The 57,055-nt window shown below is 58.6% G+C and carries 55 protein-coding genes, 1 other RNA gene and 1 riboswitch (1 of these 57 cut by a window edge); of the genes, 19 read left to right on the top strand and 37 right to left on the bottom strand.

All coding sequences use genetic code 11. The features are described 5' to 3' along the window. The 4 genes from ACR0ER_RS21135 to rpsL form a co-directional block, all read right to left on the bottom strand. The coding region (locus tag ACR0ER_RS21135; RefSeq protein ID WP_215675807.1) for a GTP-binding protein at nt 1-91 on the bottom strand (91 nt) is incomplete at its 3' end. 60 nt (nt 92-151) lie between these two features. After that, nucleotides 152-2,269 carry an elongation factor G gene (gene fusA / locus ACR0ER_RS21140; protein WP_480770635.1) on the bottom strand — a complete coding sequence of 706 codons (2,118 nt, stop codon included), beginning with the start codon at nt 2,267-2,269 and terminating at the stop codon, nt 152-154. A gap of 18 nt (nt 2,270-2,287) precedes the next feature. After that, nucleotides 2,288-2,758, bottom strand: coding sequence for a 30S ribosomal protein S7 (gene rpsG / locus ACR0ER_RS21145; protein WP_039529242.1), 471 nt, complete (start codon nt 2,756-2,758; stop codon nt 2,288-2,290). 15 nt (nt 2,759-2,773) lie between these two features. Then, complete coding sequence (gene rpsL / locus ACR0ER_RS21150) at nt 2,774-3,145, bottom strand: 30S ribosomal protein S12 (protein WP_005621086.1); 372 nt, start codon at nt 3,143-3,145, stop codon at nt 2,774-2,776. 397 nt (nt 3,146-3,542) lie between these two features. On the opposite strand from rpsL, the gene ACR0ER_RS21155 reads away from it, so the two are divergent. Then, nucleotides 3,543-4,349: a putative rhamnosyl transferase gene (locus tag ACR0ER_RS21155; protein WP_480770636.1), complete on the top strand. Its 807-nt coding sequence runs from the start codon at nt 3,543-3,545 to the stop codon at nt 4,347-4,349. Here the strand turns inward: ACR0ER_RS21155 and ACR0ER_RS21160 are convergent. The 6 genes from ACR0ER_RS21160 to rplJ form a co-directional block, all read right to left on the bottom strand. Next, complete coding sequence (locus ACR0ER_RS21160; protein WP_480770673.1) at nt 4,334-5,203, bottom strand: DMT family transporter; 870 nt, start codon at nt 5,201-5,203, stop codon at nt 4,334-4,336. The genes ACR0ER_RS21155 and ACR0ER_RS21160 overlap by 16 nt on opposite strands. Before the next feature lie 201 nt (nt 5,204-5,404). Next, a complete protein-coding gene (locus tag ACR0ER_RS21165; protein ID WP_480770637.1) occupies nt 5,405-6,271 on the bottom strand; it encodes an alpha/beta fold hydrolase in 867 nt (288 codons plus the stop codon). A 262-nt stretch (nt 6,272-6,533) separates the two neighbouring features. After that, nucleotides 6,534-10,775: a DNA-directed RNA polymerase subunit beta' gene (rpoC, locus tag ACR0ER_RS21170; RefSeq protein WP_170335587.1), complete on the bottom strand. Its 4,242-nt coding sequence runs from the start codon at nt 10,773-10,775 to the stop codon at nt 6,534-6,536. Between the two features lie 50 nt (nt 10,776-10,825). After that, a complete protein-coding gene (gene rpoB / locus ACR0ER_RS21175; protein ID WP_170335588.1) occupies nt 10,826-14,962 on the bottom strand; it encodes a DNA-directed RNA polymerase subunit beta in 4,137 nt (1,378 codons plus the stop codon). 250 nt (nt 14,963-15,212) lie between these two features. Beyond that, nucleotides 15,213-15,587, bottom strand: a complete 375-nt coding sequence (gene rplL, locus ACR0ER_RS21180; protein ID WP_008204003.1) for a 50S ribosomal protein L7/L12 — start codon at nt 15,585-15,587, stop codon at nt 15,213-15,215. Nucleotides 15,588-15,666: 79 nt separating this feature from the next. Continuing rightward, nucleotides 15,667-16,185 (bottom strand): 50S ribosomal protein L10, encoded by a 519-nt coding sequence (rplJ, locus tag ACR0ER_RS21185; RefSeq protein WP_170335589.1) that lies wholly within the window; start codon nt 16,183-16,185, stop codon nt 15,667-15,669. 402 nt (nt 16,186-16,587) lie between these two features. Here rplJ and ACR0ER_RS21190 point away from each other — a divergent pair, with 402 nt between their 5' ends. Further along, the gene (locus ACR0ER_RS21190; protein WP_480770638.1) at nt 16,588-17,553 is read left to right on the top strand and encodes a phosphotransferase; all 966 of its coding nucleotides are present in this window, start codon (nt 16,588-16,590) and stop codon (nt 17,551-17,553) included. Nucleotides 17,554-17,638: 85 nt separating this feature from the next. Here ACR0ER_RS21190 and rplA read toward each other — a convergent pair whose 3' ends face one another. Both rplA and rplK read right to left on the bottom strand, forming a co-directional pair. Next, entirely contained in the window at nt 17,639-18,337 is a 699-nt protein-coding gene (gene rplA / locus ACR0ER_RS21195) for a 50S ribosomal protein L1 (protein ID WP_170335593.1), read from the bottom strand. A gap of 1 nt (nt 18,338) precedes the next feature. Next, complete coding sequence (gene rplK, locus ACR0ER_RS21200) at nt 18,339-18,788, bottom strand: 50S ribosomal protein L11 (protein WP_113791694.1); 450 nt, start codon at nt 18,786-18,788, stop codon at nt 18,339-18,341. 312 nt (nt 18,789-19,100) lie between these two features. Here rplK and ACR0ER_RS21205 point away from each other — a divergent pair, with 312 nt between their 5' ends. From ACR0ER_RS21205 to ACR0ER_RS21215, 3 genes are all read left to right on the top strand, one after another. Next, nucleotides 19,101-19,961 (top strand): hypothetical protein, encoded by an 861-nt coding sequence (locus ACR0ER_RS21205; RefSeq protein WP_480770639.1) that lies wholly within the window; start codon nt 19,101-19,103, stop codon nt 19,959-19,961. Continuing rightward, the gene (locus ACR0ER_RS21210; protein WP_480770640.1) at nt 19,958-20,722 is read left to right on the top strand and encodes a hypothetical protein; all 765 of its coding nucleotides are present in this window, start codon (nt 19,958-19,960) and stop codon (nt 20,720-20,722) included. Before ACR0ER_RS21205 ends, ACR0ER_RS21210 begins: the two co-directional genes overlap by 4 nt. 246 nt (nt 20,723-20,968) lie before the next feature. Continuing rightward, nucleotides 20,969-22,213, top strand: coding sequence for a peptidoglycan-binding domain-containing protein (locus tag ACR0ER_RS21215; RefSeq protein WP_480770641.1), 1,245 nt, complete (start codon nt 20,969-20,971; stop codon nt 22,211-22,213). A gap of 99 nt (nt 22,214-22,312) precedes the next feature. Here the strand turns inward: ACR0ER_RS21215 and nusG are convergent, their stop codons facing one another. The 7 genes from nusG to ACR0ER_RS21250 form a co-directional block, all read right to left on the bottom strand. Further along, a complete protein-coding gene (gene nusG, locus ACR0ER_RS21220; RefSeq protein WP_170328796.1) occupies nt 22,313-22,846 on the bottom strand; it encodes a transcription termination/antitermination protein NusG in 534 nt (177 codons plus the stop codon). Between the two features lie 200 nt (nt 22,847-23,046). Beyond that, on the bottom strand, nt 23,047-23,244 hold the full coding sequence (gene secE, locus ACR0ER_RS21225) for a preprotein translocase subunit SecE (RefSeq protein WP_170335602.1): 198 nt from the start codon (nt 23,242-23,244) through the stop codon (nt 23,047-23,049). Nucleotides 23,245-23,312: 68 nt separating this feature from the next. Further along, on the bottom strand, nt 23,313-23,471 hold the full coding sequence (gene ccoS, locus ACR0ER_RS21230) for a cbb3-type cytochrome oxidase assembly protein CcoS (RefSeq protein ID WP_170335604.1): 159 nt from the start codon (nt 23,469-23,471) through the stop codon (nt 23,313-23,315). A 4-nt stretch (nt 23,472-23,475) separates the two neighbouring features. Further along, nucleotides 23,476-25,653 (bottom strand): heavy metal translocating P-type ATPase, encoded by a 2,178-nt coding sequence (locus ACR0ER_RS21235; RefSeq protein WP_480770642.1) that lies wholly within the window; start codon nt 25,651-25,653, stop codon nt 23,476-23,478. A gap of 4 nt (nt 25,654-25,657) precedes the next feature. Further along, on the bottom strand, nt 25,658-26,116 hold the full coding sequence (locus ACR0ER_RS21240; RefSeq protein WP_480770674.1) for a FixH family protein: 459 nt from the start codon (nt 26,114-26,116) through the stop codon (nt 25,658-25,660). 1 nt (nt 26,117) lies between these two features. Further along, nucleotides 26,118-27,545 carry a cytochrome c oxidase accessory protein CcoG gene (gene ccoG, locus ACR0ER_RS21245; protein WP_480770643.1) on the bottom strand — a complete coding sequence of 476 codons (1,428 nt, stop codon included), beginning with the start codon at nt 27,543-27,545 and terminating at the stop codon, nt 26,118-26,120. A 101-nt stretch (nt 27,546-27,646) separates the two neighbouring features. Further along, on the bottom strand, nt 27,647-28,522 hold the full coding sequence (locus tag ACR0ER_RS21250) for a LysR family transcriptional regulator (RefSeq protein WP_480770644.1): 876 nt from the start codon (nt 28,520-28,522) through the stop codon (nt 27,647-27,649). A 100-nt stretch (nt 28,523-28,622) separates the two neighbouring features. Here ACR0ER_RS21250 and ACR0ER_RS21255 point away from each other — a divergent pair, with 100 nt between their 5' ends. Next, nucleotides 28,623-28,754 carry a hypothetical protein gene (locus ACR0ER_RS21255; RefSeq protein WP_480770645.1) on the top strand — a complete coding sequence of 44 codons (132 nt, stop codon included), beginning with the start codon at nt 28,623-28,625 and terminating at the stop codon, nt 28,752-28,754. A gap of 137 nt (nt 28,755-28,891) precedes the next feature. Here the strand turns inward: ACR0ER_RS21255 and ccoP are convergent, their stop codons facing one another. From ccoP to ccoN, 4 genes are read right to left on the bottom strand one after another with little or no spacing between them, the layout of a single operon-like run. Next, nucleotides 28,892-29,755 carry a cytochrome-c oxidase, cbb3-type subunit III gene (gene ccoP, locus ACR0ER_RS21260; RefSeq protein ID WP_480770646.1) on the bottom strand — a complete coding sequence of 288 codons (864 nt, stop codon included), beginning with the start codon at nt 29,753-29,755 and terminating at the stop codon, nt 28,892-28,894. Further along, nucleotides 29,752-29,943 carry a cbb3-type cytochrome c oxidase subunit 3 gene (locus ACR0ER_RS21265; protein ID WP_480770647.1) on the bottom strand — a complete coding sequence of 64 codons (192 nt, stop codon included), beginning with the start codon at nt 29,941-29,943 and terminating at the stop codon, nt 29,752-29,754. The genes ccoP and ACR0ER_RS21265 overlap by 4 nt, the downstream gene beginning before the upstream one ends. A 10-nt stretch (nt 29,944-29,953) precedes the next feature. Then, nucleotides 29,954-30,682, bottom strand: a complete 729-nt coding sequence (gene ccoO, locus ACR0ER_RS21270) for a cytochrome-c oxidase, cbb3-type subunit II (protein WP_170335617.1) — start codon at nt 30,680-30,682, stop codon at nt 29,954-29,956. Nucleotides 30,683-30,696: 14 nt separating this feature from the next. After that, nucleotides 30,697-32,304: a cytochrome-c oxidase, cbb3-type subunit I gene (gene ccoN / locus ACR0ER_RS21275; RefSeq protein ID WP_170335619.1), complete on the bottom strand. Its 1,608-nt coding sequence runs from the start codon at nt 32,302-32,304 to the stop codon at nt 30,697-30,699. A 194-nt stretch (nt 32,305-32,498) separates the two neighbouring features. On the opposite strand from ccoN, the gene ACR0ER_RS21280 reads away from it, so the two are divergent. After that, nucleotides 32,499-33,338 carry a universal stress protein gene (locus tag ACR0ER_RS21280; protein WP_480770648.1) on the top strand — a complete coding sequence of 280 codons (840 nt, stop codon included), beginning with the start codon at nt 32,499-32,501 and terminating at the stop codon, nt 33,336-33,338. Nucleotides 33,339-33,379: 41 nt separating this feature from the next. On the opposite strand, the gene ACR0ER_RS21285 is transcribed toward ACR0ER_RS21280, so the two are convergent. Together ACR0ER_RS21285 and fnrL are read right to left on the bottom strand one after the other, a co-directional pair. Next, nucleotides 33,380-33,631: a GlsB/YeaQ/YmgE family stress response membrane protein gene (locus ACR0ER_RS21285; RefSeq protein WP_480770649.1), complete on the bottom strand. Its 252-nt coding sequence runs from the start codon at nt 33,629-33,631 to the stop codon at nt 33,380-33,382. A 74-nt stretch (nt 33,632-33,705) separates the two neighbouring features. After that, entirely contained in the window at nt 33,706-34,449 is a 744-nt protein-coding gene (fnrL, locus tag ACR0ER_RS21290) for a transcriptional regulator FnrL (protein WP_480770650.1), read from the bottom strand. Between the two features lie 61 nt (nt 34,450-34,510). Between fnrL and hemN the strand changes: the two genes are divergently transcribed. Then, entirely contained in the window at nt 34,511-35,866 is a 1,356-nt protein-coding gene (hemN, locus tag ACR0ER_RS21295) for an oxygen-independent coproporphyrinogen III oxidase (protein WP_480770651.1), read from the top strand. A 175-nt stretch (nt 35,867-36,041) separates the two neighbouring features. Next, nucleotides 36,042-37,970, top strand: a complete 1,929-nt coding sequence (locus tag ACR0ER_RS21300; protein ID WP_480770652.1) for an elongation factor G — start codon at nt 36,042-36,044, stop codon at nt 37,968-37,970. Between the two features lie 20 nt (nt 37,971-37,990). On the opposite strand, the gene ACR0ER_RS21305 is transcribed toward ACR0ER_RS21300, so the two are convergent. From ACR0ER_RS21305 to ACR0ER_RS21325, 5 genes are all read right to left on the bottom strand, one after another. Then, on the bottom strand, nt 37,991-39,568 hold the full coding sequence (locus tag ACR0ER_RS21305; protein WP_480770653.1) for an ABC transporter ATP-binding protein: 1,578 nt from the start codon (nt 39,566-39,568) through the stop codon (nt 37,991-37,993). After that, nucleotides 39,565-40,671 carry an ABC transporter permease gene (locus ACR0ER_RS21310; RefSeq protein WP_480770654.1) on the bottom strand — a complete coding sequence of 369 codons (1,107 nt, stop codon included), beginning with the start codon at nt 40,669-40,671 and terminating at the stop codon, nt 39,565-39,567. The genes ACR0ER_RS21305 and ACR0ER_RS21310 overlap by 4 nt, the downstream gene beginning before the upstream one ends. Beyond that, the gene (locus ACR0ER_RS21315) at nt 40,672-41,757 is read right to left on the bottom strand and encodes a microcin C ABC transporter permease YejB (RefSeq protein WP_170335636.1); all 1,086 of its coding nucleotides are present in this window, start codon (nt 41,755-41,757) and stop codon (nt 40,672-40,674) included. A 9-nt stretch (nt 41,758-41,766) separates the two neighbouring features. Continuing rightward, nucleotides 41,767-43,671 (bottom strand): extracellular solute-binding protein, encoded by a 1,905-nt coding sequence (locus ACR0ER_RS21320; protein ID WP_480770655.1) that lies wholly within the window; start codon nt 43,669-43,671, stop codon nt 41,767-41,769. 174 nt (nt 43,672-43,845) lie between these two features. Then, nucleotides 43,846-44,355 carry a c-type cytochrome gene (locus ACR0ER_RS21325; protein ID WP_170335677.1) on the bottom strand — a complete coding sequence of 170 codons (510 nt, stop codon included), beginning with the start codon at nt 44,353-44,355 and terminating at the stop codon, nt 43,846-43,848. A gap of 119 nt (nt 44,356-44,474) precedes the next feature. Between ACR0ER_RS21325 and ACR0ER_RS21330 the strand changes: the two genes are divergently transcribed. Then, nucleotides 44,475-45,308, top strand: coding sequence for a prephenate dehydratase (locus ACR0ER_RS21330; RefSeq protein WP_480770656.1), 834 nt, complete (start codon nt 44,475-44,477; stop codon nt 45,306-45,308). Nucleotides 45,309-45,320: 12 nt separating this feature from the next. Here the strand turns inward: ACR0ER_RS21330 and ACR0ER_RS21335 are convergent, their stop codons facing one another. The 3 genes from ACR0ER_RS21335 to nudC are packed head-to-tail and all read right to left on the bottom strand — an operon-like array spanning nt 45,321 to nt 47,305. Continuing rightward, the gene (locus tag ACR0ER_RS21335; RefSeq protein ID WP_480770657.1) at nt 45,321-45,785 is read right to left on the bottom strand and encodes an N-acetyltransferase family protein; all 465 of its coding nucleotides are present in this window, start codon (nt 45,783-45,785) and stop codon (nt 45,321-45,323) included. A gap of 32 nt (nt 45,786-45,817) precedes the next feature. Beyond that, a complete protein-coding gene (locus ACR0ER_RS21340) occupies nt 45,818-46,285 on the bottom strand; it encodes an SRPBCC family protein (protein ID WP_480770658.1) in 468 nt (155 codons plus the stop codon). A 39-nt stretch (nt 46,286-46,324) separates the two neighbouring features. Next, nucleotides 46,325-47,305 (bottom strand): NAD(+) diphosphatase, encoded by a 981-nt coding sequence (gene nudC / locus ACR0ER_RS21345; protein ID WP_480770659.1) that lies wholly within the window; start codon nt 47,303-47,305, stop codon nt 46,325-46,327. Between the two features lie 126 nt (nt 47,306-47,431). Here nudC and ACR0ER_RS21350 point away from each other — a divergent pair, with 126 nt between their 5' ends. Both ACR0ER_RS21350 and ffs read left to right on the top strand, forming a co-directional pair. Next, entirely contained in the window at nt 47,432-49,360 is a 1,929-nt protein-coding gene (locus tag ACR0ER_RS21350) for a 5'-nucleotidase C-terminal domain-containing protein (RefSeq protein WP_480770660.1), read from the top strand. A 39-nt stretch (nt 49,361-49,399) separates the two neighbouring features. Then, nucleotides 49,400-49,498: signal recognition particle sRNA small type (gene ffs, locus ACR0ER_RS21355), an RNA gene on the top strand. 30 nt (nt 49,499-49,528) lie between these two features. Here the strand turns inward: ffs and ACR0ER_RS21360 are convergent. Continuing rightward, complete coding sequence (locus tag ACR0ER_RS21360) at nt 49,529-50,386, bottom strand: alpha/beta hydrolase family protein (protein ID WP_480770661.1); 858 nt, start codon at nt 50,384-50,386, stop codon at nt 49,529-49,531. Between the two features lie 141 nt (nt 50,387-50,527). Then, a riboswitch (cobalamin riboswitch) is annotated at nt 50,528-50,748 on the top strand. Here ACR0ER_RS21360 and ACR0ER_RS21365 point away from each other — a divergent pair. Together ACR0ER_RS21365 and ACR0ER_RS21370 are read left to right on the top strand one after the other, a co-directional pair. Then, a complete protein-coding gene (locus ACR0ER_RS21365; RefSeq protein WP_480770662.1) occupies nt 50,706-50,834 on the top strand; it encodes a hypothetical protein in 129 nt (42 codons plus the stop codon). Its footprint overlaps the riboswitch before it by 43 nt. After that, a complete protein-coding gene (locus tag ACR0ER_RS21370) occupies nt 50,831-51,238 on the top strand; it encodes a hypothetical protein (RefSeq protein ID WP_480770663.1) in 408 nt (135 codons plus the stop codon). The genes ACR0ER_RS21365 and ACR0ER_RS21370 overlap by 4 nt, the downstream gene beginning before the upstream one ends. 1 nt (nt 51,239) lies before the next feature. On the opposite strand, the gene ACR0ER_RS21375 is transcribed toward ACR0ER_RS21370, so the two are convergent. Beyond that, nucleotides 51,240-51,743 (bottom strand): protein-tyrosine phosphatase family protein, encoded by a 504-nt coding sequence (locus tag ACR0ER_RS21375; protein ID WP_480770664.1) that lies wholly within the window; start codon nt 51,741-51,743, stop codon nt 51,240-51,242. 131 nt (nt 51,744-51,874) lie between these two features. Between ACR0ER_RS21375 and ACR0ER_RS21380 the strand changes: the two genes are divergently transcribed. The 3 genes from ACR0ER_RS21380 (at nt 51,875) to recR (ending at nt 54,767) form a co-directional block, all read left to right on the top strand. Next, nucleotides 51,875-53,626, top strand: coding sequence for a DNA polymerase III subunit gamma/tau (locus ACR0ER_RS21380; RefSeq protein WP_480770665.1), 1,752 nt, complete (start codon nt 51,875-51,877; stop codon nt 53,624-53,626). Nucleotides 53,627-53,764: 138 nt separating this feature from the next. Beyond that, nucleotides 53,765-54,109, top strand: a complete 345-nt coding sequence (locus ACR0ER_RS21385) for a YbaB/EbfC family nucleoid-associated protein (protein ID WP_170328851.1) — start codon at nt 53,765-53,767, stop codon at nt 54,107-54,109. A 64-nt stretch (nt 54,110-54,173) separates the two neighbouring features. Further along, nucleotides 54,174-54,767 (top strand): recombination mediator RecR, encoded by a 594-nt coding sequence (recR, locus tag ACR0ER_RS21390; protein WP_480770666.1) that lies wholly within the window; start codon nt 54,174-54,176, stop codon nt 54,765-54,767. A gap of 72 nt (nt 54,768-54,839) precedes the next feature. On the opposite strand, the gene ACR0ER_RS21395 is transcribed toward recR, so the two are convergent. Further along, nucleotides 54,840-55,337 (bottom strand): lactoylglutathione lyase family protein, encoded by a 498-nt coding sequence (locus ACR0ER_RS21395; RefSeq protein ID WP_170335661.1) that lies wholly within the window; start codon nt 55,335-55,337, stop codon nt 54,840-54,842. Between the two features lie 198 nt (nt 55,338-55,535). Between ACR0ER_RS21395 and ACR0ER_RS21400 the strand changes: the two genes are divergently transcribed. Next, on the top strand, nt 55,536-56,024 hold the full coding sequence (locus ACR0ER_RS21400; RefSeq protein ID WP_480770667.1) for a hypothetical protein: 489 nt from the start codon (nt 55,536-55,538) through the stop codon (nt 56,022-56,024). Here ACR0ER_RS21400 and ACR0ER_RS21405 read toward each other — a convergent pair. Beyond that, nucleotides 56,021-56,662: a ribonuclease T2 family protein gene (locus ACR0ER_RS21405; RefSeq protein WP_480770668.1), complete on the bottom strand. Its 642-nt coding sequence runs from the start codon at nt 56,660-56,662 to the stop codon at nt 56,021-56,023. The two genes, ACR0ER_RS21400 and ACR0ER_RS21405, sit on opposite strands and share 4 nt — an antisense overlap. 130 nt (nt 56,663-56,792) lie before the next feature. Between ACR0ER_RS21405 and ACR0ER_RS21410 the strand changes: the two genes are divergently transcribed. Beyond that, nucleotides 56,793-57,055, top strand: partial view of a DUF1013 domain-containing protein gene (locus ACR0ER_RS21410; protein ID WP_480770669.1) — the beginning only. Its footprint extends 499 nt past the window's final position; the window shows 263 of its 762 coding nt (coding positions 1-263); it begins with the start codon at nt 56,793-56,795; its stop codon lies off the right edge, out of view.

Below are 57,055 nucleotides of genomic sequence, written 5' to 3' on the forward strand. Positions count from 1 at the left end.
CTGCGGTCAGCGTCGTTTTACCATGGTCAACGTGGCCAATCGTGCCGATGTTGACGTGCGGTTTTGTACGCTCAAACTTTTCCTTTGCCATGATGGCCTCCTTTGTCGGTAATGAAGGGAGCCCCGGACCGGAGCTCCCTCAAATCTTCGCTTATGCGTATTTCGCCTGAATCTCGTCCGAGATGTTCTGCGGAACCGGATCGTAGTGGTCGAACTGCATGGTGAACTGGGCACGGCCCGACGACATCGAACGCAGAGTGTTGATGTAGCCGAACATGTTGGCCAGCGGAACGAACGCGTCGATCGCGATGGCGTTACCGCGCGGCTCTTGTCCAGATACCTGGCCACGACGCGAGGTCAGGTCGCCGATAATACCGCCGGTGTATTCTTCCGGGGTGATCACTTCGACCTTCATGATCGGTTCCAGCAGTTTCGCGCCAGCTTTACGCATGCCTTCACGCATACACATCCGCGATGCGATTTCGAACGCCAGAACGCTCGAGTCAACGTCGTGGAACTTACCGTCCAGCAGGGCAACCTTGAAGTCGATCACAGGGAAGCCAGCCAGAGGGCCGCTGTCCATAACCGAGTTGATGCCTTTTTCAACACCGGGGATGTATTCCTTCGGAACGGCACCACCAACGATGCGGCTTTCGAACGAATAGCCTTCGCCTGCTTCGGTCGGCTGGATCTCCAGCTTGACTTCCGCGAATTGACCCGAACCACCCGACTGTTTCTTGTGGGTGTAGGTGTGCTCGACCGGCATCGAGATGGTTTCACGATAGGCCACCTGAGGTGCACCGATGTTCGCTTCAACCTTGAACTCGCGCTTCAGGCGGTCAACCAGGATGTCCAGGTGAAGTTCGCCCATGCCCTTCATGATAGTCTGACCCGATTCCAGGTCAGTTTCCACACGGAAGGACGGGTCTTCGGCGGCCAGACGGGCCAGACCCTGAGACATCTTCTCTTGGTCGCCTTTGGTTTTGGGCTCAACCGCGATCTCGATCACCGGATCGGGGAAGGTCATGGTTTCCAGAACCACCGGATCCTTTGCGTCACACAGGGTGTCACCGGTGGTGGTGTCTTTCAGACCCGCCAGCGCGATGATGTCGCCTGCAAACGCTTCTTCGATCTCTTCACGGTTGTTCGAGTGCATCATCATCATACGACCGATGCGCTCTCTCTTACCTTTGGTCGAGTTCAGGATCGAGTCACCCTTGTTCATGGTGCCCGAGTAGATCCGGGTGAAGGTCAGCGAGCCAACGAAGGGGTCGTTCATGATTTTGAACGCCAGACCCGAGAAGGCCATGTCGTCATCGGCACGACGTGCGATGTCACGAACTTCTTCCTCGTCGCCGGGCTTGAAGCCCATGTAATCAACAACGTCCAGCGGGCTGGGCAGATAGTCGATCACAGCGTTGAGCAGCGGCTGAACGCCTTTGTTCTTGAACGCCGAACCACCCAGAACCGGAACGAACGCGATTTCCAGAGTACCTTTACGCAGCAGGGCGCGCAGGGTCGGAACGTCGGGCTCATTGCCTTCCAGGTATTCCATCATCGCGTCGTCGTCCATTTCGACGGCCGCTTCGATCATCTTGCCGCGCCATTCGTCAGCCATGTCTTTCAGGCTGTCGCGGATCGGAGCTTTGATCCAGCTTGCGCCCAGATCTTCGCCCTGCCACAGCCACTCTTCCATGGTGACCAGGTCGATCAGGCCTTCCAGCTCGGACTCGGCGCCGATCGGAATACCAACCGGAACAGCGCGTGCGCCGGTGCGGTCTTCGATCATGTTGACGCAGTTGAAGAAGTCTGCGCCGATCTTGTCCATCTTGTTGACGAAAACCATACGCGGAACCTTGTAGCGGTCAGCCTGACGCCACACGGTTTCGGTTTGGGGTTCAACACCGGCGTTTGCGTCCAGAACGCAGACGGCACCGTCGAGAACCGCCAGCGAACGCTCAACTTCGATGGTGAAGTCAACGTGGCCGGGGGTGTCGATGATGTTCAGGCGGTGCTTCGGGGTTTCGGCAGTCTGACCGTCCTCGGTGCGCTCCCAGAAAGTGGTGGTCGCAGCCGAAGTGATGGTGATGCCGCGTTCCTGCTCCTGCTCCATCCAGTCCATGGTGGCTGCACCATCGTGCACCTCACCGATGTTGTGGGATTTACCAGTGTAATACAGGATACGCTCCGAGCAGGTGGTCTTACCTGCGTCGATGTGCGCCATGATACCGAAGTTACGGTACAGTTCGAGCGGATATTCGCGTGCCATTTGGATAAGCCTCTAGAATTACCAGCGGTAATGGCTGAAGGCTTTGTTTGCCTCGGCCATCTTGTGGGTGTCTTCGCGCTTCTTCACGGCGGTACCGCGGGACTGTACGGCGTCCAGCAGTTCACCGGCGAGGCGTTCTTCCATGGTGTTTTCGTTGCGGCCGCGCGCGGCGGTGATCAGCCAGCGGATGGCCAGTGCTTCGCGGCGCTCAGGGCGCACTTCGACCGGAACCTGATAGGTTGCACCACCAACCCGGCGCGAGCGAACCTCGACCGACGGTTTGATGTTGTCGAGCGCTTCGTGGAACACTTCGACAGGAGCGCGTTTGATCTTGTTCTCAACGCGGTCAAACGCGTTGTAAACGATGCGCTCTGCGACCGACTTCTTGCCGTCGATCATCAGGTTGTTCATGAATTTGGTCAGAACCTTGTCGCCAAATTTGGCGTCAGGCAGGACTTCGCGTTTTTCGGCGGCGTGACGACGTGACATATCAGCCTCTCCTTCTTACTTGGGACGCTTCGCGCCGTATTTCGAACGGCGTTGCTTACGGTCTTTGACGCCCTGAGTATCCAGAACACCGCGCAGGATGTGGTAACGCACACCGGGAAGGTCTTTTACACGGCCGCCACGGATCAGAACAACCGAGTGTTCCTGCAGGTTGTGGCTTTCACCGGGGATGTACGAGATGACCTCGAACCCGTTGGTCAGGCGCACCTTGGCAACCTTACGCATAGCCGAGTTCGGCTTTTTCGGTGTGGTGGTGTACACGCGGGTGCAGACGCCGCGTTTCTGCGGGCACTGCTCCAGGTGCATGGACTTCGAGCGTTTTACTTTGGGCTGCCGCGGCTTGCGGATCAGCTGTTGAATAGTTGGCATTCCGGTTTCTTCCCCGTTTTGCAACACACATGACATGCACGCGCATTGCGTGCGGTTAAACTTGCTGCACTCATGCGTCCACAAGCGCAAAATCCGCGAGCGTTCCCATTCCGAGGTGAACGTCGCGGTTGGTTATCAGAGGGCGCGAACTGCAAAATTGTCCGGGCCTTGACCAGTTCATTACTGGAATCGGTTGTGGGGCGGCCCCCGGCACCGAGATGACGCGCGTAATAGGGGGAGTCGGCCCGAGTGTCAACAGCAACCCCTAACCAGGAAGTCCGGCGACCCGACTACGCAGAGTTATCAGGGAGTAAGGTGGATTTCCAGTGCGGTAGCCGTTGCGGGGATCAAATCGCAACGGCATAGTCTGCTGACCACTTTGCTCCACGGATGAATCATGCAAGTCATCGGCATTTGCCGCTTTTCCTATCCCGCACTCGGGGGCTTTCAGGTCGAACATGATACGATCGAAGAACGGCGCGCCTACCTCTACAGCCCCACCCGGCTGGAAGAGCGGTTCCGTCTGTTCGAAACCACCACCCTGCCCTGTCTGAAAGAACAAACGGACGAAGATTTCCAGTTTTTGATCGTGATCGGAGACTGCCTGCCCAAACCCGCGTCTGACCGGTTGCACGACCTGACCGCCGGTATGAAACAGGCCCGGATCATCGCCCGCAGCCCCATGCGCCATCGGCCCGTGATGAAAGAGGTTCTGAACGCCGCCCGCGATAACCTTGACTCGCCCTGCATTCAATTCCGCCATGATGATGATGACGCTGTATCGGTTGACTTCGTCGAGCGCCTGCGCATCGCTGCAGATGAAGGCAAAACGCTGATGCGGAACAACAGGACCGTTGCCATTGACTACAACCAGGGATTTCTGGCCCGGTTCGGGCCGGACGGTATTCGGGCCGCGCAGGTTTTTCGCTCACTACTGGGTATCGGCTTTGCCATGCATGTGCGCGGCGGATGCGAGCAGACCATCATGAACTTTGCCCATCACCGCATTGGAAACTTCATGCCTGTGATCAGTTACCCGGATGCGCCGATGTGGGTGCGCTCGCTGAACCAGTTCAACGACTCGTATCATGCCCGCAATAGCAAGGCCGTGCTACTGCCCCTCACGCCCGAGCAGGAGGGGGAATTCATCGCACGTTTTGCCATCGATCAGGATGCCGTACGGCGGGCTCACTCTGCCGTATGAGTCTGTCGTTCGCGGAACAAGGTGAACAGCCCAGCCCCGACAACCAATGCCGCCCCCAGAAGTGTGATTGTGTCCGGCCAGTCTCCGAATACCAGCCAGCCTAGAGCCAGCGCCCAGATCAGGCTTGAATAGCGAAACGGCGCGACAAATCCGACGTCCCCGACCCGCATAACCATGACGCTGCACAGGTAACCAGTCAGCACGAAGACAGCGGCACAGGCGACCATCGCACCTGCGACGGGCGGAACCGGTTGCCAGCCCGAGGCTAACGAGACAAACCCGGCTGCAATCGTGATGGTAAACGAGGTCGCCAGCGTAACAGTCAGTGACGGCACGTGGATCGACATCCGCCGCGTGATGAGATCGCGGATCGTGACCGACACAACCGCTATCAGCGCGTAAGTGGCATAGATACTGAACCCCTCGGGGCCCGGGCGTACGATCAGGAGCATACCAAGGAACCCCAGCGCAATCGCTAGAACACGTCGCCATCCAATCTGTTCGCGAAAAAACAGCACAGCCCCCAGCGTCACAGTCAGCGGCAAGGCCTGCAACACCGCCGTCACATTAGCCAATGGCATGTGCAACAACGCAGTCAGAAAGAAATAAGTTGCCGACAGTTCCGCCAGACACCGGGCCGCTACAAGCCATTTGTCATGATGTGGAAAATTAAGGTGTAACGCACCCAGATGGCGTGCCAACACATACACCAGACCGGTGGCCAGCACACCGCGCATGGCCACCATCTGGAACAAGGGCATCTCTGCGCCGGCAGCCTTTATCAGCGCATCATTGATGGTAAAGGCCGCCATACTGCCCACCATCAGCAGCGCACCTTTTAGGTTTGGGGTCATAGTGGCGGCTTCCAAGGCTAACGGCATTTCACCTCATTGACAGAGCGCAAGACGGTCTTGTCAACCGCCCTTTCTGTTGGATGCTTCCAGCCGGAAAAACAACCAGCGTATGACCTAAACCCGACCACATCATACGCGCGGGGCTGAGCCGCTCGGGCACTAGAGAAGGTCGGCTATGCGGACGAAGCTGCCTTTAACTTGCTAAGACTGACTGGCGACCGCGCCGACAAATTCGGTCCACCGCTCGCGATCCACAAACCCATAGTGTCCTGCGCCCGACCACTCGTGCGCTGTGCAGTTGGGAAGCTCAGAGCAAAGGTGTCGAGGCATTGCCGGTGAGATAATGTCGTCCTCAGTACCATAAAACATCTCAACCGGTTGCTGAATCTCCTTCGGCGAAAATCCCCAATCCCAAAGTGCCATCGTCATTTCAAAAACACCTTCCTCGTGTTGTTGGTAACCAAGGCGAAAGTTATCTTCGAACAAGGCTTGCTGCTCTGGATTGCGGAGTATTGTTTTGGCTTCATTGGGCATTTGGTCAACGACAGACTCCACATAGGAAGGAATGTCTTTCAAAGCACTTTTAGCGCCCATACGCTCTGCCCAGCGGATCAGCAGGGTCAAATGGCGCAGTTTCGCGATGGTCTTCAGATCCTTCAATACGAGCATTTTGGTAACGCCGGGCTCATCAAATGGCGCCACAGGAGAAGCGAGCGCCACCTTGCGCACACGTTCGGGCATGTGAAAGGCCACTGCTAACGCGTGAGGGCCGCCGCCGGAATGGCCCGCGACGTTGAAGGTATCCAGGCCAAGATGGTCAGCCAGGTCCTCCATGTCCGCACCCCAATCAACCATCTTCCGATCCTTCTTAGGACTCGACCCTCCGACACCGGGCTGGTCCGCTGCAATCCATCGCACGCCAAGCGACGCGGTTAGGTTGTCGTCGGGTTGACGAATTACGTGAGAGTCGGAAAATCCATGGCTAAAAAAAACAGGTGTTCCGTTTGGGTCGCCGTAAGTGCTGAAAGCAAGCGTTCTACCATCCCTGAGAGTTATGTGTTCGGTCAAGCTGTTCTCCTAAAACGAAATAACATTAAGTCGCGAATTCATTGGACTGCTGGCATAGGCTTGATCCAGTGATACGAACTGTTCTCACCTTTTTAGGTACCATAACTATTGATCCGAATAATGAAACGCAGATGTCAGTTTGGGCTCAAAGCGGCCATTGGAGTTTGATATGGCGCCCGAAGCAAATCCCCTGCTGGCACTTTTTCACATAAGAAAAGGCCCCGCGTTTCCGCAGGGCCTTTCTTCATTCACGCCAACGTACTTACTCGCGGCTTTCCGGGGTTTCCACCAGAACGTCCAGCTCGTCGCCGACCATATCGTCGTCCATCATCGGCGCAGCCAGGGCAGCGGCCGCTTCGGCCTCTTCCCGGCGGGCTTCGATCACGACGTTGTCGCGCGACTGGGCAACCTGACGCACGGCCTGGGTTGCGCCGCCGGTACCGGCGGGGATCAAGCGACCGACGATGACGTTCTCTTTCAGGCCAACCAGCTTGTCTTTCTTGCCCTGAACCGAAGCTTCGGTCAGCACACGAGTGGTTTCCTGGAACGACGCCGCCGAGATGAACGAACGCGTCTGCAGCGAGGCTTTGGTGATCCCCAAGAGGATCGGCTCACCCTGTGCCGGACGACCACCGCGGGCGATGGTCTTCTCGTTGGCCGCGTCGAACTCTTGCTTGTCGACATGCTCGCCTTTCAGCAGGGTGGTGTCGCCTGAATCCAGGATCTCCCACTTCTGCAGCATCTGGCGCACGATGACCTCGATGTGCTTGTCGTTGATCTTCACGCCCTGCAGACGATAGACGTCCTGCACCTCGTCGATCATGTAATCCGCCAGCGCTTCGACACCCATAATGGACAGGATGTCATGCGGAGCCGGGTTACCGTCCATCAGGTATTCACCCTTCTGGATGAAGTCCCCTTCGGCGACCGGGATGTGCTTGCCCTTGGGCACCATGTACTCGATGGTCTCCATGGACTCGTCAGCCGGTTCAATGCTGATGCGGCGCTTGTTCTTGTAGTCGCGGCCAAAGCGCACGTAACCATCGGCTTCTGCGATGATCGCGTGATCTTTCGGACGACGGGCTTCGAACAGTTCGGCCACACGTGGCAGACCACCGGTGATGTCCTTGGTCTTAGCACCTTCACGCGGGATACGCGCAACAACGTCACCAGCTTCAACCTGCTGACCGTCTTCAACCGACAGGATCGCGTCTACCGACATCGGATAATGAACCGGGTTGCCCGCATCGTTGCGGACCGGCTCGCCATCTTCACCGACCAGAATGATCTCGGGCTTGAGGTCGCTGCCTTTGGGGGCGGCGCGCCAGTCGATCACGATCTTCTGGGTCATACCGGTTGCTTCGTCGGTCTCGTCGCGGACGGCAAGGCCCGAAACCAGGTCAACGTATTTCGCGGTACCGGCTTTTTCGGCGATGATCGGCAAGGTGTACGGGTCCCACTCGAACAGTTTGTCGCCACGGGCCACCTTGGTGCCGTCCTTGACAAACAGCTTGGAGCCGTAGCCCAGCTTGTGGCTGGCACGCTCTTCGCCATGCTCGTCCTTGATCACCAGCTTCATGTTCCGGCCCATGACGAGGCTTTCGCCTGCGGCATTGATCAGAATCTGCGGGTTCTCGAAGGATACGACACCTTCCTGGCTGGCTTCCTGGAACGACTGCTGACCACCTTGCGCAACACCACCGATGTGGAATGTACGCATGGTCAGCTGTGTACCGGGTTCACCGATCGACTGCGCGGCGATGATGCCGACAGCCTCACCTGTGTTCACCATGGTACCGCGCGCAAGGTCACGACCGTAGCAGGTTGCACAGACGCCTTCCTCGGACTCACAGGTCAGCGGCGAGCGGATGCGCATCGACTGAACACCGGCTTCGTCGATGGTGTCTGCCATACGTTCGTCGATCAGCTGACCCGCAGCCACGATCACTTCATCGGTGCCCGGACGCAGAACATCGTCAGCGGCGACACGGCCCAGCACACGTTCGGCCAGCGAGGCGACAACCTCGCCGTCATTCACGGCTGCTTCGGCGGTGATCGCACGCTCGGTGCCACAGTCGATCTCACGAACGATGCAGTCTTGTGCGACGTCCACCAGACGACGAGTCAGATAACCCGAGTTCGCCGTCTTCAGAGCGGTATCCGACAGACCCTTACGGGCACCGTGGGTCGAGTTGAAGTACTCGAGAACGGTCAGGCCTTCTTTAAAGTTCGAGATGATCGGCGTCTCGATGATGTCACCGTTCGGCTTGGCCATCAGGCCGCGCATACCGCCCAGCTGTTTCATCTGAGTGACCGAGCCACGCGCACCCGAGTGAGCCATCATGTAGACCGAGTTCGGTTCTTGTTCAGACCCGTCCGCTGCCCGGTCCGACGACGAGATCGTGCTCATCATCGCTTCGGTCACGCGGTCGTTACACTTCGACCAGGCATCGACAACTTTGTTGTACTTTTCGCCCTGAGTGATCAGGCCGTCCATGTACTGCTGTTCAAAGTCCTTAACCTGACCGCGGGTGTCATCAACGATGCCCCACTTGTCGTTCGGGATGACCATGTCGTCCTTGCCGAACGAGATGCCCGCCTTGAACGCTTCTTTGAAGCCCATCGACATGATCTGGTCACAGAAGATAACCGACTCTTTCTGACCGCAGTAACGGTAGACGGTGTCGATCACCTGCTGCACTTCTTTCTTCCGCAGCAGGCGGTTGACCAGCTCGAACGGCGCCTTGTTGTTCATCGGCAGCAACGCACCCAGACGCAGACGGCCCGGAGTGGTTTCATAACGCTTCTGAACTTCGTTGCCTTCGTCGTCGATCTGCGTGATCCGCGCGGTGATCTTGGTGTGCAGATGCACTTCACCGGCATCCAGCGCGTGCTGAACTTCTTCGATCGAACCAAAGACCTTGCCTTCGCCCGGCATGCCTTCGCGTTCCAGGGTCACATAGTACAGACCCAGGATCATATCCTGCGACGGAACGATGATCGGTGCGCCGTTTGCGGGCGACAGAACGTTGTTCGTCGACATCATCAGAACACGGGCTTCCAGCTGGGCCTCAAGGCTCAGCGGGACGTGAACAGCCATCTGGTCACCATCGAAGTCGGCGTTAAAGGCCGAACAGACCAGCGGGTGCAGCTGGATCGCCTTACCTTCGATCAGAACCGGCTCGAACGCCTGAATGCCAAGACGGTGCAGCGTCGGCGCACGGTTCAGCATGACAGGGTGTTCGCGGATCACCTCGTCGAGGATATCCCAAACTTCGGGACGCTCTTTCTCGACCAGTTTCTTCGCCTGTTTCACGGTCGAAGACAGACCCTTGGCTTCAAGGCGCGAGTAGATGAATGGCTTGAACAGTTCCAGCGCCATCTTCTTGGGCAGACCACACTGGTGCAACTTGAGTTCCGGACCGGTCACGATGACCGAGCGGCCCGAGAAGTCGACGCGCTTACCCAGAAGGTTCTGACGGAAGCGACCCTGCTTACCTTTCAGCATGTCCGACAGCGATTTCAGCGGACGCTTGTTGGCGCCGGTGATCACGCGGCCACGACGGCCGTTGTCAAACAGAGCATCCACGGATTCCTGCAGCATCCGCTTTTCGTTGCGGACGATGATGTCAGGTGCGCGCAGCTCGATCAGACGCTTCAGACGGTTGTTCCGGTTGATGACGCGGCGATACAGATCGTTCAGATCCGAAGTCGCGAAACGGCCACCATCCAGCGGAACCAGCGGACGCAGTTCCGGCGGAATGACCGGGATTACCGTCATCACCATCCATTCGGGACGGTTGCCCGACTCGAGGAAGGATTCGACAACCTTCAGGCGCTTGATGATCTTCTTGGGCTTCAGTTCGCCGGTCGCTTCGGCCAGATCAGCGCGCAGCTGCTCGGCTTCGGCTTCCAGATCGATCTGGGCCAGCATCTCACGAATGGCTTCGGCACCGATATTCGCTGTGAACGCGTCCATGCCATAGGCATCCTGCGCGTCCATGTACTCTTCTTCGGTCAGCATCTGGCCGTAGGTCAGGTCGGTCAGACCGGGCTCGATGACGACGTAGTTTTCAAAGTACAGAACGCGTTCCAGGTCGCGCAGCGTCATGTCCAGCATCAGACCGATGCGGGACGGCAGCGACTTCAGGAACCAGATGTGTGCAACAGGCGCGGCCAGTTCGATATGGCCCATACGCTCGCGACGGACTTTCTGCAATGTGACTTCCACACCGCATTTCTCGCAGACAACGCCGCGATACTTCATCCGCTTATATTTGCCGCACAGACATTCGTAATCTTTGATCGGGCCGAAGATACGCGCGCAGAACAGACCGTCGCGCTCGGGCTTGAACGTCCGGTAGTTGATGGTTTCGGGTTTCTTGATCTCGCCATAGGACCAAGACAGGATCCGCTCGGGCGACGCCAGCGAGACCTTGATCTCGTCGAATACCTTCGGAGGCGTCAGCGGATTGAACGGGTTGTTGGTGATTTCCTGGTTCATTTGTTACCTCAAATCTTGCGGAAGGGGGGACGGGAGAAAGGGCAGCGCCCTTATTCCTCAACCTCCGCATCCAGGAGTTCCATATTCAGGCCGAGGCCACGGACTTCTTTAACCAGAACGTTGAACGATTCCGGTACGCCCGCTTCAAAGTTATCCTCGCCCTTAACGATCGATTCATAGACCTTGGTCCGGCCGGCGACGTCATCCGATTTCACGGTGAGCATCTCCTGCAGGGTGTAGGCGGCGCCGTAAGCTTCCAGAGCCCAGACCTCCATCTCACCAAAGCGCTGACCACCGAACTGCGCCTTACCACCCAGCGGCTGCTGGGTAACCAGGCTGTACGGTCCGGTCGAACGCGCGTGGATTTTGTCATCCACCAGGTGGTGCAGTTTCAGCAGGTACTTGATGCCCACGGTCACGGGACGTGCGAATTGCTCACCGGTACGGCCGTCGAACAGAATCGACTGACCGCTTTCCGAGAAGCCCGCACGCACCAGCGCGTCGTTGACGTCAGCCTCTTTGGCACCGTCAAAGACCGGTGTTGCGATCGGAACACCGCGGGTCACGTTGCCCGCAGCCTCGATCAGGCCATCCTCGTCCAGACCGGTGATGCCTTCTTCGTAGACATTCTCGCCATAGGCCAGCTTCATTGCTTCGCGCACCGGGGTCAGGTCGCCGGAGCGGCGATATTCACCCAGAGCGTCGTCGATGTTCAGACCCAGACCGCGTGCGGCCCAACCCATGTGGGTCTCAAGGATCTGACCAACGTTCATACGCGAAGGCACGCCCAGCGGGTTCAGACAGAAGTCAACCGGAGTACCATCGGCCAGGAACGGCATGTCTTCCATCGGAACAACCTTGGAGATCACACCTTTGTTCCCGTGGCGACCGGCCATCTTGTCGCCCGGCTGAAGCTTACGCTTCACAGCGATGAAGACTTTGACCATCTTCATCACACCCGGCGGCAGGTCGTCGCCACGGCGGACTTTCTCGACCTTGTCCTCGAAACGGGCGTCCAGAGCACGTTTTTGTACTTCGTACTGCTCGTTCAGAGCCTCAACGATCTGTGCGTCCTGCTCACCTTCCAGAGCCAGCTGCCACCACTGACCACGGGTCAGGGTTTCCAGCAGCTCCTCGGTGATCACCGAGCCTGGCTTGACGCCTTTCGGGCCTTTGACAGCGGTTTTACCCAGGATCAGGCCCTGCAGACGCGCATAGATGTTGCGGTCAAGGATCGCCAGTTCGTCGTCCCGGTCACGGGCCAGACGTTCGACCTCCTCACGCTCGATCTGCAGCGCACGCTCGTCTTTCTCGACGCCGTGACGGTTGAAGACGCGAACCTCAACGACCGTACCGTAATCGCCCGGCTTCACGCGCAGCGAGGTGTCGCGCACGTCAGATGCTTTTTCGCCAAAGATGGCGCGCAGCAGCTTTTCTTCCGGGGTCATCGGGCTTTCGCCCTTCGGAGTGATCTTGCCAACCAGAATATCGCCCGGCTCAACATCTGCACCGATGTAAACGATGCCTGCCTCATCGAGGTTGCGCAGCGCTTCTTCACCGACGTTCGGGATGTCGCGAGTGATCTCTTCCGGGCCCAGCTTCGTGTCACGAGCGGCGACTTCGAATTCCTCGATATGAACCGAGGTAAAGACGTCATCACGCGCGATACGTTCCGAGATCAGGATCGAGTCTTCGTAGTTGTAGCCGTTCCACGGCATGAACGCGACGACCACGTTCTTACCCAGAGCCAGTTCACCCATATCGGTCGACGGACCGTCGGCAATGACTTCGCCCTTCTGGACGGTGTCACCCACCTTGATCAGCGGACGCTGGTTGATGCAGGTGTTCTGGTTCGATCGCTGGAATTTGCGCAGACGATAGATGTCAACGCCCGCGTCGCCCAGTTCCAGATCTTCGGTAGCACGGATAACGATACGCTGGGCATCGACCTGGTCGATGATACCGGCGCGTTTCGCCTGAATCGCAGCACCCGAGTCAATCGCAACCTTTTCCTCGATCCCGGTACCGACCAGCGGCGCTTCGGCGCGCAGCAGCGGAACCGCCTGACGTTGCATGTTCGAGCCCATCAGAGCGCGGTTAGCGTCGTCATTTTCAAGGAACGGGATCAACGATGCAGCAACCGAGACCAGCTGTTTCGGCGACACGTCGATCAGGTCCACATTCTCGCGCGGGGCGAGGGTGTAGTCACCGGCCTGACGGGTCGAAACCAGATCGTTGATGAACTTGCCATCGGCATCCAGAGTCGCGTTCGCCTGCGCCACAGTGTGACGCATTTCCTCGGTCGCGGACATGTAGTGAACCTCGTCGGTCACCTCGGCGTCTTTGACGACGCGGTACGGTGTTTCGATGAAGCCATACTTGTTCACGCGGGCAAAGGTGGCCAGCGAGTTGATCAGACCAATGTTCGGACCTTCCGGCGTTTCAATCGGGCACATCCGGCCATAGTGGGTCGGGTGTACGTCGCGAACCTCAAAGCCAGCACGCTCACGCGTCAGACCACCCGGGCCAAGCGCCGAGAGGCGGCGTTTGTGGGTAACCTCGGACAGCGGGTTGGTCTGGTCCATGAACTGCGACAGCTGCGACGAGCCAAAGAATTCACGAACAGCAGCCGCAGCGGGTTTCGCGTTGATCAGATCCTGCGGCATGACGGTGTCGATTTCGACCGACGACATACGCTCTTTGATCGCGCGCTCCATACGCAGCAGGCCAACGCGGTACTGGTTTTCCATCAGTTCGCCGACCGAACGCACACGACGGTTGCCTAGGTGGTCGATATCGTCCACGTCGCCTTTGCCGTCGCGCAGCTCAACCAGCGCCTTGATGCAGGCCACGATGTCTTCGCGGCGCAGGGTGCGCAGGGTGTCCGGCGCGTCCAGAGCCAGACGCATGTTCATCTTCACGCGGCCAACGGCGGACAGGTCATAGCGCTCGCTGTCGAAGAACAGAGTGTCGAACAGAGCCGACGCAGCTTCGACGGTGGGCGGCTCACCCGGACGCATGACGCGGTAGATGTCCATCAGCGCGCTTTCGCGGCCCATGTTCTTGTCCTGCGCCATGGTGTTGCGCATGTACGGACCGACATTGACGTTGTCGATGTCCAGAACCGGGATGTCGGTGATACCGGCATCGATCAGTTCCTTGACGGTGCCGCCGATCAGGTCGCCGTCCTTGTCGTATTCAAGGGTCAGTTCATCACCGGCTTCGACATAGATCGCGCCGTTTTCTTCGTTGATGATGTCCTTGGCGACGTATTTGCCAACGATGTGATCGAACGGAACCAGCAGGTCGGTAACCACGCCTTCTTCGATCAGCTTTTTGACCGCGCGCGGGGTAACTTTCTTGCCGGCTTCAGCAATCACTTCGCCCGATTTCGCGTCAATCAGGTCATAGGTCGGGCGGGTGCCGCGCACACGCTCGGGGAAGAACGGCGTGACCCAGCCCTTCTTCTTGTCCAGCTTGTAGGACACGGTGTTGTAATACGCGTCCATGATCGCTTCCTGATCCAGACCCAGCGCGTACAGCAGGGTGGTCACAGGCAGCTTGCGGCGACGGTCGATACGGGCGAACACGATGTCCTTGGCGTCGAACTCAAAGTCTAGCCAGCTGCCGCGATACGGGATGATGCGGCAGGCAAACAGCAGCTTGCCCGAAGAATGGGTCTTGCCCTTGTCGTGGTCAAAGAACACACCCGGCGAACGGTGCATCTGGGACACGATCACGCGCTCGGTGCCGTTCACGATGAACGTACCGTTCGGCGTCATCAGGGGCATATCGCCCATGAACACGTCCTGTTCTTTGATGTCTTTGACCGATTTCGCACCGGTGTCCTCATCGACATCAAACACGATCAGGCGCAGAGTGACCTTCAGCGGCGCGCTGTAGGTCATGTCGCGCTGCATGCACTCTTCGACGTCATATTTGGGTTTTTCCAGATCGTATTTCACGAACTCCAGAACGGAAGTTTCGTTGAAATCCTTGATCGGGAAAACCGACTGGAACACACCTTTGATGCCTTCGCCGTCAGTAGGCTGCTCTGCATCACCGGAGCGCAGGAAAAGATCATAAGAAGATTTCTGGACCTCAATGAGGTTCGGCATCTCCAGCACTTCGCGGATTTTGCCGTAATATTTACGAAGACGTTTCTGGCCAAGGAACGTTTGAGCCATGTCAGATGTCACCTTTCGATGTTCTCAGCGGGCAAAGACACCGTCGGGCCCCGGCATCTTGCACATTCGAGACGACACGTCCGGATCAATTCATGGCCACCGTCCCGAAGGCAGCCTCCCGATCCGCGAACCGCGTCTTAGAAAACGCCCCAACCCATGAGGCCCTTTCTAAGACAGGTTCGGCTGGATCCGGATTTCTCCGGACCCAGCCAAATTTTTCGGCACATCAGCGATGCACCAGAGACTAAGCTTAGGCCAGCTCGACTTCGGCGCCAGCTGCTTCCAGCTTGGCTTTGACGTCTTCTGCTTCTGCTTTGTCCACGCCTTCTTTGATCTTGCCGCCGGCTTCGACCAGTTCTTTGGCTTCTTTCAGGCCCAGGCCGGTGATGCCGCGAACTTCTTTGATGACGTTGATTTTCGATGCGCCGGCGTTCTTCAGAACGACGTCGAATTCGGTTTTTTCTTCCTCAGCTGCACCGCCGGCGTCGCCACCAGCAGCCATGACAACTGCGCCGCCTGCTGCGGGCTCGATGCCGTATTCGTCTTTGAGGATGGTTTTCAGTTCTTGTGCTTCCAGCAGGGTCAGACCCACGATGCTTTCTGCGAGTGCTTTCAGATCAGCCATTTTATCAGCTCTTTCCGTTTACAGTGTGTGTTCCAACGTCAGGGCATATGCCCCACGCAGATCATTCAGTGCCAACCGCTTACGCAGCTTCCGCCTTCTCTTCGATGGTGGAAAGGATGCTTGCGATGTTGCTTGCAGGTGCGCCAATCGCGCCGGCGATGTTCGAAGCAGGTGCGCCAATGCAGCCCACGATCGAAGCGATAAGCTCCTCGCGAGACGGCATTTTCGAAACTGTTTCGACGCCTTTGCGGTCAAGAGCGTTCTCACCCATTGCACCACCAAGAATTTCAAAATTCTTGTTATCCTTGGCGAAGTCCTCGGCCACCTTGGCTGCTGCCACGGGGTCCTCGGAATAGGTCAGAACGGTCATCCCTGTCAGCAGGTCGGCCATGCTTTCACACGGCTTACCCTCAAGGGCGATTTTGGCGAGCCTGTTCTTGGCAACACGCACGGCACCACCCGCGTCACGAGCACGTGCGCGAAGGTCCTGCATCTCGGCAACTGTCAGACCGGCGTAGTGAGCAACCACTACGACGCCAGAGCTTTCGAAGATTTGGCCGAGTTCCTCGACCACTTTCTCTTTCTGGGCTCTATCCACAGTTCTCTCCAAGTTAGGGGCGATATTTCGCCCCGGCTCATATTTGCTGAGGTCGAAACCCCAGCGTTCAGGTCCGTTGTTACGGGATTGGCCAAAACTCGCCCGAGGATCGTGACCCTCAGAATTCTTTGGTCTTACCCGTCTCAGGCAGGGAATTAAGGGGCCGAATGGACCCACCCACCGTCTTGGACGAAACGAAATAAAGCGCACGACGAATCGCACGCTTTACTCCGCAGCTCTCTTTAGGGCAGATAGCCGGGGTTTCCAAGGGGTAAATTGACCGTTCTGACGGTTTGGCGGGACCAAACTGCCGTGCCTCGAACCATGTCCGCGATTGACATGGCTTGCGCACTGGGGTCCTGTCAAACAAACCCCTCGTTTCGCGTCCAGCTTTTACCCCTTATGCCAACCCTCACAGAAGATGAAAACAGGCGCGCAACTGAGTTTGTCGCGGAATTCTCGCGCCATGCGGGGTTGGGCCCGGCGCTGCAATTCGATTGCGTATATCGATCGCACGGCTTTCCCACCACCCGCCTGGTTCTGCGGGTCAAGGGGCCAACGCAGGACTATGCGATGAAGATCGACACTGCCTCGCCCGAGTCCGGTCGTTTGAAGGCAGAATTCGATATTCTGACCCGGCTGGAGCGGTATTTTGACCGGCACGCGACTTCGCGCGTTGTACACCCTTACTACCTGTCTCCGGGAAACATATTCTTCGTGACCGAATTCATCGACCGACCAACCGCCGTCGACGTGATCCACAACAGCGAAGACGACGATCAGGTCGCCCGTATCTACCGCCGTGCAGGGGCGTGGCTGAACGATCTGCATGGCTTTCAACCCGCAACGGAGTATGAGTTCCGGCCATGCTGGATGACCCTCAGCATCAAAGAGTTGGTGAATTCGGTGCCGCCGCATATCGAGAAAGAAAGTCAATCGATGGTGAAGACCCTGAAGACCTCAGCCCAGCATCTCAAGGGCATCCCCGATACGCGGGTGTTTTCGCATGGTGACTTTCACGGCCAGAACCTGATTGTCGGCAAGGGTGAAATGATTGGTCTGGATTTCACCGAGGTACGAGAAAAATTAGGCGTCTACGACATCGTCGATTTTCTCAAGTCGGATATCTTCCGCGATGCGGACCCGTCCGATGTGGACCGCAGCGGCATCCTGAAACTGAACAAGGACATGTTCTTTCGCGGCTATCGGCACCCGGTCCATATGGGGATACTGGATTTCTGCATCCGCGGGCGTCTGCTGAAAGACTGGCTTGCATTGTGGCATGTCGATCACAAATGCAGCGCCTACGAGGAAGACAGGCGGCGGCGTCTGGGGGATCGGCTTCAGATCGCGTTTCAACAACGCTGAAAACGCTTAATCCCCAGCAAGACCCAAAAGAAAATCCCGGGCAGTTTGCACCACCCGGGACCAAATCTTTTCTAACCGTTTAGGCTTATTCGCCAGCAGCAGCCGCCACATCCAAAGTCACGCCCGGGCCCATTGTCGAGCTCAGCGCGATTTTCTTCATGTAGGTGCCTTTGGCGCCCGACGGTTTGGCCTTGGCAACAGCCGAGACGAAAGCACGAACGTTTTCGGCCAGCTTGGCTTCGTCAAACGACGCTTTGCCAACACCGGCGTGCACAACGCCGCCTTTTTCCGCTTTGAACTGAACTTCACCGCCTTTGGCTGCTTCCACGGCCGCTTTCACGTCCATGGTCACGGTGCCAACTTTGGGGTTCGGCATCAGGTTGCGGGGGCCCAGAACCTTACCCAGACGACCGACGATCGGCATCATGTCCGGGGTGGCGATGCAGCGATCGAATTCGATGGTGCCGCCCTGAATGGTTTCCATCAGGTCTTCTGCACCAACGATATCTGCGCCTGCTTCTTTCGCTTCGTCAGCCTTGGGGCCACGAGCAAAAACAGCAACGCGCATCGCTTTACCGGTGCCGTTCGGCAGACCAACAACGCCGCGAACCATCTGGTCTGCGTGACGGGTGTCAACACCCAGGTTCATCGCGATTTCGATGGTCTCGTCGAATTTCGAGGTTGCGTTGGCTTTGACCAGGGCAACTGCGTCTTCAACCGACAGGTTTTCCTTGCCAGCGACAGCTTCGCGCGCAGCGCGGGTGCGTTTACCAAGTTTTGCCATCTTACTTCACCTCGATGCCCATGGAGCGGGCCGAGCCCAGGATGATCTGCATTGCGCCTTCGACGTCGTTGGCGTTCAGATCTTTCATTTTGGCTTCGGCGATTTCGCGAACCTGCTTGGTGGTCACGGTAGCCACGGTCTCACGACCGGGATTTTCCGCGCCACGGGGGCGGTTCCGCTTGCCAACCGGCTTCAGACCAGCGGCTTTTTTCAGGTAATAAGACGCGGGCGGCGTCTTGATGTCCATGGTAAAGGACTTGTCCTGATAATAGGTGATCACGGTCGGGCAAGGCGCACCCTGCTCCATATCTGCGGTCTTGGCATTGAACGCCTTGCAGAATTCCATGATGTTGATGCCGCGCTGACCCAGCGCCGGACCAACTGGCGGCGACGGGTTCGCCTGACCTGCAGGAACCTGCAGTTTCATTGTACCAGCAAGCTTCTTGGCCATTTGGTTTTCCTTTCAACGTAGGTGAAACGCGTTCCACCCGGTTTATGTTGCGTGGTCCGATCCGGGATCGCGATCCCAGCAACCTCCCACGAGAGAATCTCGCCCGAAGACGATAGAGGGGGCGTTTACAGTGGAACGTTGGGGTTGGCAAGTGGCTGGAGCCATAATCCGAAGTGATCCGTTTCAGCCCTATTCAGTCTCTCGATTTCGATCCGAATCTCGGAAACAGAAATTTTTTGCAAGTTCCTAAGTTGCTTAAGTAACGCAGACAGGTATCTTGGGCCTGCTTGGTCACAACAGAGGTGGTCTGGGATGGCATCATCTCGAATAAACAAAGGACTTCTGATCTGCGTTCTTTTCGCCATGTTGCCGGGCTGTGGCAGCAAGGCTCAGGATCAGGGTGCTGTCTCCGAGACGGCGACCCAAACCAACGGGCACATGAAGGCCGCTTCATTCGCGTCAGGGGGTATTGATCCGGCCACCTATGCCGGTCGTTTTCAGATCAAGCTGACCAAAGAGGTCCCTCTGCGCGATATACCTGTACCTTTCACGGTCTATAGCGGCATCGAAGAAGCCAGCCCGACTCGATTGCGGCTGAGGGCCTTCATAGACCTGCGCGGCTTGCAGGAAAAAGCGCCCGAAATACTGACGGGCCCATTGGAAGAAAGCTGTAAGCGTCAGATCTTTCTCGAGATTCGAAACGTCACCGCGAAAGGTGAAACCGTGAAAGTCGAAGGTTCGGCCCGTGCGCGTTTCACAACCTGCAATCGGCGCGAAGAACCGGGCTTTCGTTACTTTGGTGCCACGGTAGATGCTGTTGCGGTCGCCAAAGCAGAAGTCAAAGGTCAGTGCCTTACATTTAGCATCGAAGGCGTCGACCTTGATCCGCGCGGTTTCATCGGCGCGGTCTCTGACCTCTTCGGGCTGACCAATCGCATCAACGAAGCGGTCCTTGAAAAAGGCGGGGAGTTTTTGGCAGCCAACCCGGTCTGCCCTCCACTACCTGAAGAATTTTCTGTCCTCGATCCGATCTACGAATCCGGCGGCACACGCGAAATTGCGCCCGGCGGAATGGGGGCAGCTGTCGTCGGGTCCGCGGATGTCAGCGCCGAGACGATAGTCAAAGTCCTTGGGGGGCTGAAAGAGCTTGGCGTATTGGAGTTTGCTGAATGAGACTTTGGCTTCTGATTCCGGTCCTATTGGCAGCTGTTCTGATTGCCCGAGCGCCCAGCGCACAACAGGTGAACTTTGTCATCGACGCAAAGCTGCCCGTACGCGATACGGAATTGCCGTATACGCTTGACCTGAACCTCACGGCGGCCGCCCCCACTCGGATCGGGGTGGGCGCACTTCTGGATTTGCGTCAAATACAGAAAACTGTGCCTGAGCAACTGGCTGATAACGCGATCATCGACAACTGCGGCCTGCAGGTCCGGCTTGATGACCTAGATCTTAACGCCGAAAACGACGCGATTGGTTTGGATGGCGATGTAACCATCACGATCTTCGAATGCAGCCGAACCGGTGAACGTGACTTTCATAGGGGTGAACAAAAAAGAGCCATACTGGCGAACATGTCCACCGAAGCAACTGTCGAACTGCGCGACAACTGCGCCTATTTCAAACTCATCGATCTTACACTTACGGCACCTGAAGCACAGCGCGAGCAGCTTCTGCAAGACGATACTCTCGAGTCGGTAAAAGAGCTTATGCTGGCCGCCGTCGACCTTGTACTCAACGAGACACCTCTGTGTCCCGAACTACCTGCAGAGCTCGCTTCACTTGATCCGGTTTATGACAAAGGCGGTCCAAGGGAGATCGGAGAAGGTGGACTGGGTGTTTTCCTTGACGGGTCAGTAGATTTCAGCCCTTCGACAATCCTCGACATTCTGACAGTCCTTCAACAACAAGACCTAATCCCCGGTCCGCCGTAATTGCCAGGAACTTTCATTGAGGTAGTCCTCCCTTCTGGTTCTCGCCTTCCGCACAGCCGACCACGTGATCAAAGTCCTCAAACGCGCCGTCGGTGACCTGCCCGCTCACATCTCAGATTGGGCAGAAGTCCGCCAATCAATCGCCAAAAGATCAGGTTTCTGGCTTCGCGGCCGACTCCAAGACCGCGTCGCGCAATGAATGTGTTATACTCATCGAATTCAGGCGTTTTGTTTTGGAGGTAAGTTATGATTTTTCGTTTAATAACAACGCTGGGAATCGCTCTATCCTTTGCTTTAACGGCTCCTCAGGTTGCACGGGCCGACGCCGGCGACTTCCTTGGCGGCGCTGTCGTTGGCGGGGTCGTAGGTTACGCGATTGGCAAGGACCAGCAGAAGAAAAAAGCCCAAAGGACAACTCGGTCAACCCGGACCTACCGTCCGAGCATACCGTCGACAACGCAGGGTGCGCAAACCCAGACCGCACTCAACTACTTTGGTTACAATGCCGGAACGGTCGATGGTCAGGTTGGACGCGGCACCCGAGCAGCGATCGAACGCTACCAGGTTTCAATGGGCTACCCTATCAATGGCTATGATTTTCAGCCCTATCAGCGCGACTTCCTTATGCAAGCGTACTATTGGGCGACGAGCGGAGGACAGGCTTCAACTCAACTGGCGGGCCAGCCTCTTTTGATGGCGTACCGTCAACAAGTACATAGCGGCACCGCTCTGGCAGCCGCGCCTCAGCCCACGGCACCCACGGTAGAAGCCGCCCCAGTCGCGGTCGCCCCGGTCGCGGTCGCCCAAGAGCCCGAACCAGTGCCAGAGGTTGCAGAAACACCCTCCGCCACCCTGCCGACCCTGTTTTCCGGAGGCACAACGGGTCCATCGCTTGCCAATCGCTGCAGCGCGGTCATGCTTCAAACTTCAACCAATGGCGGCTATACGACTTTGGCAAACATGTCCGACCCTGATTTTGCACTTAGCGAACAGTTCTGCCTTGCCCGTAGCTACGCGATGGCACGAGGTGAAAGTCTAATGCAGGACATCCAGGGACTGACGCCGGATCAGGTGGCAGCTCAGTGCGATTCATATGGTGAAATGCTGGAGCCGCAAGTTGTTGCGCTATCTCTGAACTCCAAAACAGAAGCGGAAACTCAGATGCGCAAGCTTGCATTGGAATCTGGGCAAAGCCCAGAAGATCTGGCGGCAACAAGCAAAGTCTGTCTGGCAATGGGATACCTGCAGGACAACATGGATACCGCTGTAGGTTCCGCGCTGATGTTGGTCGCAATGGGAGAGCCCGCCTACGGAGAGTTGGTTGGACACCACCTGCGTGAAGGTTTCGGTGTGCAGGAACGCCGCGATCTTGCGATGCAATGGTACGATGCGAGCCTTTCCGCGCTGGACGCTGGATCGCAGGCGGTCTTCTTGCCGTCTCAGTCGGACCGCCCGCAACTGTTGCGCGCGGCTATGGTGCAGGTGCAATAAGTCGATAATCTAAAAGTTAACGACACCCGCATTGCCGAAACAAAAAATCGCCGCGTTGCCTATTGCATCGCGGCGATTTGAATTTCGATGCAAAGCCGTTTAGCTCTGCTTGGTCACCTGCGTGAAGTCCAGCTCGACCGGGGTTTCGCGGCCAAAGATCGAGACCGAAACCTTCAGCTTCTGGTTCTCGTCGTCCACGCCTTCGACCATACCGTCGAAATCCTCGAACGGGCCGTCGTTGACCTTGACCTTCTCGCCGACCTCGAAGGTGATCATCAGCTTGGGCGCTTCTTCGCCTTCCTGAACGCGGTTCAGGATCTGGTTCACCTCGGCGTCGCGCATCGGCATCGGGCGGCCTTGCGGGCCCAGGAAACCGGTGACGCGGTTGATCGAGTTCACAAGGTGATAGCCCTGATCCGACATCTCCATATGCACCAGCACATAGCCGGGCATGAAGCGGCGTTCGGTCGTGACCTTCTTGCCCCGGCGCACTTCGATCACCTCTTCGGTGGGTACCAGAACCTCGTCGATATCGTCCTCAAGGCCCTGCTCGGCCACCGACGTGCGGATCTGCTCTGCGATCTTCTTTTCGAAATTCGAAAGAACGCTGACCGAGTACCACCGTTTCGCCATGAACCTGTCGTCCTTGTTTTACTTTCGGTGCTTTCGGATGGCCGCAAGCACCGTCATTGAAATTCTATCCCATCACCCGGAATAAAAAGCGGCGCGCAGCCCGAATCGCCGCACGCCCATTCCGAATAGTACGGTGTCAACTACTCTGACATCGCACAAGGTGCAAGGGGGCAGTGGCGTTTCCGCCCGCCCGAACCGGTTTAGCTGAACGCGCCCAGGATCGCTTGCAGCCCGCCGCGAATGGCCAGATCGACCAGCGCAAAGAACACAGCCGTCAGCGCCGCCATGATGAACACCATGACCGTGGTCAGCAGAACTTCGCGCCGGGTCGGCCAGACGACCTTTGCAACTTCGGCACGGACTTGCTGAATGAACTGGATCGGATTCATAGTTGCCATTTGGCTTGGTTCTCTCTGCTAGCGGATGGGCCGGACATAACCGGGCATTGCGGCAATTTCAAGGGCCGTCAGGGCTTGGGCTTGTCGTCCCATTCATCGCTGAGGATACGGCGTGCGTCGCCTTCGGGGTCATCATACTGGTTCGACCGGACCGTATAGATGAACGCCACAAGGCCAACCCCGCCCAAAAGCAGGGAAATCGGTATAAGATAGGCCAGAACTTCCATCGGATTACCTCAGACGCAGGGCGTTCAGCGACACGGTAATGGACGAGGTCGACATCGCCAGCGCCGCGATCAGCGGTGTGGCCAGGCCAACCACGGCCAACGGTACCGCGATGATATTATACACGGTGGCGATGCGGAAGTTTTCACGAATCCGTTTCGTCGCTTTCACGGCCGTATCGCAGGCATCCGCGATCGGGGCAAGATCATTGCCCAGCAGCACGATATCCGACGCCACCCGCGCCGCATCCAGCGCCGAGGCCGGAGAGATCGACACATGCGCCGCCGCCAGAGCGGCCGTATCATTCAGGCCATCGCCAACCATCAGAACGTGACGGCCCTGATCGCTCAACTCCTGCACGCGGGCTGCCTTGTCCTGCGGCAGAGCCTGTGCGACCCAGTTTTCGATCCCCAGTTTTTTAGCCAACGCCTGCACCGCGCCCTGCGTGTCGCCGGAAATCAGAATGACGTCCTTGCCTGCATTGCGAAGGGCTTGAACTGCCTCAGCCGCGCCGGGACGCAGGCTGTCCGTGAACAGGAATGTTGCAGGGGCCTGTCCGCCAACCGACAGCCAGGCCGCGGTCTGATTGCCCTCTTCCGCGCCGGTCCACGCCGCGCGGCCCAGACGCACCCGCTGGCCGCGCCAGTGGCCCTCGGTGCCATAGCCCGGAACCTCAGTAACGTCTTTGAGGCCGGCCGGTTTGATCCCGGCGTGCCGTGCAGCCTTGGTCAGAGCTACCGACAACGGATGCGAGGACGCCTCGGCCAATGCCAAAGCAATCTCAAGATCCGCACGGGAATGATCACCCAGATTGGTCAGTTCAGGCGTGCCCGAGGTCAGCGTACCGGTTTTGTCGAAGACGACCGTATCGACCTCGGCCAGACGCTCCAGAGCAGTGGCGTGTTTGATCAGCATCCCCTTGCGGAACAACCGCCCCGAGGCCGCCGTGGTCACCGCCGGGACAGCCAGGCCCAGCGCACAGGGACAAGTAATGATCAGAACAGCGGCGGCGATGTTCAGTGCGGTACGGATATCCCCGGAATAGATGTACCAACCCAGAAAGCTGAGCGCCGACAAGATGTGCACGCCCGGCGCATATAGCTTGGCCGCTTTGTCCGCCAGCGAGGTATAGCGTGAACGACCCGATTCAGCGATGGCGACCAGATCGGCCATGCGATGCAGCGAGGTATCCTCGCCCACCGCTGTCGCCCGGATGGTCAGCGGACCGGTCAGGTTGACCTCTCCGGCGCTGACGGCCAGGCCAGCTTCGGCGAAGACAGGCAGGGTTTCCCCTGTCAGCAGAGAGCGGTCGAGTTCCGACTGGCCAGAGACAATCTCGCCGTCCACCGGCATACGGCCACCGGGTCTGACAAGGATCAGGTCGCCAACAGCCAGCGTGGCCACCGCGACTTCTTCTTCGGCCCCACCGACGAGCTTGATAGCGCGGGGCACTTCAAGGGCGGTTAGTTCTTCAGCCGCAGATCGGGCGGCGGCGCGGGTACGGTAATCCAAGTACCGGCCCGCCAGCAGGAAGAAGGTAAGCGTCAGCGCCGCGTCGAAATAGGCGTGCTCACCGCTAAGCGCGGTTTCCCACAGCGACGTCACCAGCGCCAGCACGATGGCGAGCACAATCGGCACGTCCATGTTCAAGCGACGCACACGCAGAGCGCTCCAGGCGTTGGCAAAGAAGGGCTGCGCAGAAAAGGCAATCGCGGGCAGCGCAATCGCGGCCGAAATCCAGTGGAACATGTCGCGTGTGGCGTCCGAGGCCCCCGACCAGACCGACACCGATAACAGCATCACGTTCATCGAGGCAAACCCGGCCACCGCCAGACGCATCAGCAGATCGCGGCCCGCCTTGTCCGCCTGCGTGGCCGACAGGGCGCCGGGGTCCAGCTCATGCGCCTCGAAGCCCGCGTTTTCCAGCACCGGGATCAGATCGGCGGCACGCAGGTCGGGTACCGCTTTGACCATCGCGCGTTTCAGAGTCAGGTTTACCCGCGCATCTTCCACACCGGGATGGGCGTTCAGCTCACGTTCGACCGTGGCGATACAGGCCGAGCAGTGAATGCCCGGCAGGGACAGCGCGATCTGCACATCCTGCGGTACGGGGCGCGCCGGTTCCGCCGGGCTGGCAATGCACCCCGGACAGGTTGCCGTGCCGGATGTAAGCTGCGCCGTCATCCATTCACCCCTTCACATACAGCGGCACGCGCTGCGCGAACTCGGCACCCGAGCTGTCCTTGGCCACCAGCCGGATGTTCCAGTTGCCCTTGCCCAAGGTCGCCGGGGTTGCGTAGGCTTGGCCATCAAAAGTGAAATCGGGCGAAAAATCCTCTTTCACATGGGTGGCTCTGCCAACCACGGCCTGCAGTTCCGTCACTTCGACCGGGGCGCCGGTCTTGTCCGTGATGTGTAGGATCAACAGCCCACCCGAAACCTCGGCGCGGATGGTCCACCCCAGCGCCTGCTGTTCCTGCAGACGCTCGTTGAACTCCTGACTGGCGACATACGAGTTCTTAACCTCAAGCCCCGGAAAGGTTTTCACCGCGCTATAGGCCAACACGAGGTTGACAGCGATGATCACGCCAAAGGCAGCGACAAACACCGCCAGGGCGTGCTTTCCGGTAAACTGACGCTCGGCCATCTTAGTTTCCTCGTCCATTGAACGTGGTGTCCTTATAGGCGCGTTCACCACTTTCCACATCCTCGACCCAGATACGGACCGGCGTGGTATCCGCAGCCGAAGGTCCGGTGCCTTTTGCCGAAACGATATAAACGCGCGTCAATTGTGCCGTATCCGCGGTGACATTAACAGTACTGCCCTCGATCCCTTCGATTTGCAGCTGCAGCGCCGGATCACCGGCCAGCGTCAACTCGAACGGCCGGTCCTCGCCATGTTTATTGCGCAGACGCACGTCATAAGTGTTTCGGATGGTGCCGTCAGACAGGGTCACGAAGGTCGGGTTGCGCACCGGCGCCACGGTCAGATCGATGTCCGAGCGGATGAACAGCGCGAAAAGCAGGCCAAAGCCAACCGCCGCCCACATCGCTGTATACATAATTGTGCGCGGCCGCAGGATGTGTTTCCAAACATTCTTGGGCGGCTCGCCCGCGCGTTCGCGGGTCTCATCACTCAGCGCCATATAATCGATCAGGCCACGCGGCTTGCCGATCTTGGCCATCATATCATCACATGCGTCAATGCAAAGCGCGCAGGTAATGCACTCCAACTGCTGACCGTCGCGGATGTCGATGCCAACCGGGCAGACATTCACGCAGGCCATGCAATCGATGCAGTCGCCCAACTCGGAATCCGTTTTCCGCTTGCCCTTGCCGCGTGGCTCACCCCGCCATTCGCGGTAGCCAACAACCAGAGTGTCTTCGTCCATCATCGCGGCCTGAATACGCGGCCACGGGCAGGCATAGATACAAATCTGCTCGCGGGCGAAACCACCGAACAAAAAGGTCGTTCCGGTCAGAATCAGAACGGTTGTGTAGGCGACAGGGTGGGCGTTGCCCGTGACCAAATCGCGCAACAGCGTCGGCGCGTCGGCAAAATAGAACACCCAGGCGCCGCCGGTGGCCACACCGATCAGCAGCCACACGGTCCATTTCGTCAAACGCAGCCGGGCCTTGCGGAAATCCAGTTTTTCCTGCCGATGCAGGCGCAAACGAGCGTTTCGGTCCCCCTCGATCCAGCGTTCAACCAGAATATAAAGATCGGTCCACACAGTTTGAGGGCAGGCATAACCGCACCACACACGCCCCAGCGCCGAGGTAAACAGGAACAGCCCGAGACCCGCCATGATCAGCAGGCCCGCGACGAAATAGAACTCGTGCGGCCAGATCTCGATCCAGAAGAAATAGAACCGCCGGTTCGCCAGATCCAGCAGCACCGCCTGATCGGGCAAGCTGGGGCCGCGGTCCCACCTGATCCAAGGTGTTAGATAGTAAATCCCCAACGTGACCGCGAGGATGATCCATTTCAGGTTTCGAAAAGGACCGGACACGCGCCGGGGAAAAATGGGCTCCCTAGCAGCATAAAGGCTGGGGGCGGGGTCGGAATCGCTCACGAGCTGGCTCCAGATGTGGCTGTTTTTTAGGCGTCTTGTCCCAAATCACAGCGTGTCCCACTTTGACATGGGTCAAAAGCGCATCGCACAGACACCTTTTGTCACATGCGACCAGATTGCCGCCTGAGCCAAGCCACAAAAACCTTGACGGCAGGCCGCAGCGGTGCATCGCCGGTTACAATATGATAGCCCCGTTCGCCCGGTTGGCAAAACAGTTCGACAAGGCGGCCCGCTTCTATGTCGGGTTCAACGAAATGCCGCGCCGTGACGGTCACGCCCTGTCCGGCCCGTAGCCCTTCAAGCACCAGATTGCCTGGCAACATGATGCGCCCGGCACGAGGGCCATGTTCAACGCCATGTTGGGCGAGCCACGAGGTCGCCTCGGTGGTTCCAAGCTCTTCAAGCCAGGGCAGCTGGCTCAGCTCGCCAGGGGTCATCGACGTCCTGCCCTGCAGCAGAGAGGGCGCGGCGACGATCACGATCGGGCTTTGCAGCAACAGTTCCGATACCATGCCCGGCCAGTTCCCGTCGCCGTACCGGATCGCCACATCCACCCCGCCCGGACGCAGGCTGACCAATTCGGGCGAAGGGTCTAACACCAGAGGGATATCAGGATGGTCGAGCTGAAAGGCAGGCAGGCGCGGCATCAGCCATGACGCCGCAAAAGACGCCGTCAGCGAGACGTGAACCGGGCGATCCTCGGTCAGGTGCAACAGGTCGGCCACGGCATCGCGGATGGCCCCAAATCCCAGATGCAGGGCGCGGGCCAGCCTCTCGCCCTCGGGGGTCAGGGTCATGGACTTTCCGCTTCGGTCCAGGAGCGCGGCACTAAGGTGTTTTTCCAACGCGCGCAATTGCTGACTGATGGCAGCGTGGCTGACATTCAGCAAAGCCCCCGCCTGCACCAAATTTCCCGTTTCCGCAAAGGCATGAAAGGCCTTCAGCGAAGCAAGCGGCGGCATCTTCAACCAATCCATATGTAAACCCTGCTTACACGTTCGATTTCCAATTGAGTCGCATTTCCGCGCGCGCAGATCAATCCTGAACCTAGTTAGAGACAAACCCAGGAGAGGTCAGATGCTGTCTGTTTTCGCCAAAACCTTCATGGTCGCCACCCAGACCGAGACCCGCAACGAACCGAAACAGCGGCTTCGTGATGATCCGTGGTGGAAGGTAAGCTTGCGCGTCGCAGGTTCACGTCCAAAGTAACGAGTCCACTGGACCGGATCGGGACGGAACACTAGTTTGGAGCTGTAGCACCGGCTGTTCAGGAAACGCGCGAACAGATGGAACAGCCGGTGCCTCAACCTTCGGGCGGCGAACCGTCCGAAGGTATTCCTTAAACCTTACTGACCACCACCCAACTGGTGGACATAGGCAGTGACGGCGCGGATCTGCGCGTCAGTTAAACGGTTTTCCCAAGCAGGCATCACACCAAAGCGGCTGTAGGTCACCGTCTCTGTCAGAGCCTCTTGGCTGCCGCCATAGAGCCAGATCGCGTCGGTCAGGTTCGGCGCGCCCTGGAAGACATCGCCTTTGCCATCCTCACCGTGACAGGCCGCACAGTTGTCCTCAAAGACAACCTTGCCCGCCTGCGCCGCCGCATCGTCGGTCTGCGCATTGGTCAGAGACATGACGTATTGAACCACCTGAGTGATCTCTTCGCCTTCGAGAATCTCGCCAAAGGCCGGCATCTCGGAATAGCGCGCATCGTCGCTTTCCTCGTTCCGGATACCGTGAGCGATGGTGAACTCGATATCTTCGAGCGTACCGCCCCACAGCCAGGCGTCATCCAGCAGGTTCGGGAAGCCGGTGGCGCCTTGCGCACCCGAGCCGTGGCACTGCGCACACCAGGTGCGGAACACAGCGCCGCCCGCGTTCACCGCATATTGCTGCAGCTCGGCATCGACCGAGATCTGCTCCAGCGGCGTTTCAACCAGCTTGGCATTCCACGGTGCGTTCGCCTCTTCGAAACTCACCATTTCCTGCTGCACATCCTCACGCGTGGACCAGCCCAGAACACCGGCCGTTGCAGAATGAACCAATGGCCATGCGGGATACATGATCGTGTAGATCACGCCCCAGATAATAGTGGCGTAGAAGGTCCACAGCCACCAGCGGGGCATCGGGTTGTCGAATTCTTCGATGCCGTCCCAGGTATGTCCGGTTGTGTTTGGATCGCCCGGCAGTTTTTCAGATGGTTTGCTCATTGCCGCGCCTCCTTAGATTCTGATTCGGCGGGTTTGTCTTGATGCCGGAACGGAATGTTGGCGGTGTCCTTGTATTCCTTGCTGGCACCGGGGCGGAAAACCCAGATCACGATGCCAACAAAGAAGCAGAACAACAGCAGCAGCATCCAGCTATCCGCGAATTGCCTCAGGAGTGTATATTCTTCCATCACACCCTCCTTAGCGGCTCGCGTCCGGGGTGAAAGTCGAGAAATCGACCAGCGTTCCCAGCATCTGCAGATAGGCAACCAGCGCGTCCGCTTCGGTCAGTTCAGGCTGACCGTCGAAGTTGCGCACGCTGACCTTGTCGCCATAGCGTTCCAGCAGCCCGTCATAGTCGCTGTCCGGATCGGCCTGCGCACGGAAGTCCGCCTGAGCGTTGGCCAGCATCTCTTCGGTATAGGGCGTACCCACCAGAGCGTTCGCCGCCATGATGTCGCCGATATACTTGCCGTCCAGCTTGCGGTGCTCGAGGAAGCCGTATTTCGGCATCACCGATTCCGGCACAACCGACTGCGGATCACGCAGGTGGTCCACATGCCACTGGTCCGAGTAACGGCCGCCCACACGTGCCAAGTCAGGACCGGTACGCTTGGAGCCCCACTGGAACGGGTGGTCATACATCGACTCAGCCGCCAGCGAGTAGTGGCCATAGCGTTCGACCTCGTCCCGCATCGGGCGGATCATCTGGCTGTGGCAGACATAGCAGCCTTCGCGGATGTAGATCTCACGCCCCGCCATTTCGAGAGGGGTATAAGGGCGCATGCCCTCCACTTTCTCGATTGTGTTCTCAAGGTAGAACAGCGGGGTGATCTGAACCAGGCCACCGATGGTTACGACCAGAAAGCTGAAGATCAGCAGGAGGGTCGCGTTGGTCTCGAGGATCTTATGTTTGTCGAGAATTGCCATTGCTCCGGCCCTCCTTATTCAGCCGGGACCGCGACGGTCAGGCTGGCCTCTTTGGCCGGTGCCTTCCGCACAGTCATCCACAGGTTGTAGCACATGATCACAGCACCAGCGACGAACATCACGCCACCCAGAGCACGCACCACATACATCGGGAACTTGGCCGCCACGGTATCGGCGAACGAGTTCACCAGGAAGCCGTTAGCATCCACTTCGCGCCACATCAGGCCTTCCATGATACCGGTCACCCACATCGACGCGGCGTAGAGCACGATGCCGATGGTGGCGAGCCAGAAGTGCCAGCTGACCATCTGAAGCGAGTACAGACGCTCGCGTTTCCACAAGACGGGCACCAGGAAGTACAGCGCACCAAAGGTGATCATGCCGTTCCAGCCCAGCGCACCCGAGTGCACGTGACCAATGGTCCAGTCGGTGTAGTGGCTCAGCGAGTTCACGGCGCGGATCGACATCATCGGGCCTTCAAAGGTGGACATGCCGTAGAAGCCGACCGAGATCACCATCATCCGGATCACCGGGTCGGTGCGCAGCTTGTCCCATGCGCCCGACAGGGTCATCAGACCGTTGATCATACCACCCCAAGAAGGCATCCACAGGATGATCGAGAACACCATGCCCAGCGTCGAAGCCCAATCAGGCAGCGCGGTATAGTGCAGGTGGTGCGGACCGGCCCAGATATACAGGAAGATCAGTGCCCAGAAGTGGATGATCGACAGCTTGTACGAGAACACCGGACGTTCGGCCTGTTTCGGGATGAAGTAGTACATCATGCCCAGGAAGCCCGCGGTCAGGAAGAAGCCCACAGCGTTGTGGCCGTACCACCACTGGATCATAGCGTCTTGCACGCCCGACCAGACGATGACCGATTTCGAACCCCAGATGCTGACTGGGATGGTCATGTTGTTGACCAGGTGCAGCATGGCAACGGTGACGATAAACGCCAGATAGAACCAGTTGGCCACATAGATATGCGGCTCTTTCCGCTTGACCACGGTGCCCAGGAACACGGCCAGATAAGCCACCCAGACGACGGTCAGCCACAGGTCAACATACCATTCGGGTTCGGCGTATTCTTTCGACTGGGTTCCGCCCAGAACGTATCCGGTTGCGGCCAGCACGATGAACAGCTGGTAGCCCCAGAACACGAACCACGCCAGATTACCGCCCCACAGACGCGCGGCGCTGGTGCGTTGCACGACATAGAACGAGGTCGCGATCAGCGCGTTGCCGCCAAATGCGAAAATCACCGCCGAGGTGTGCAGCGGACGCAAGCGGCCAAAGTTCAGGTAACCCTGCGCCCATTCAAAGTTTAACGCCGGGAAGGCCAGCTGGAACGCAATAAAGGTCCCCGCCAGGAACCCGATCACACCCCAAAAGGCGGTTGCGATCACGCCGTAGCGGATGACCCCATCCATGTATTCGCCCGAGCGATCCACGAGAATATCTGGCTCTTCGGTGTTTCTCAGCGTCCAGATGAACAAACCAACGGCGATAATCATCACCAGAATTGCGTGCACCTGATACGCCAAATCGCGTGCGTAATTGGTTCCGATCGCCGCGAATATCGCGATCAGACCAAGCACGATCAGCTTGATGTAATTTGACATATTGCGTCCCTTTGCCATGCCCCGCGTGATTCTTTATGTGTCGCGAGACCCATTTGACTGGCTGCTGTTTTGTCGGACAGAGGCCAGAACTGCTTTGATCTGTGTCAAGACAATAGCTCGATTTCTGTGACAATCGTACTCTTGTTGTTGGGTCATCAGGCCGCAGCAAGACGCTCCGCAGGCACGAGGTCAAAATGGCGTATAAATCTCTTCTCACTGTCATGACGGACACAAGCCAAAGCGATCCGGCTCTGGCACAGATGGCCGCGCTGGCATCCGCGCAGGACGCACATATCGAAGCGCTCTGCCTAGGCGTAGACCGCAGCCAGACCGGCTATTATTACGCGGGTGCCAACGCGCTGATTCTTCAGGAAACACTGACCCGCGCCAATGCTGAAGCCGAGGAAATCCTGACCTACGCCAAAACCTATCTGGGCAAGACCGACACCCGGTGGTCTGCCGAAAGCGGTGTGGCGCAGATTTCGGATATTGGCCGCCATGTTGCCCACCGCGCGCGATTCTCCGACCTCGTCATCCTGCCGCAACCCTATGGCGAAGATCGCGGCGCCGAGGCCGAACCCATCGTCGAAGCCGCAATGTTCGAAGGTCACGCACCGGTTCTGATCACGCCGCAGGACGCCACGCCCTTCGCGCGGCCTGGCACGATCCTGATCGGCTGGAACGAAAGCGTCGAGGCGATGCGCGCCATTCGCCGTGCAATGCCCTTCCTGATTGAGGCCGATCTGGTGCGTATCGTCGTCATCGACCCTCCGCGCCACGGTCCCGACCGGTCGGACCCGGGGGGAATGTTGTCACAGATGCTGGCCCGTCATGGCGTGAAATGCGAGATTGACGTGCTCAGCAAAACCATGACCCGTGTGTCGGATATTCTCAACCGGCACGCCGCTGACACCGAAGCGGACATGATCGTGATGGGGGCCTATGGCCATTCGCGGTTCCGCGAAGCCATTTTGGGTGGCGCGACCCGGAACATGCTGGAACAATCCTCGGTGCCCGTTTTCCTCGCCCATTGAGGCAAGCTTGATTACAAAAGCCGCCCCTCGGGGCGGTTTTTCTAGCGTTTTATCAGCCCGATCAAGAACAGCAGAATCACTGCGCCAATTGTGGCGAAGAAGATTGATGAGAGGACACCGCCGCCCACAGCAAAACCCAGCGCCGGAAAAATCAATCCGGCCAAGAAGGCACCAACGATACCAACGATGATATTGCCGATCAGGCCAAAGCCGCGGCCTTCCATGATCTTGCCCGACAGCCATCCGGCGACAGCGCCAATGAACAGCATCGCCAGAATGCTACTGAATTCCATGTTTTACTCCTGAGACTTACGTTACTCAGGGCCAGTTAAGCACGGTGCGCGGCCTCAGTCACGCCGCAAGCGTTTCAGACCAGAAATCCGCCGTCCGCGTCGTCGCCCGCCTCTTCCATCAGCCGCCCCATATCCGGGATCGTGACGTGGCGCTTGCCTTCCAGCAGAATGACCTGATCCTTTTTCAGCGCCGAGATCTGACGGCTGACCGTTTCCAGCGTCAGGCCAAGGTAATCCGCCATCGCCTCGCGGGTCAGGGGCAGATCAAACACGATCGGGCCGGAGTTGCCCTTCTGGTGGATCGAGGCGTCGCGACGGGCGATGATCGACAGCAGGCTTGCGATCTTCTCGCGCGCAGTCTTGCGCCCCAGAACCAGCATCCACTCGCGCGCCGCGTCCAACTCGTCCAGCGTCATTTGCAACAGTCGATGCGCGATATGCGGTGTTGAGCTCATCAGTTCTTCGAAGGGCTTCTTGCGAAAACAGCACATGACCAGATCGGTTGTCGCCTGTACGTCATAAGGCGCAGAATCACGCCCCGGACGACCAACAAAGTCGCTGGGTAACAAAAGGCCAACCATTTGCGTGCGTCCGTCCTCCATCGTCTGTGTCAACGATGCGATACCGGACACGACAGAGCCGACAAAGTTCATCTGATCCCCGGACCAGATGATCGTCTGACCCGCTTCGAAACTGCGGTAATATTTAATGCCTTCAAGCTCTTCCAGCTCATTCGCATCGCAATGCGCACACACTGCGCGATGCCGGATAGGGCAGTCTCCACAGTTCGTATGGTCGATCTTGAATATCGGTGTCATGCGCATTTCCACTTGATCTCGGTCAAAGCATCTGGCCGGGCCGTCCCTTAAACGTATCGCCATGATAGTGAAACCACAATTGGCAAAGCTTGGACTATTTGACGCGAAAGTACCGCGTTACACCAGCTACCCCACCGCTCCCCATTTCAGCAATGATGTGGGGCCAAGTCTTTATGGTGACTGGATTTCCGGCCTTAAACCCGGCAGTTCCGTGTCGCTGTATATCCATGTCCCCTTCTGCCGCAGGCTGTGCTGGTTCTGCGCCTGCCGCACGCAGGGCACGCAGACGGACAACCCGGTCATCGCCTATGTCGACGTGCTGAAGGCCGAGCTGGACCTGCTGGCCGAGCGTCTGCCCGAAGGTGTCACCCTGTCGCGCCTGCATTGGGGTGGCGGAACACCGACCCTGCTGAACGCCGATCTGATGCGCGATCTGGCAGCGCGGATTTTGGACGTGGTGCCGCTGGGACCAAACGCCGAATTTTCGGTTGAGATCGACCCGAACGAGATTGATGAGGCTCGTCTGGACGCGCTGGCCGAGGCCGGTATGAACCGCGCCTCGATCGGGGTGCAGGATTTCGACGACGAGATTCAAAAGACCATCGGGCGCATCCAAAGCTATGACACCACCCGAGACGCCGTGGACATGATCCGCGCGCGGGGGATCACCAGCCTGAATGCCGACATCCTGTATGGCCTACCGCATCAGACCAAGACCCGGATGACGGAAAGCGTACAGAAACTGCTGTCGCTCAGCCCGGACCGGGTTGCGCTGTATGGCTACGCGCACGTGCCGTGGATGGCTAAGCGGCAACAGCTGATTCCTTCGGACGCCCTGCCCACTCCCGAAGAGAGGCTGGACCTGTTCGACACCGCCCGCCGTCTGTTCATGTGGGACAACTACGCGGAAATCGGCATCGACCACTTTGCCACGCAGGACGATGGCCTGACCCATGCGCTGAAGGCCGGACGGCTCAAGCGGAACTTCCAAGGCTATACCGACGATCAGGCCGAAGTTCTGATTGGTGTCGGCGCCAGCTCGATCTCGCGCTTCCCGCAGGGCTATGCGCAGAACGCGCCCGCGACGTCCGCCCATACCAAGGCGATCCGCGAAGGGCGGTTCTCGACCTCGCGCGGGCACCTGTTCAAAGAGCAGGACATCTTGCGAGGCCGTCTGATCGAAGCGCTGATGTGCGATTTCCAGATCGACAGCGCCGAGATTCTGCGCGACCACGACATCACCGCAGCCGAACTGCGACGCATGTTTCAGGACGCCAACAGCGCCTTTGACGGGTTGCTGCGCATCACCGAGGACGGGTTGTTCATCCCGCCCGAGGCGCGCCCTCTGACCCGCATGATTGCCCGCAGCTTTGACGCATATGATCTGAGCAAAGCCGGCCACAGCTCAGCAATATGACCCGGCAAGAGGTCAGGGCTTGACGCGACGGGTCGGTTTTTCACACACTTGTAGGGTGGGCGGCACCTCGCCCGCACCTGAGGCAGGCCGAGTAACAGACAATTGCGCCAACGCATTCGCGTAAGGCTACCCTTTTCGTGCAGTCGATCTGCAAATTGAAAGAGGGACAGCACCTATGCGCGTTTTCACCGTCCTCGGCCCCAGCCAATCGGGCAAAACCACTCTGGTCGAGGCTATAAGCCGCCTCGACGGGCGGCCCACAACATTTGATGTTTCCGGAACCGTGCATTTGCACGGTTTTTCTTACTTGGACGAGCCCTGGTGCGCCATCGACGTGGATGGCGGCGGCGACAATCTGGCTTATGTCGGCCCGGCCATGGCAATCTCAGACGCCGCCGTGGTGGTTGTACCACCCGACCCGAACGCCGCAGTTCTGTGCGCCCCATACCTGCGGCTGGTTGAAGAGGCGGGCATTCCCTGTTTCCTGTTTATCAACCGTATGGACAATCCGAATGGCCGGATTCGCGACATCATCGCGGCGCTTCAGACCTATTGCTCCCACCACATCGCCCTGCGGCAGGTTCCGATCCGCGAAGGCGATACGATCATCGGCGCGGTCGATTTGATCTCGGAGCGAGCATGGAAATACCAGGAAGGGCAGCCTTCGGCCCTGATCGAGCTGCCGCAATCAGTCGAGGACCGCGAACAGGAGGCCCGCACCGAATTGCTGGAAACCCTGTCGGATTTCGACGATCACCTGCTGGAACAACTGATCGAGGACAAACAGCCCCCCAGCGCCGAGGTTTATGATCTGGCCGCACAGGTCCTGCAGAACCACCAACTGATCCCGGCCTGTCTGGGGGCGGCCAGCCACGGCAACGGTCTGACCCGCCTGATGAAGGCGCTGCGGCATGAAGCACCCGAATTCGACATCGCGGCGGATCGTGACGAGGCCGCCGAGAATGCCCGCGCCATCGCCGGGTTTGCGGATGTGAAGAAGCATATCGGCAAAATCGTCGTTCTGCGCGGCTTGGGCGACGGCGTGAAAGCGCATGAGAATCTCGGCGGTGAGACCGTCGGCAACCTGACCACGCTGGACGCCAAGACGCAGATCGCGGATCTGCCCGCCGGACAAATCGGACTGGCGGTGAAATCCGACCACCTGAATCCCGGTAATCTCTATGACAGTACCGAGGCGACGCCGCTGCCGGAATGGGCGTCTTCTCATCCCATCGCATTCCGTCAAATCGTGTCCCCGGCCCATGAACGCGACGACGTTCGCCTGTCGAACGCCCTGACCCGTCTGGTCGAGATCGACCCCGGCCTACATCTGGAGCAGGATGAGTTGAGCGGCCATGCCATTCTGGGCTCACAAGGGCCGCAGCACATGCGGCGCGTCACCGCCAAGCTGGCCGAGGATTTCGGCATCGAGATCGCAACCGAGCAGGTCGAAACCGCCTATCGTGAAACGATCCGTGCACCCGTCGAACACCGCCACCGTCACCGCAAGCAATCCGGTGGCGCGGGGCAGTTTGCCGATGTGGTGATCTCTGTCTCACCGATGCCGCGCGGGGCAGGCTTCCAGTTCGAAGAGATCGTCAAGGGCGGCGCGGTGCCCAAGAACTATATCCCCTCGGTTGAACACGGCGCCAAGGACGCGCTGGCGCAGGGGCCCGAAGGGTTCCCGGTGGTCGATGTGAAGGTGACACTCAGCGATGGCAAGCACCACAACGTGGACAGCTCGGATTATGCCTTCCGGACTGCGGGCAAGAATGCCGTGCGTGAGGCATTGCCACAGGCCAAACCAGTGGTTCTGCAGCCCATCCTGACCGCCGAGATTCACCTGCCCTCGGATTTCGTTGGCGATCTGGTTCCAACCATCAGTTCTTTGCAAGGTCAGGTTCTGGGCTTTGAAGGCAACCCCAACGCCTCGGGCTGGGAGATTTTCAACGCCCAGCTTCCCGCTGTAGCCGAGGACGAATTGCACCGCACCCTCGCCAGCGCCACGCGCGGCACCGGCTGGGTCAAGCTGAGCTTCGATCACTACGAAGAGCTGCGCGGGCCAGTGCCTAAATCAGCCTCGAAAGAAACGGCCAACGCCTGAAACGATGCGGCGGGCTGAGTTCAGCCCGCCGCCGCAATCAACTCGCGGGTATAGTCGGTCTGGGCGTTTTCGAACAGGTCCTCGGCCGTGCCCATTTCGACCACATCCCCGTTCCGCATCACGATCACCTTGTGAGACATGGCACGCACGACCTTCAGGTCATGGCTGATGAACAGGTAAGCCAACCCGTATTTCCGCTGCAAGTCACGCAGCAGATCAACGATTTGCACCTGAACCGTCATATCCAGCGCGCTGGTGGGTTCATCCAAAACCAGCAGTTTGGGCCGCAGCACCATTGCACGTGCAATCGCAATGCGCTGACGTTGCCCGCCTGAGAACTCGTGCGGGTAACGGTCCATCGCGGCGGGGTCCAAACCCACCTCGGTCATCACTTCGGCGACCAGTTCACGCGGGGCGCGGTGGGGGTCGACCTTGTGGATTGCCAGCCCCTCGGCAATGATCTGCTGGCAGGTCACCCGCGGGCTGAGGCTGCCGAACGGGTCCTGAAACACAATCTGCATGTCCTTGCGCAGCCGCCGCAGCTGTCGGGTGGACCAGCGGCGCACATCGTTGTCGCGGAAGGTGATTCCGCCCTCGGACGCAATAAGCCGCATGATCGCCAGCGCCAGCGTCGTCTTGCCCGAGCCGCTTTCACCGACAATACCCAGTGTCTCACCGGCGCGAACGCTTAGCGTGGCGTCGTTAACCGCCTTCACATAGCCGACGGTCCGCTTCAGAAATCCGCGCTGGATCGGGAACCAGACTTTCAGATGGTTGGTTCGGGCGACCTCTTCTGCATCCTGCGCGACCGGGTCAGGATGACCCGAAGGTTCCGCCCCCAGCAGCTTGCGCGTATAGGGGTGTTGCGGGTTGTCGAAAATCTCGGCGGTGGCACCGGTTTCGACAATCTCACCGTCCTTCATCACGCAAACCCGGTCGGCAATGCGCCGCACGATTCCAAGGTCGTGGGTGATGAACAGCATTCCCATGTTTTCGGTTTTCTGCAGCTCAGCCAGCAGTTCCAAAATCTGCGCCTGAATAGTCACGTCGAGCGCTGTCGTGGGTTCATCCGCAATCAGAATATCCGGCTTGTTGGCCAGTGCCATGGCAATCATAACCCGCTGCCGCTGCCCGCCAGACAGTTGATGCGGATAGCTGTCCAGCCGCTCGCGCGGATCACGGATACCGACCTTGGTCAGCAGTTCGACAATGCGTTCCCGCGCTGCGTCACCGGTCAGCCCCTGATGCAGGGCCAGCGACTCGGCCATCTGCTTCTGGATCGTGTGCAGCGGGTTAAGCGAGGTCATCGGCTCTTGGAAGATAAAGCTGATGTCGTTACCACGCACATCCATCAGCTTGTCCTGCGAGGCGCCGATCATCTCGTCGCCATCGTATTTCACCGAGCCCTCGACAATGGCGCTGTCGCCCAGCAACGACACGGTGGACAGGGCGGTGACGGACTTACCTGAGCCGGATTCGCCCACCAAAGCCACGGTTTCCCCGCGATCAACGGTAAAGGACACACCCTTGACCGCCGCGCTGATCTGTCCGTCCTGCCGGAATGAGACCTTGAGGTTGTTCACTTCCAGCAGGCTCATGAGAAGGTCTTTCTGGGATCAAACGCGTCGCGGACGCCTTCAAAGATGAAGACCAACAGCGACAGCATGATGGCAAAGGTGAAAAACGCGGTGAAGGCCAGCCATGGGGCCTGAAGATTCTGTTTCGCCTGCAGGGTCAGTTCGCCCAGCGACGGGGCCGAGGACGGCAGGCCGAAGCCCAAGAAGTCCAATGAAGCTAGACCCGCAATCGTGCCGGTCACGATGAACGGCATGAAGGTCAGCGTGGCAACCATCGCGTTGGGTAGCATGTGGCGGAACATGATAGTCATGTTGCCCACGCCCAGCGCCCGCGCCGCGCGGACGTATTCAAGGTTTCGCGCCCGCAGGAACTCGGCCCGTACAACCCCCACCAATCCGGTCCAGCTGAACAGGATCATCAAAGCCACAAGCAGCCAGAAGCTTCGCCCAAGAATCGCGAACATGATGATGATCACATAAAGCGACGGCGTGGCCGACCAGATTTCGATGATGCGCTGGAACACCAGATCCAGCCAGCCGCCGAAAAAGCCCTGAATGGCCCCGGCGAAGATACCGACGATACTAGCCGCACCGGTGACCATCAGCGTGAACAGGATCGAAAGGCGGAAGCCATAGATCACCCGCGCCAGCACATCGCGTTTGGTGTCATCCGTGCCCAGCAGGTTCTGCCCGTTGGGCGGCAAAGGCGCGGCCCCCGGACGATCGACACTCGTGTTGAAGGAATAAGGGATCAGCGGCCAGAGCGCCCAGCCGCGTTCGAACCCATCGGCCTGATAGGTCCCGGCCTTGATCTCATCAATGATGCTTTCGGGGTCGTCGAAACAATCTTCGATCCCGCCGCTGTCGATCAGGCACTGCACCTCGGGGTCGCGATAGATCGCTTCGGTCTGGAAATCGCCGCCGAACTCGGTCTCCGGGTAGAAATTGAAGATCGGCGTGTAGAACTCACCCCGGTATTTCACCAGGATCGGTTTGTCGTTGGCGATGAACTCGGCAAACAGCGACAGGCCAAACAGCACCGAGAAGATGATCAGCGACCAGAATGCCCGGCCGTTGCGGCGGAAGTTGCGCCAGCGGCGCTGGTTGAGTGGGGATAGTGCCATTTACCCCTCCCGCTTTTCGAAATCGATGCGCGGGTCGACCAGCACATACATCAGGTCGCTGATGATACCGACGACAAGGCTCATCAGGCCGAAGATGAACAGCGTCCCGAAGATCACCGGGTAGTCCCGCGCCACGGCGGCCTCGAAACCCAAACGGCCTAATCCATCCAGCGAGAAGATGGTTTCGATGATGATCGAGCCGCTGAAGAACACGCCGATAAACACGGCCGGAAACCCCGCAATCACGATCAGCATCGCGTTACGAAAGACATGGCCATACAGCACTTTGCTTTCACTCAGCCCCTTCGCACGCGCGGTCATGACGTATTGCTTCTTGATCTCATCCAGGAACGAGTTTTTGGTAAGCAGAGTCAGCGTTGCAAAGGCGGAAATGGTCAGGGCAATAACCGGCAGGGTGATGTGCCAGAAATAGTCGGCGATTTTGCCAAACAGGCTGAGGCTGTCCCAATTGTCCGAGGTCAGCCCCCGCAGCGGGAAAATCTGCCAGTAAGACCCACCGGCAAACAGCACCAGCAGCAGGATCGCGAACAGAAAGCCGGGTATGGCGTAGGCCACGATGATCATACCACTGGTCCAGGTGTCGAAGCGCGATCCATCCTTGACCGCCTTGCGAATACCCAGCGGGATCGACACCAGATAGGCAATCAGCGTTGACCACAGGCCCAGTGAGATCGATACCGGCATCTTTTCCAGCACCAGATCAATTACGCTGATCGAGCGGAAATAGCTCTCACCGAAATCCAGCGTCAGATAGTTGCCCATCATATCAAGGAACCGTTCTACCGGAGGTTTGTCGAAGCCGAACTCTTTCTCAAGCTCTTCGATGAACTCCGGCGGCAGGCCACGCGCACCAACATAGCGGTCATTCACGCCGCCAGTCTGTTGCTCGATATCACTGCCGCCTCCGGCAATGCCTTCGAACACGTCACCACCGCCCTCCATCTGGGCGATGATCTGTTCAATCGGGCCGCCGGGGACGAACTGAACCAGCGTGAAGTTGACGATCATGATCCCAAGCAGGGTTGGAATGACCAGCAACAAGCGTCTTAGAATATATGCTCCCATGGGGGCGGATTACCTTAACGCACCCGAGGACTTCAACTCGGCTTCTTTGTCGGCGTTGATCCACCACAGGTCCTGGACGCCCAAGTCATAGGGCGGCAGGTTTTCCGGGTATTCATACATGTCCCAATACGCGACCCAGTATTTACCCAGATACCACGTGGGCACCATGATCCGCTTGGCACGCAACACACGGTCCAGAGCGCGGACATTGGCGAAAAGCTCCTCGCTTTCGGTTGCGGCGACGATGTTGTCGATCAGCGGTTCGATGTCGGGGCCATGCGCGCCGGACGGGTTGAACACCGAATACGAGGCCGCCTCGGTTCCGAATTGCTGATACAGACCGGTCGAAGGCTGCAGCGAGGACGGATAGCCGCCAACAATCATGTCGAAATCCCGGTCGCGACGGCGCAGCGTGAATTGGGCGTTGTCGACGCGGTTATAAACCGCATCCACACCCATGGCGCGCAGGTTATCTACGAAGGGTTGGATGATCCGGTCCAGGGTCGGTTGATCCGAAAGGAACTCAATCGACAGCACTTCACCATTTGCGTTACGGCGAATGCCGTCGTCACCAACCAACCAACCGGCGTCGTCCAGCAATTTCATCGCAGCACGCAGGTTGCGGCGGTCATTCTGGCGGGCCGGGCGGGATTCATGCGCCGTGACCGGCTCTTCAGTCAGAACCGCCGGGTCCACCGCGTCACCGAGGGCTTGCAACACCTCAAGCTCGCGCCCTTCCGGCAAACCAGTGGCCTCAAGATGCGTGCCTTCCCAGAATGAACTGCGTTGCTGGAACAGACCGTATTGCAGGCTTTCATTGGTCCATTCGAAGTTATAGGCAAGCTGGACCGCTTCGCGTACACGGGGGTCCTGAAACTGCGGGCGGTCAAGGTTCATGACAAAGCCCGATGCTGTCGGTACGTTGCCATCCTCAAGTTCGGCCCGAACAACAGAGCCATTTGCAATCGCAGGAAAATCATAGGCAGTCGCCCAGCTTTTCGAGTTATTTTCCTGCCGCAGCGTGAACGTACCGGCCTTAAACCCCTCCATCGCCGCGATCGAGTCGCTGAAGTACTCGATCCGAATTGCGTCATAGTTGTTGCGACCCACATTCACATTGATGTGGTCGCCCCAATAGTCCGGGTTGCGTTTGTATACGATGCGCCGGTTGATGTCGTAATTGTCCAGAAGATACGGGGCTGAACCGATGCCTGGCACCAGGCGGGATTTGTCCAGACGGCGGTTCTCGGGGTCCGCTTCAAACCACGCTTTGGAAAACACCGGCGTTCCGCCCACCTGCGAGATCAGCGCTCGGCGCGGAAAATCCGGCGCAAAGTAGAACTTGACCGTGTGGTCATCCAACGCCTCGGCGCGCGGGATACGCTTGCGGACGGCATCCGCGTAGGACTTCAGCCCCTGATCCAGCAGCAAGTTGTGGGAAAATACGACGTCTTCGGCGGTCACGGGAGTGCCATCGGAAAATCGCGCCTCGGGGCGCATGTTGAAAATCACCCACTCCTGACTTTCCGGATACTCAAGACTTTCTGCAAGCAGGCCATAGTAGGATGCGGGTTCATCATATGAGGGAACCAAAAGAGATTCGTATTGATCCGCTGATCGCGCGCCGGCCCGCCCCTGTCGTGTGAACGGGTTGAAACTGTCAAACGTGCCCTGCGCGGCATAGGACAGCTCTCCGCCCCGCGGAGCATCCGGGTTCACGTAGTCGAAATGGGCAAAGCCTTCTGGGTATTTCAGATCACCAAATTCCGAAAAACCGTGGCTTTTAATGATTTTTTCTTCGGCAAACAGCTGTGTCGCCGCCAAGAGGATCAGAAGAAACCCCAGCATCGACGCATGTATCAAACCTCTGAATTCCAATGCGCGCGCCTGTATGGTCACTCTGGCGGATCTCATGTTGCTCATCCCCTGCTTGGCCTCTGCCTTTAATCTTATGCGTGCCAGCTAAATGACCAGCACTGTCAGGTTCAAGTTTAGAATGCGTGAACGCTTTGTGAAGATGTCCTTAAACAAAAATAAAGCCGCTGCACGGGGCAGCGGCTTTGAAATTCAATGCGGTTGATCAAAAGATCAGTTGCCGATGGTCTGCAGGTAGGCAATCAGATCGGCGCGCTCCTGCGGTTTTTTCAAACCCGCAAAGCTCATGGAGGTACCCGAGATATAGGCGCTGGGGCGGGTCAGGAACGCATCCAGTGCTTCGGGTGTCCAGTTGCCGCCATGGGCCTGCATCGAAGCTGAATAGCCCGTGAAACCTTTGGCCGATGCAACCGGGCGATCCACAATGGCGTACAGATACGGGCCCGTGCCGTTTGCGCCGTCTTCCAGCTTGTGGCAGGCGGTGCATTTGCGGAAGACCTTAGCGCCCTTGTCCGGATCGGCGGCGGCCAGCATATCTTCGAATACCACCTCTTCGCCGTCAGCGCTTTCACCCGCGCTTTCGGTTTCGATGATATAAGAGGCCGTCTCACCATGCCCATCGGCATGGTACAGCGCCTCGGCGCCCCATTTGGCCAGAAGCAACACCAGGAAGGTGCCAAACAGGCCTGCGGCGGCCTTGGTAACTGTCATCGTGTCGAACATTGATCGCGTGTCCATTTCAGCTGTCTGCGGGGTGTCTAAGGCTTCCCCTCGCAAGAGGCAAGGTATAGACACCGCGACTAAACGCCCAATTCTGGAACTTGTTGCACGGAATCGATCAAATGACCAATCGTATCGCATTTCAGGGAGAACCCGGTGCCTATAGTCACGAGGCCTGCCGCAATGCACGCCCCGATATGGAGGCCCTGCCCTGCCGCACGTTTGAGGATGTGATCGAATCGGTTCGCTCAGGCGAAGCGGATCTGGCGATGCTGCCGGTTGAAAACACGACCTATGGCCGGGTGGCCGACATTCACCGGCTGTTGCCGCATAGCGGGTTGCATATTATTGATGAAGCCTTCGTGCGCGTACACATAAACCTGCTGGCGGTGCCCGGTGCGACTCTGGCCGATATCACTGAGGCCCATTCGCATCTGGTCCTGCTGCCGCAATGTGCCGGGTTTCTTAAAGAACACAACATACGTGGCCGCGTCAGCCCCGACAACGCCCGCGCCGCGCGGGAAGTTTCGGAACAAGCCGATCTGCACTCGGCAGCGCTGGCCAGCGAACTGGCCGGGGAAATCTATGGGCTGAATGTTCTGGCGCGCCATATCGAAGATCAGGATAACAATACCACCCGCTTTCTGGTCATGTCGCGCCAGTCAGACCTGTCCCGACGCGGCCCACATGGCATGATCACCAGTTTCGTCTTTCAGGTCCGCAACATACCGGCGGCGCTATACAAGGCGCTGGGTGGCTTTGCCACAAACGGCATCAACATGACCAAGCTGGAAAGCTATATGGTCGATGGCTCGTTCACCGCGACGCAGTTTTACGCCGATATCGTGGGGCACCCAGACGACCACAATGTGCAATTGGCGATGGACGAGCTTGAGCACTTCACCACCAACGTCGAGGTGCTGGGCGTCTATCCCGCAGCCCACCCGCGCGGCTAAACGTTTTGGTCGTTACACGGTGAATTTCTTGGAAACGGCGCTTGCGGACTGCCGGTAATCGACGAACCCCATCGCCTCATAATAGGCCAGACCCTCGGCATTCTTGGCACCGATAGTTGCATCGATATGTGAAAGCCCTGCGGCCTGTGCCGCCAATAGCGTTTCCCGAAACAGGGCCCGCCCGATCCCAAAACGTGCTGCTGACGGACGAATATGCGTCCCAATGATACCCCAGCCGACGGACACGCCATAGGGATTTCCTTCAACCGCCCGTTTAAGCGATTGAAGCCCTACCAATTGTGCATTCAGCACCGCCACGGTGCATCGAATCCTATCTGGGTCAGCGATATAATTCGCCCTAACAAAATCCACATCGCTAGGCCGTGTGCGTTTTCCAGCGACTGTTAGCTCTTCCAGCACCTCAGAAAGGGCTTCGGCATCACTCAAAACGGCCTTTCGAAGAACCAGATTTTCCATCCTGATCCACTTACTCTGAACCCGTCGGGCGTTCAGCTCCCATGCAAATGGCGCTCTTCCATTTCCCGGGCAAAATCGCTGAGCCGCAACTGAAACTGCCGCCGGAACCGTGACTGGCCCAGCCGCAGAGACTGCAGCAACAGCCGCGCCGGCAGTGATCTGGCGGCCAGCGACATGTCAATGCTCAAGCGCGTGCGGCGTTGCGACAGAGCGAGGAACTCAACGATTGTCACCCCGTTCATACCTTTGCTGATCGCTTCGAACCGCAACAGAGACGGCGGATCGCATTCGGCCATCTCAATCGCGATGTGGCGAGGCTTGCCGCGCAGTTTGAAAACAGTTTCCCACTGCGTACCGGGCACCACCCCCATGTGACCCGACAAGCGCCGCACTTCGACCCCGCGACGCATCGCCATACGTTCGAACCGCTCAAAATCGGCGACCATCTCGAATACTGCGTTGATGGGAGCTTCGATATCTTCGCGCGCTGTAAACTGCATGACTGTTTGTGGTTCTCTTCGCTATGGGCTCAGTATCTGTCAGTCCAGCGTATCCGCAAGCCAGTTTTGCAACAGAAAATGCGCAATTGCCCCTTTGCGAGCGGGCAACAGCTTCGGATGTTCTCCGGCAAAAGCCTGCATCATTTCGGGCTTGCTAACCCACATCGCGTCTTCGATTTCCACCGGATCGATGGTGATCTCGCGCGACAGCGCCTCACCGGCGCAACCAAACATAAGCGAGGCCGGAAACGGCCAGGGCTGGCTGGACAGGTAACTGACCGCACCAACGGGCACACCTGCTTCTTCCATAACTTCGCGCCGGACCGCGGCTTCCAACGTTTCTCCGGGCTCAACAAAACCGGCCAGCAACGAGTACATCCCCTCGGGCCAACCCGGCGACCGCCCCATCAGCACCGAATCCCCGTGTGTTATCAGCATAATGACCACTGGATCGGTGCGGGGAAAATGCTGCCCTCCACAAGACGGGCAACTGCGCTGCCACCCGGCCTGCGAGACCTCGCTGGCAGCGCCGCAGCGCGCGCAGAAGCGATGGGTTTCGTGCCATCCGATCACCGCTTTGGCCGCCGCAGCCAGTTCCGCATCGCGGGCGGACAAGCGGGTCATGATCCGACGCAGCTCGGCAAAGACATGGCCTTGCGGCAAATCTGGATGTTGCTGTTCGGACGGATCTACAAACGCCCCCACCTGCGATATGTCCAGCCCTTCGGGTGACCAGTTCGAGATATCGAGCGCAAAGACAGGATCATCGTCCGAAAGACCCAGGAAAACAGGTTCTTCAATACTGCCGCCCGGACCGTTTTCAACCAGCCCGTGGGTCATGGGGATCAGGCCCAGCCGATCCAGCGCTTCGCCCTGAACCAGCGGTTTGCCGCGCCACAGCAGCAGGCACGACGCCTGCGGATGGGCACGCATCTGCGCAAGCTGATCAACATCCCCCCGGATATGCGCTGCGCGATCAAGGCCCGAGCCGCCAAACGTCACGAGTTCTGCGTGTTTCATCATAGTTCCTTTGGATCGTCGGCAAAGGGCTGCCACGGCTGCACAGCTGTTGCAATGGCAATTTCCAACATCCGAAACCTGAGATCGTCAAATGACCGCAGGCAAGCCATACAAGTTGCATCCAATATGTTTTTTAGAGAAGTTAAATTGCATATAACTGCTAAAAGTAGAAATTTGACTCACTCCGCTCCTCCGTCCGTCACTGAATTGAAGATACGGATTTTAGTAACTTCCGATCTGCATATGAATCTGAACGGCTTCGATTACCATTCAGACGCCCCCGAGCCCACAATCGGGTTCACGCGCACAGCCACCCTGATCCGGGCCGCACGGGCTGAAGCAGAAGAGGAGGGCGCCCTTGTTTTGCTGTTCGATAGCGGAGATTCCTTGCAAGGTACTCCGATCGGGGAATGGGCGGTTGAACGGTCCAATGCGCCGCATATCCTGATGCGGGCCTTTGATAGTCTGGGCTATGACGCCATAGGTTTAGGCAACCATGATTTCGACTTTGGACTGGAAGTTCTGGATCATGTTCTGGCCGACTCACCCTGCCCGGTGGTGTGCAGCAACGTACACCTACAGGATGCTGATCCTTTGTGGCAAAGCCGCGCGATCCTGACACGCCCGGTCCGCTCCCATGACCAACAGGCCTCTCTCAAGATCGGTGTTTTCTCGGTTCTTCCACCGCAAACCGCCCAATGGGAGGCTCACCGACTTCAGAACAAGGTCATCATAGACGACATCCTGACCTGTGCGGGCAGAATGGTGCAGGACTTGCAGGCGGAAAACTGCGATCTGATCATTGTCCTCGCACACACAGGATTGGGGTCACCCAATGCGGAACCTGATATGGAAAACGCGATCATACCCATGGCCGCCAATGACGGAATCGACGCCCTGATCGCCGGACATTCCCACCTGACGCTGCCCGGCCCCGCACATGAGGGGCTGGATCATGTTGATGCCGCCCTGGGAAGGGTACATGGGAAGCCGGTGGTCATGCCGGGTGCGGCAGGGACAAATCTGGGGTTAATTGATCTGAAACTCCAAAAGGCGAATGACGGCAAGTGGACAATTCAGGACCAAAGCACCGAATTACGCTCGGTTTGCCCGACCCAGCTTGACGGCACGGTAGAGCCGGTTTTGGAAGACCCCGATTTATTCAACCTATTCGCCAAAGGCCATTCGGAAACCCGAAACCGCACGGCACAACCGGTGGGGCGGACCAACCAGCATCTTCACAGCTATTTCAGCTTTTGCGCTCCGGATAGAGGGCTTGTTCTTGCCGCAGCGGCGCAGGCGGCGGCCCTGCGCTTGTATTTGCAGGGAACGCCCATGGCAGAGCTGCCCCTTCTGTCCGCGGTGGCCCCTTCAAAATTCGGAGGGCGCGCCGGGCCACGTTTTTATACAGATGTACCTCTCGGTCAGGTGTTCCTGCGCCACATCAGTGATCTGTACATATTTCCCAACGAATTACAGGCCTTTGTCGTCGATGGCGCGCAAATCGGCGATTGGCTCGAAATGTCGGCAGGCGTATTGAACCAGATAAAACCAGAGTGTGAAACCGATCTGGTCGATCCAAGTCGCGCAGGGCATAATTTCGATGTTCTGCAGGGGCTGAACTATCAGATCGACCTATCGCAGCCTGCGCGCTTTGACGCTGCCGGTCATCTGACCAACCCCGCACATCGCCGCATTCGCGATATCCGATTCGAGGGGTATCCTGTGGCCTCTGATCAACGCTTTGTTGTCGCCCTCAACAACTATCGCGCCAATGGGGGAGGGCATTTCCCTTTCATCGACCGGGCCAAGCCGATCCCGCTGCCTGCCCGACCCGTCCAGCAGATTCTGCAGGACTATGTCTCGGGCATTCTGCCCCGGGACCCGTTGGAAAATGCGCCCCACCCCTTTCACTTTACACCACTGCCCGGGGCGATAGCTTTGCTCAGAACCGGTTCGAAAGCCTGGGATCACCTGTCCGAGCTTGAGGGATACAACCCTCAGCTGGTCGGTGAAGAAGATGCAGGCTTTTTGCTGATCCGTTTGGCGCTCTGACGGGTTGTCTTTTCCGCGCCTGTTGCCTATATCGACCGTTGAGAGGTTGGCGCGGGCGAGCGCCTCGCCAACCTGGTCAGGTCCGGAAGGAAGCAGCCACAACGAGCCCCGCTTGGGTCGATGTCCAACCTCTCACTTCTTCCCAATTGAGAATGTAGACCGGCAGCGTCATGCGATCAGCCGGGGCCACAGGGTGGCGTTGCGACGGGCGAAGGCACCGATATGGCCAACTTCCGAAAGACCGAACTCATCGGGTGATAAAAGGTGGCGGCGTGCATGCGGCCCGTACAGATCAGCCAACCGCCAAACCGCTGCGGGCGGGACAAGATCGTCATCTTCGAAAGTGAACAGATCCACGGGCGTCTCTGACTGCGCCCAGCGGGCCTCGGGCAGGCTTACCCCAATCTCGGGCAGGTAGTTGCGCGGCGCGGTGCACCACCGCCGCCACTGCCAATAGACACTTGCGGGCAGGTTTGCCCCGAATCCCAGCGCCTTGCCAGGAAGATATCCCAGGGTTTTCACCGCCAAGGGCGCGTGGCCGTACCAAAACAGCAAAGCCAGCGCCCGATAGGGCCAGGGGTGATCCGACACCGTCACCGGGCCGGCGCAGACACAAATCATGCGATCGATCTGATCGATATCCGGCTGAATTGGCCCCAGCATTCCGCCCACGGAATGGCCTATGCTCCACTGCTGCGCGTCAGGGAACCTGCGGCGCATCTCCGCCCGGGCCGCAGGCATGTCGATCAAAGCCCAGTCGGCCATCTTGACCCGCGATGCTTTCAGCGATCCGTTCAGAGAATGGCCAAAATCGCTGTAGTCATAGGTCAGGCAGGCCATCCCCTGTTCGGCAGCCAGCCAGCGGGCAAAATGCTGATAGTAATCTCTCGGCACACCGGTCGCGCTGTGAATGGCCACCGCCACCCGTGGCGCAGATGCTGGCAGATACAGGCGCGCAGACAAGGTGCCTGTGCCGGACGGAAACTGGAAATCTTCGGTCGATACGGTCTGTGTAGTGTCCAGCATGGTACGGGCTCCGGGCATTGAACCGATTAGTTCACTTTCTACAGTCCGCCGTGTTTGCCGTCACAAGTCAACAGTGGCCGTGCATGACCACACGTCCACTTGACCGTGCAAATTGCCCACTTGACTCGGGCCGCCCACACCCGCTAGCGATGACGCGATGGTTCTCGACCCCGATCGCGGGGCGGGATGAAAAGGGAACACGGTGCGGTTCTGCCTGGCTATGCCAGAATGAACCAAGGCCGCGACTGCCCCCGCAACTGTAAGCGGTGAGCAATGCCGAAACACCACTGGCCGAAAGGCTGGGAAGGTCGGCAAAGCGATGACCCGCAAGTCAGGAGACCTGCCATCAAAGCAAAACCGAAACTCGGGCGGGGTGTCCGGGCAGGTCGTCAGCACGCTGTCACACCTGTTCTATGCCCCCGTCCTGCGCGCGGAGGGCGCATCATGATCTGGAAGACCAAAACACACGAATTTTCGGCCACCGTATGCCAACGCACCGGCAAGACCTGCCCGGCACTGGCACAGGTCGCGCGTGTCATCACACAGGCGATTGAGACCGCCGCACCTGCCACAACACCAGATTTTCAGGTCGAAGGCAGCAGCGAACTGAGCCATTGCCCCGAAGGCTGCACCGCCCGTTTTCGTGCGCGACAGGATCAGATTCGGGTCTATTGCGGCGCGGAGCCAGATGTCTCTACCGATTCTCTTGATAGTTATGCAGACATGATGTTCACGGATACGTTCAGCTCTCTGCCCGCAGATGTCCTAGCTCACTCGCCCTGTGCGATGCTCGAAGTTTCGACACTGGCACCGAACTCAGTTGCGCAACCGGATCAGCACGCGGCGCTCTGAGTTAGCTGTCCCGTCGGGTGCTGGTCGCCTGCGCAGCCCATGCCAACTGGCCGTCGGTCTCGACGGCACAGGGCCGCACGGCGCGCAGGCGTTTTAGCGCTGCCTCAGGGCGTTCGCCATGTTCGACCATAAGGCGCAAGGCGACCATACCGGACCGACCGCAACCACCCCGGCAATGTACCAGCACGCGGCCAGCACGGGCCAGAGCCTGTGCCGCCGCTGCGCTGACTTCGGGCCATGCGGCCTGGATCTCAGGCGGCGGCGCGCCAAAATCTGCGACCGGCAGATGCGCCCAACCGATTGCCGCGGCGCGTAGGTCATCACCAAACCCGGCGGCACCCTCCTGCAACATCTCGCTCTCGGTGGTCATGGAAATCACCAGATCAGGCTGCCAATCGCGAATTAAGCCAATATCCTGCAGGTAGTTACCGGCACGCCCCGGCAATGGTGACAGGGCTACCATACCGTTCCCCACCTGCACGGGATGAATTGCAAACAGTCTCACCAGATGCCCCCTCTTGATACGCGCTTACGGTACATAAACTGCGACGCAAACGGAAATTCGCCAATGGGGATGTGGACGCGGGCGGCGGGGGTCTCTACGCTGCATCGGAACCCGAATCCGACAGAGCAGACATGAACGACACGCCCAGCCCCGCCTATCAGGTTCTTGCCCGCAAATACCGCCCCGAAACCTTTGCCGACCTTGTGGGTCAGGACGCGATGGTGCGCACGCTGAAAAACGCGTTCGAGGCTGACCGGATCGCGCAGGCCTTCATCATGACCGGCATTCGCGGCACCGGCAAAACCACCACGGCGCGGATCATCGCCAAGGGCATGAACTGCATCGGCCCCGATGGCGAAGGCAAGCCGACCACGGAACCCTGCGGTCAGTGCGAGCATTGCGTGGCTATCATGGAAGGCCGTCATGTCGACGTGATGGAAATGGACGCCGCCAGTCGCACCGGCGTGAATGATATCCGCGAGATCATCGACAGCGTCCGCTATCGCGCTGCGTCTGCCCGCTACAAGATTTACATCATCGACGAGGTCCACATGCTGTCGACCAGCGCGTTCAACGCGCTGCTGAAGACGCTTGAGGAACCACCCGAGCATGTGAAGTTCATCTTCGCCACGACCGAGATTCGCAAAGTCCCGGTGACCGTCTTGTCCCGCTGCCAGCGCTTCGATCTGCGCCGGATCGAGCCCGAGGACATGATCGGCCTGCTCAACAAGATCGCAGCGGCCGAGAATGCCCAGATCGCGGACGACGCTTTGGCCCTGATCACCCGCGCGGCTGAAGGGTCGGCGCGGGATGCGACCTCGCTGCTGGATCAGGCAATCTCACATGGGGCCGGGGAAACCAGCGCCGACCAAGTGCGCGCAATGTTGGGCCTGGCCGATCGCGGGCGGGTGTTGGACCTGATGGACATGATCCTGCGCGGCGACGCGGCGGGCGCCCTGACCGAACTGAGCGCACAATATGCCGAGGGCGCTGACCCGCTGGCGGTACTGCGCGATCTGGCCGAGATCACGCACTGGGTCTCGGTTGTGAAAATCACCCCGGATGCGGCCGAAGACCCGACTGTCTCGCCGGATGAGCGCGCCCGCGGACAGCAGATGGCCGAGGCCCTGCCCATGCGGGTACTGACCCGGATGTGGCAGATGCTGTTGAAAGCTCTCGAAGAGGTTGCAGCCGCACCGAATGCGATGATGGCCGCCGAGATGGCCGTGATCCGTCTGACCCATGTGGCGGACCTGCCCAGCCCGGAAGAACTGATCAAACGGCTGCAGGATGCGCCGCCACCCCCGCCGAACGGCGGCCCCGGTGGCGGCATGGCCGTGCCGTCCCATGTTCCTGCTCAGCCAGCTCCTGCTTCTTTCGCCCCGACCACGCGCGGCCCGGCTGGTGCGCCAACCGCCGCGTTGGCCCAAGACACTCAGGCAGCCCTAGCGCGGTATCCCAGCTTTGACCATGTCGTCGAACTGATCCGAACAAACCGCGACGTGAAGCTGCTGGTTGAGGTTGAGAATGGCGTACGCCTCGTGTCCTACCAACCCGGTCGGATCGAATTCACACCTACAGACAACGCCCCCACCGATCTGGCCGCCCGGATCGGTTCGGCATTGCAGCGGTGGACCGGAAACCGCTGGGCGGTATCCATCGTCGCCAACGGAGATGCCGCGACCATCGCCGAGGTTCGCGACGCGGCCGATCTGGCCCTGAAAGCGCAGGCCGAGCAGCACCCTTTGGTTCAGGCCGTGCTCATGCAATTCCCGAAAGCGCGTATCAAACGGATCGAAACACCGGAAGAACGCGCCACCAAGGTCGAGACCGAAGCCCTGCCCGAGGTCGAAGACGAATGGGACCCGTTCGAGGAAGACTAACGCAAACCCTCCACGAATCTCTCCCGCGCCCGCCACGGGCCATCGGCTGACGCCGATACCCCTAAGCGGCCTTGGGCCCTTGTGCCGCGCGGAAGGCAGCCGTATTTAGGCGGCAAACCGATACACAGGAGAAATACGATGCTCAAAGGACTCGGCGGTCTGGGCGATATGGCCAAGATGATGAAATCCGCGCAGGATTTGCAGACCAAGATGACCGAAATGCAGGAAGAGTTGAACAACCTGATGGTTGTGGGCGAATCCGGTGCAGGCCTTGTCAAGGCAACCGCCACCGCCAAAGGTGAACTCAAAGGTCTGGATATCGACCCGTCGATATTCAATGGCGACGACAAGGAAGTTGTCGAGGACCTGATCCTGGCAGCCATCAAGGACGCACAGACCAAGGCGGCCGAGCGTTCTCAGGCCGAGATGGCGAAACTGACCGAAAGCATGGGCCTGCCCGCAGACATCAAACTGCCGTTCTGATAGACACTCCTGACGGAATACCGGCCGGGCACCCCTGCCCGGCCCTTTTGCAGGAGCATCCGCAGTGACTTCGAACAGCGATATCGACAACCTGATCGACCTGATGGCCAAGCTGCCTGGCCTCGGCCCCCGCTCGGCCCGCCGCGCGGTACTGCACCTGATCCGCAAACGCGCCCTGCTGCTGACGCCGCTTTCGGACGCCATGCAGCAGGTGGCCATCACCGCCCGCGAATGCCTGAATTGCGGCAATGTCGGCACAACAGACATCTGTGACATCTGCGACAGCGAAGATCGCGCAACCGGAGAACTGTGCGTGGTCGAGGACGTCGCCGACCTCTGGGCGATGGAGCGTGCGGGCGTGTTCAAAGGCCGCTATCACGTGCTGGGCGGTACGTTGTCGGCGCTGGACGGCGTCGGCCCGGACGAACTGCGCATTCCCCGACTGAAAGATCGGGTCATGGCCGAAGGGATCACAGAGATCATCCTCGCGCTGAATGCCACAGTCGACGGCCAGACCACGGCGCACTACATCGCCGATCAGTTAGAAGGGCAGGTTCGCTTGACTTCTCTGGCGCAAGGCGTGCCGATTGGCGGTGAGTTGGATTATCTGGATGACGGGACGATTACGGCGGCGCTAAGAGCCCGAAAAGAAATCTGAATACCGCGATACGACGGTAACCAGAACACACCTTTACCTGTTCCAGTTTTACACCGGAATCTGCCCAATTTGTCAGGTGTAAGCTCCCGACGAATAGGTCAATTCATAAGAGTGGCTGTAAATCTCGAAGACAATGCCAAAGGGGTCTTCAACGTAGACCATACGGTATGGTTTCTCTCCGGGGTAATAGTATCGGATCGGCATCCGTTGTTTGCCACCTGCGGCCACGATTTTTTCTACAAGGCCTTCGACATCTGGGTCTTGAACGCAAAAATGGAACGTACCATTCTGGCGAAAATCGATATTGTTTTCAGGTACGTAATTCCCGTGAAATTCGAAAAGTTCGAATCCGATCCGATCAGCAGTAGCGAGATGCGCAATACGTAGTTTTTTCCATTCCGGACCAAACACATCAGTGCACATGACACCGATATCCGTATCATCCTCTACCACGTCCGTCGGTGGCATGATTACATAAAAACCAAGGACTTCAGAGTAGAATTTTACGGCCTCGTCAACGTTTGGGACGGACAATCCGATGTGAGAGAATGTTCTTGGATGTTGCGGCATGGCGCGCTCCTTAATTTTATGGAGCGAAAACTATTGTGCCACGGCAGAGTTTCAAGCGCCTGGTCGGCGAGACATAGCCGGGTTCCGCAACACACATAGGTCTTTGTTCGCGGCCACATCAATCAAGAATGGCCTTTGCCTCCTGTACGCGGCGTGTACTATGGCTGTGACCTTATCCATTTGATATTGGGAACAGTTATGAAACGCCTTTTCGCCCTAACGCTGGCCGCCTTTACAGCAACCGCCGCTTTTTCGCAGGAACTCATCGACAAGGGTTTTGTCGAAGGCTGGAACATCATGATGGACCCCGCACTCGGCAATGGGTGCCTGATCCAGACGGTGTATCAGGACCTCTCGGTGGTGCGGCTGGGCTATGACGCTTTGGACAATCGCGGGTATTTCGCCGTTTACAACAAAGCCTGGGGCGATATCGAGCAAGGCAAAAGCTATCCGATCCGGTTTGATCTGGATGGCAAGAGCTTTGACGCCACAGCTATTGGGTTCAATCAGGGCCGCGTGCCGGGGGCGACTGTGTTCTTTACCGACCGGAATTTCGTCAACGCAATTGCGCGGAATAAGTCGATGACCGTCTACAACCCGGCAGGTGAGGTGGTGATGGCGATTGACCTTAAAGGTACCGCCAAAGCGCTGGACTATGCGCGGGACTGCCAGAATCGGAAACTCTAACGAATCGGATCGAATAGCGCGTCTTTGGCCGTGCAGTCGCGGATTACGTCCCTGCCGCAGGGCACCGGTTCAAGATTGCGGGACAGGCACAGGCGCACCTCTTCGATGTAGCCTTGTTTGCAGGTTATGGTGATCGTGTCCCGCTCCAACGTGGGGTTGGCTTTCAAAAAGGCGTCCTCCACCACCGAGGCGGGCAGTTTGACTGTAGAATCCAACTTGCGGAACACGGGCGGCCGCTGAACGCCCTCATAGGCCTGCCGAGACAGCGCAAAGTAGTCAAGTGCACTGAGACCGGAACAGGTGCCGTGTTTTTTCCACTGGTGCCATGCAAGGCCCGGTGATCCCTGAATATCAGCCATATCGCGGGTCATGGCGCGCGACGGCGGTGCCTCGGGCGTGCGGCAATAGGCAGGCCAGCCCTGATGGTATTGCGGCCAGAGCCCGTGCAATACCCAGCCGTGATCGTGCCGCGCATCGCATTGGTCCGACCCGCGCGCATCGCCTTCGCGGGCGCACCAGTTGGGCGACCAGCTGAGCGACAGAACGTAATAGTCGAACTCCCCGGCCGTTTCGCCATCGGCCAGCGCCGCCATCGCGCTGAACCCCCACAAAAACAGCCCCAAAACCGCGCAGCGCATTCGCCTCTTCCCTTCTTGCCGTGCCGCGACTATATACGGGCCAAGTTCCCCGACAACGGAAACCTGCCCCAAGATCACGGGGCCGCCGAATTCCGGCGACGGGACAGATGTATTTATAGGAGACGGGCTGATGGCAAAACCGCTTATGGCCAAGGCAACAGCCGTATGGCTGGTGGACAACACAACGATCAGCTTCAAGCAGATCGCGGATTTCGTAGGGATGCACGAGCTTGAGGTGCAGGGCATCGCTGATGGTGACGTGGCCGCAGGCGTAAAGGGGTTCGACCCGATCGCCAACAACCAGTTGACCCAGGAAGAAATCGACAAGGCGCAGAACAACCCGCTGCACAAGCTGAAGCTCAAGTTCAATGCCGCCGCTGCGGGCGAGGAAAA

Source organism: Ruegeria sp. CH8 (genome assembly GCF_056536985.1).

Coding starts and splice junctions, on each gene's coding strand:
- ACR0ER_RS21285 (WP_480770649.1), bottom strand. CDS start 33,631: ATGGAATTCAGTAGCATTCTGGCGATGCTGTTCATTGGCGCTGTCGCC.
- ACR0ER_RS21405 (WP_480770668.1), bottom strand. CDS start 56,662: ATGCGCTGCGCGGTTTTGGGGCTGTTTTTGTGGGGGTTCAGCGCGATG.
- nusG (WP_170328796.1), bottom strand. CDS start 22,846: ATGGCGAAACGGTGGTACTCGGTCAGCGTTCTTTCGAATTTCGAAAAG.
- ACR0ER_RS21335 (WP_480770657.1), bottom strand. CDS start 45,785: ATGGAAAATCTGGTTCTTCGAAAGGCCGTTTTGAGTGATGCCGAAGCC.
- ccoN (WP_170335619.1), bottom strand. CDS start 32,304: ATGTCAAATTACATCAAGCTGATCGTGCTTGGTCTGATCGCGATATTC.
- ACR0ER_RS21300 (WP_480770652.1), top strand. CDS start 36,042: ATGCGCGTTTTCACCGTCCTCGGCCCCAGCCAATCGGGCAAAACCACT.
- ACR0ER_RS21310 (WP_480770654.1), bottom strand. CDS start 40,671: ATGGCACTATCCCCACTCAACCAGCGCCGCTGGCGCAACTTCCGCCGC.
- ACR0ER_RS21330 (WP_480770656.1), top strand. CDS start 44,475: ATGACCAATCGTATCGCATTTCAGGGAGAACCCGGTGCCTATAGTCAC.
- rpoB (WP_170335588.1), bottom strand. CDS start 14,962: ATGGCTCAAACGTTCCTTGGCCAGAAACGTCTTCGTAAATATTACGGC.
- ACR0ER_RS21350 (WP_480770660.1), top strand. CDS start 47,432: ATGTTTTTTAGAGAAGTTAAATTGCATATAACTGCTAAAAGTAGAAAT.
- rplL (WP_008204003.1), bottom strand. CDS start 15,587: ATGGCTGATCTGAAAGCACTCGCAGAAAGCATCGTGGGTCTGACCCTG.
- rpsG (WP_039529242.1), bottom strand. CDS start 2,758: ATGTCACGTCGTCACGCCGCCGAAAAACGCGAAGTCCTGCCTGACGCC.
- ACR0ER_RS21315 (WP_170335636.1), bottom strand. CDS start 41,757: ATGGGAGCATATATTCTAAGACGCTTGTTGCTGGTCATTCCAACCCTG.
- ACR0ER_RS21380 (WP_480770665.1), top strand. CDS start 51,875: ATGAACGACACGCCCAGCCCCGCCTATCAGGTTCTTGCCCGCAAATAC.
- ccoP (WP_480770646.1), bottom strand. CDS start 29,755: ATGAGCAAACCATCTGAAAAACTGCCGGGCGATCCAAACACAACCGGA.
- ACR0ER_RS21360 (WP_480770661.1), bottom strand. CDS start 50,386: ATGCTGGACACTACACAGACCGTATCGACCGAAGATTTCCAGTTTCCG.
- ACR0ER_RS21280 (WP_480770648.1), top strand. CDS start 32,499: ATGGCGTATAAATCTCTTCTCACTGTCATGACGGACACAAGCCAAAGC.
- fnrL (WP_480770650.1), bottom strand. CDS start 34,449: ATGACACCGATATTCAAGATCGACCATACGAACTGTGGAGACTGCCCT.
- ccoO (WP_170335617.1), bottom strand. CDS start 30,682: ATGGCAATTCTCGACAAACATAAGATCCTCGAGACCAACGCGACCCTC.
- ccoS (WP_170335604.1), bottom strand. CDS start 23,471: ATGGAAGTTCTGGCCTATCTTATACCGATTTCCCTGCTTTTGGGCGGG.
- hemN (WP_480770651.1), top strand. CDS start 34,511: ATGATAGTGAAACCACAATTGGCAAAGCTTGGACTATTTGACGCGAAA.
- ACR0ER_RS21325 (WP_170335677.1), bottom strand. CDS start 44,355: ATGTTCGACACGATGACAGTTACCAAGGCCGCCGCAGGCCTGTTTGGC.
- ACR0ER_RS21395 (WP_170335661.1), bottom strand. CDS start 55,337: ATGCCGCAACATCCAAGAACATTCTCTCACATCGGATTGTCCGTCCCA.
- rplK (WP_113791694.1), bottom strand. CDS start 18,788: ATGGCCAAGAAGCTTGCTGGTACAATGAAACTGCAGGTTCCTGCAGGT.
- rplA (WP_170335593.1), bottom strand. CDS start 18,337: ATGGCAAAACTTGGTAAACGCACCCGCGCTGCGCGCGAAGCTGTCGCT.
- ACR0ER_RS21365 (WP_480770662.1), top strand. CDS start 50,706: ATGACCCGCAAGTCAGGAGACCTGCCATCAAAGCAAAACCGAAACTCG.
- ACR0ER_RS21320 (WP_480770655.1), bottom strand. CDS start 43,671: ATGAGATCCGCCAGAGTGACCATACAGGCGCGCGCATTGGAATTCAGA.
- ACR0ER_RS21190 (WP_480770638.1), top strand. CDS start 16,588: ATGCCAACCCTCACAGAAGATGAAAACAGGCGCGCAACTGAGTTTGTC.
- fusA (WP_480770635.1), bottom strand. CDS start 2,269: ATGGCACGCGAATATCCGCTCGAACTGTACCGTAACTTCGGTATCATG.
- ACR0ER_RS21370 (WP_480770663.1), top strand. CDS start 50,831: ATGATCTGGAAGACCAAAACACACGAATTTTCGGCCACCGTATGCCAA.
- ACR0ER_RS21160 (WP_480770673.1), bottom strand. CDS start 5,203: ATGACCCCAAACCTAAAAGGTGCGCTGCTGATGGTGGGCAGTATGGCG.
- ACR0ER_RS21240 (WP_480770674.1), bottom strand. CDS start 26,116: ATGGCCGAGCGTCAGTTTACCGGAAAGCACGCCCTGGCGGTGTTTGTC.
- ACR0ER_RS21340 (WP_480770658.1), bottom strand. CDS start 46,285: ATGCAGTTTACAGCGCGCGAAGATATCGAAGCTCCCATCAACGCAGTA.
- ACR0ER_RS21255 (WP_480770645.1), top strand. CDS start 28,623: ATGCTGTCTGTTTTCGCCAAAACCTTCATGGTCGCCACCCAGACCGAG.
- ACR0ER_RS21385 (WP_170328851.1), top strand. CDS start 53,765: ATGCTCAAAGGACTCGGCGGTCTGGGCGATATGGCCAAGATGATGAAA.
- ACR0ER_RS21215 (WP_480770641.1), top strand. CDS start 20,969: ATGATTTTTCGTTTAATAACAACGCTGGGAATCGCTCTATCCTTTGCT.
- rpoC (WP_170335587.1), bottom strand. CDS start 10,775: ATGAACCAGGAAATCACCAACAACCCGTTCAATCCGCTGACGCCTCCG.
- ACR0ER_RS21400 (WP_480770667.1), top strand. CDS start 55,536: ATGAAACGCCTTTTCGCCCTAACGCTGGCCGCCTTTACAGCAACCGCC.
- ACR0ER_RS21250 (WP_480770644.1), bottom strand. CDS start 28,522: ATGGATTGGTTGAAGATGCCGCCGCTTGCTTCGCTGAAGGCCTTTCAT.
- rpsL (WP_005621086.1), bottom strand. CDS start 3,145: ATGCCAACTATTCAACAGCTGATCCGCAAGCCGCGGCAGCCCAAAGTA.
- ACR0ER_RS21155 (WP_480770636.1), top strand. CDS start 3,543: ATGCAAGTCATCGGCATTTGCCGCTTTTCCTATCCCGCACTCGGGGGC.
- ACR0ER_RS21265 (WP_480770647.1), bottom strand. CDS start 29,943: ATGGAAGAATATACACTCCTGAGGCAATTCGCGGATAGCTGGATGCTG.
- ACR0ER_RS21205 (WP_480770639.1), top strand. CDS start 19,101: ATGGCATCATCTCGAATAAACAAAGGACTTCTGATCTGCGTTCTTTTC.
- nudC (WP_480770659.1), bottom strand. CDS start 47,305: ATGAAACACGCAGAACTCGTGACGTTTGGCGGCTCGGGCCTTGATCGC.
- secE (WP_170335602.1), bottom strand. CDS start 23,244: ATGGCAACTATGAATCCGATCCAGTTCATTCAGCAAGTCCGTGCCGAA.
- ACR0ER_RS21235 (WP_480770642.1), bottom strand. CDS start 25,653: ATGACGGCGCAGCTTACATCCGGCACGGCAACCTGTCCGGGGTGCATT.
- ACR0ER_RS21305 (WP_480770653.1), bottom strand. CDS start 39,568: ATGAGCCTGCTGGAAGTGAACAACCTCAAGGTCTCATTCCGGCAGGAC.
- ACR0ER_RS21210 (WP_480770640.1), top strand. CDS start 19,958: ATGAGACTTTGGCTTCTGATTCCGGTCCTATTGGCAGCTGTTCTGATT.